The sequence below is a fragment of the Herminiimonas glaciei genome, assembly GCF_042664955.1.
Taxonomy (GTDB): Bacteria; Pseudomonadota; Gammaproteobacteria; order Burkholderiales; family Burkholderiaceae_D; genus Oxalicibacterium; species Oxalicibacterium glaciei.
The window spans coordinates 291,513-349,183 of record NZ_JBHTBU010000003.1 but is presented as its reverse complement, the minus strand read 5'-3'; the positions used below and the strand labels follow the sequence as shown (position 1 = coordinate 349,183).

Genomic DNA, 57,671 nt, shown 5'->3' with positions numbered 1-57,671 from the left:
GCCCCTATCGTCACCCCGGCGCTGCATGCACGCGTGATGCGTGAAATCATCCAGCCGACCGTGCAAGGCATGGCCAAGGATGGCATTCCATTCTCCGGCTTCCTGTATGCGGGCCTGATGATCGACGACAAAGGCAATCCGAAAACCCTGGAATTCAACTGCCGCATGGGCGATCCGGAAACCCAACCTATCATGGCACGCCTGAAAACCGACCTGGTCGGCGTAATGGAACATGCAGTCAACGGCACGCTGGATACGATCGAACTGGAATGGGACCGTCGTACCGCGCTCGGCGTAGTGATGGCGGCCGCCGGTTATCCGGATGCACCACGCAAAGGCGATGTCATCAGCGGCATCCCGGCAGAAAACGCAGACAGCGTGACCTTCCACGCCGGTACCGCGCTGAACAACGACCAGTTGACCACAACCGGTGGCCGTGTCCTGTGCGTGGTCGGCCTCGGCGACAGCGTCAAGGTTGCGCAGAAACAGGCTTACCAGGTCCTCGACCAGATCCATTTCGATGGTGCCCAATTCCGCCGCGATATCGGCTGGCGCGCACTGAAGCGTTCCTGAAACTGAAGCAGTCCAAGCAAGGTCATTCCGGCGCAGGCTGGAATGACCTTGCTGCATTCAGGGCGGTGTATTCCGGCAAGCGCCGTGCACAAGGTACAATCCGCCCTAAACCTTTTTAGCCTTTATATAGTGACTCCATCCCTCCCTACACCCGCCGCCGTCAAAGAATACCTGCTGGGCCTGCAAGCGCGCATCGTCGCAGCGCTGGAATCTGTCGACGGCCAAGCCTTCGGTACCGATAGCTGGCAAAGGCCGGAAGGCGGTGGTGGCATTTCGCGCATTATCGAAAACGGCAATGTGTTCGAGCGTGGCGGGGTAGGCTTTTCGCATGTGATGGGCAAGAACCTGCCGCCATCAGCTGCAGCGAATCGCCCGGAACTCGCAGGACGTAATTGGGAAGCCATGGGCGTTTCGCTGGTACTGCATCCGCGCAATCCCTACGCACCGACCGTGCACATGAATGTGCGCTTCTTTACCGCGACTGCGGAAGGCCAGGAAGCCATCTGGTGGTTTGGCGGCGGCATGGACCTCACGCCTTATTACGGTTTTGAAGAAGATGCGCGGCATTTCCATCAAAGCTGCCGCGATGCCTTGCAGGCATTCGGTGACGATGTGCATCCGCGCTACAAGAAGTGGTGCGACGACTATTTTTACCTGAAGCACCGACAAGAGCCGCGCGGGATCGGCGGGATCTTCTTCGATGATTTGAATACGCCTGATTTTGCGCAGTGCTTTGCCCTGCAACAAAGCGTGGGCGACCATTTCATCGCCGCCTACCTGCCTATCCTGCAAAAGCGCATGGATACGCCCTATGGCGAACGCGAACGCGACTTCCAGACCTATCGCCGCGGACGCTATGTCGAATTCAACCTGGTGTTCGATCGAGGTACCTTATTTGGCCTGCAATCGGGCGGACGCACCGAATCTATCCTGATGTCGATGCCACCAGTGGTAACATGGCGCTACAATTGGCAACCGGAAGCAGGCAGCCCGGAAGCCAGGCTGTATTCCGACTTCCTGATTCACCGCGATTGGGTCTGAAGTGAAGACCACGGCCCTAGCCGCTACGCGTTGCGTAGCCATACTCGGCGGCAGCTTCGATCCGGTGCATAACGGCCATGTTGCCCTGGCGAATTATTTCGTCGATTTGCTGAAACCGGATGAATTGCGTGTCATTCCCGCCGGTAATCCGTGGCAAAAGCACGGTTTGCAGGCGTCAGGCAAAGACCGGGTGGCAATGGTGCGTAGCGCCTTCAGCGCACAAAAAACCGCGCTTTGTATCGATCAGCAAGAAATCCTGCGTGACAGCGCAACCTATACGATAGATACCCTGCGTGCATTGCGGGCGGAATTGGGGCCACAGGTTTCCATCATTTTCCTGATGGGCGCCGACCAATTGCAACACCTGAATACATGGCAGGAATGGCAACACATGTTTGACTATGCGCATATATGTGCTGCTTCGCGCCCGGGTTTTGCGATGGATGCCGCACACATACCGGCTGCAGTGGCGCAGGAATTCACGCAACGCGCCGCGACACCGGAACAAATACGCACTACCCCGCAAGGCCTGGCCTATCTTGCACCGAATTTGGCAGTCGATATTTCTGCCACTGGGATCCGCGCAGCATTGCAACGCGGTGAACGCCCGATTTCGCTGGTGCCTCCCGGGGTGCTAGACTATATTGAACAACATCACCTATATAAAAGCTAATGGACATCAAAAAACTGCAAGCCCTGGTAATCGACGCACTGGAAGACGTCAAAGCACAGGATATCAAGGTGTTCGATACCGTACACCTGACCAGCCTGTTTGACCGCATCGCCGTTGCATCCGGTACCTCCAACCGCCAAACCAAGGCGCTGGCAGCTTCGGTGCGCGACAAGGTCAAGGCCGCCGGCGGCAACATCGTCAGCATCGAAGGCGAAGACACCGGCGAATGGGTACTGGTCGATCTGGGCGATATGATCGTCCACATCATGCAACCGGCAATCCGCGCTTACTACCGCCTGGAAGAAATCTGGGGCGAAAAGGAAGTCAAATTCGGCGCCGCCAAACGTACATCGAAGCGCACTGCAGAAGATGACGAAGCACCGAAGAAAGCCGTCGGCCGCCACCTGAGCGCCAGCCAGACGACGCTGGATGATGACGAACCGAAAAAACCGGCACGTAAAACTGCAGCCGGCAAAACCACCGCAGCCAAAACTGCGGCGAAAAAGGCTCCAGCTAAAAAGGCGGTAGGCAAAACCATCAAGGTCAAGGCCACCAAAACTGCCGAAGCCTATAAAAAGGCACCAGCCAAGAAAGCGCCGGCAAAAAAGGTAGCGAGCAAAGCAGCCGCCAAAACTCGCGCACCGGCCAAGCCTAAAGCCAAAACAGCCGAGTAAGCGGACCCGCCTATGCAGCTCGTCATCGCTGCGGTTGGGCACAAGATGCCCGCCTGGATAGAAAGCGGCTTCGGCGAGTATGCGAAACGCATGCCCTCCGATTGCCGCGTTCACCTCAAAGAAATCAAACCGGTAGAACGCTCCGGCAGTAAAACCGCCGAGACGGCGATGGCACTCGAACGTGCCAAGATTGAAGCCGCACTGCCAAAAGGCGCACGTATCATTGCACTGGATGAACACGGCAAGGACCTGACTTCGGTGCAACTGGCGCAATTGCTGACGCAATGGCAGCAGGATGGCCGCGACGTTGCCTTTATCATCGGCGGTGCCGATGGCCTGGATGCCGAATTCAAGAAAAATGCCGACATGCTGATCCGCATTTCCAGCATGACGCTGCCGCACGGCATGGTGCGTGTGTTGCTGGCCGAGCAGTTATACCGGGCCTGGTCGATCACGCAAAACCATCCATATCACCGGGTGTAAGGCCGTATGAAACCCCTGCCTAAGAAAATCTACCTTGCATCCAAGAGTCCGCGCCGCCGCGAATTGTTGCGGCAAATGGGCATAGAGTTCGAATTGCTCTTGCTGCGCGACCAAACCCCGCGTGGCCCCGAAGTCAGCGAAATCGTCTTGCCGAATGAACGTGCCGAAGATTACGTGGCCCGTGTCACCCTGGAAAAAGCGGCCTTCGCGCAAAAAACCATGTGGTGGCGCAAGTTGCCGATGCGGCCGATACTTGCCGCCGATACCACGGTGGTGCTGGATGGTCGCATCCTTGGCAAACCTGCCGATGAAGCGGAAGCAATCGACATGCTACGCTCGCTGTCCGGGCGCACGCACCAGGTGTTGACGCATGTCGCGGTCCTGCTCGACGATAAAACCTTTCAATTGACACAGCGTTCCGACGTTGCGTTTGCCGCCTTGCCGGACCAGGTCATACGCGCTTACTGCGCGACCAGTGAGCCGTACGACAAGGCAGGCGGTTATGGCATCCAGGGCCAGGCCGCACTCTTCATTCAAGACATAGCCGGCAGTTATTCAGGCATTATGGGTCTGCCCATCTTTGAAACCGGAAAATTATTGGAACAGGCAGGGATCCACATTCTATGAGTGAAGATATTCTCGTCAACGTGACGCCGCAGGAAACCCGCGTCGCCCTGGTGTTGCAAGGTGCGGTGCAAGAGCTGCATGTCGAACGTACGCTGTCACGCGGCATGGCCGGCAATATTTACCTCGGCAAAGTCGTACGGGTACTACCCGGCATGCAATCCGCCTTTGTCGATATCGGCCTCGAACGTGCCGCCTTCCTGCATGTCGCCGATATCTGGGATGCGCGCTCGCATGAGGGGCCACCCAGCTCGCCGACGCCGATTGAACGCGTACTGTACGACGGCCAGGCCGTCACGGTACAAGTCATCAAGGACCCGATAGGCACCAAGGGTGCGCGCCTGTCGACACAGATTTCGATTGCCGGTCGCATGCTGGTCTACCTGCCGCAGGAATCGCACATCGGCATTTCGCAACGCATAGAAAACGAAGTCGAACGCGAAATCCTGCGCGAAAAAGTACAGAAGCTGATCCTGCCGGAAGAAAAAGGCGGCTTCATCATCCGTACCATGGCGGAAGATGCATCGGACGGTGACCTGCAGGCTGACGTAGAGTACCTGCGCAAAACCTGGGCGAATATCACCCAGCAGGCAAAAACCAAACCCGCTCCTACCCTGCTGTACCAGGATCTTGATCTGGCACAGCGCGTGATGCGCGACTTCGTCAATGATGAAACCGCCAGCATCCAGGTCGACTCGCGCGAAAACTATCAAAAGCTGCTGCAGTTCGGTGAACTCTATACACCGTCGGTATTATCAAAACTCGCGCACTATCCGGGCGAACGTCCACTCTTCGATTTGTATGGTGTGGAAGAAGAAATCCAGCGCGCACTCGGTCGGCGTGTCGATTTGAAATCCGGTGGTTACCTGATCGTCGACCAGACCGAAGCGATGACGACCATCGATGTGAATACCGGCAGCTTCGTCAACGGTCGTAATTTCGACGATACAATTTTCAAAACCAATCTGGAAGCGTCACACGCGATCGCACGCCAGCTGCGCCTGCGTAACCTCGGTGGCATCATGATCCTCGATTTCATCGATATGGAAAATCCTGAGCACAAGAGCGCGGTGCTGAATGAATTGAACCGCGCCCTCTCGCGTGACCGGACCAAGGTATCGGTTTCCGGATTTTCCGCGCTGGGCCTGGTCGAAATGACACGCAAGCGTACGCGTGAATCACTCGCACATATATTGTGCGAACCCTGCCCGGCATGCAGCGGCAAGGGGCAGGTAAAAACCGCACGCACCATTTGCTATGAAATCCTGCGCGAACTGACGCGTGAAGCGAAACAGTTCAACCCGCGTGAATTCCGTATCCTGGCTTCGCAAGTCGTAATCGATATGTTCCTCGAAGAAGAATCACAGCATCTTGCTATGCTGGGCGACTTCCTCGGCAAGCCGATTTCATTGCAAGTGGAAACCGTGTACCACCAGGAACAGTACGACGTTATCCTGATGTAACCCCCTTTAGTTTACGGGCATAAAAAAACGGAGTCATGCATGACTCCGTTTTTATTTGTATTGACCGACGCTTTATTCTTTCCAGTAGTCTGCAATCCATGGTGCCTTACGCACAAAGCGCAGGGCACGGTTGCGTCGACCTTCCAGTGCATCCGGCGGATTCACTTCCCCATGGAAGATCACGATCTTGGTTCCGTCGGGCACAAAAGGCTCGCGCCAGTAATTGGTCGGCCATGCCGGGATGCAATGGTATTTATAGCTGCAGCACCACGAAGCAGGCCAATAACTCAGCTTGCCCTGCTTGTGCAATACATCCGACAGGAAAGCCTGCTCATTGCGAAAGGCACTGCGTGCATCCGCCTGCGTGGTACGGAATTGTTCCAACACATCAGCATGTGCGCCCAGCTTGAAACGATAGACTGATGAATTACCAGTCACGCGCCAAGGTCGCTTCCAGTCATGGATGATCAGGAACTCGCCCGGCTGTTCAAAGAAGGCATCGATTTTGTCAGTGATCACAACGTCGACATCGAGGAATAAGGCGGTGCCGGTCAAGCCGTGCAGGTCGGCCTCAAAGGTCGTCAATTTCTTCCAGCCACGTTCCGGCAAACCATCCGGCAGTTTCAAATCCGGAATAGGGAAACACTCGACTTCAGACCGAATCCCGCTGCCGTCATCGGTCAGGCAAACGAAACGGAAATCACCCGTCAGGTTGCGACGTACCATCGCATACAGGCGATTCACATATTCAGGACCGTACTTGGTACCCCACTTCATGCACAGGATGACGCGCTCATCACCCGCTGCTGCATTGCCGATATTGGCCTTCTCTGTCATACGTTTTCTCCAGCGTACTGCATTAGGAATTCCATTCAAACTAAACGGACTTTATTCCGTCCGGTGTCTTAGTCAGTTTATTTGCCTTGGTATAAGCACGGATTGCATCATTTTTTCTCCACGCTTCTTCCGACACATACCCGCGCGCATGATCAAGGTGTACGCAGATTGCGCTATACCGGATCTGCTTGGACGACAGACCCATATTCATCAGGCGCTCGCCCAACTCACGATCTTCGCCACCATACTGCATTTCTTCATTAAAACCATTGCTGGCCAACAGATCGGCTTTCCAGCCGGATGCATTTGCACCGTTCCAGGTCGCCTTCGTCGGCGTCAGCGCGTTAAGGAGTTTTGCCCCGAAACCTTTTGCAGTCAGTTTCAGGCTCTTGATATTCGATTTGAATCCACGCGCCTTCAGCCATTCCAGGTCAAAGCAATTTTGCTGCAGGATATCTTCTTTTGTAATCGCCTGCGAAATATCCATGGGCAATTTAAAGTACCCACCAGACAAGAAGTAGCCTGGTTCACGGTATTGGATATGCGTCGCAACGAAATCCTTACGCGGTACGCAATCACCATCGGTAAAGATCAGATAGTCAGAACGTGCAGCCAATATCGCCTTGTTCAAAATCTTCGTCTTTTGAAATCCATCATCCGGATGCCAGACGTGCACGATAGGAATCGCAATCAAAGCCTTCAACTCTTCGATACGCTGGCGCGTCTCGTCCCTTGAACCGTCATCGGCGATGACGATCTCAAAATCGGTATAAGTCTGGGCGCTATAACCCCACAGTACCTTTTCCAGCCATTCAACGGCATTGTAAGTACTTAAAATGACGGATGCGTTCATCTACGTATGGGCAATAGGTTTAGCAACAGGGGCCGGCCGGCCTCTGAAGCCAGGCCGGACAACATTTTAAAATACATCCTTGGCAAATTGCAGGTGATACAGATTCGCGTACACGCCATTCTTGGCCAGCAACTCCTGATGCGAACCTAGTTCAACAATATGGCCTTCGGCCAATACTGCAATACGGTCCGCGCGCTCAATGGTCGACAGGCGATGCGCAATCACCAATGTGGTACGACCTTTCATCAATTCATCGAGGGCGGCCTGCACCGCACGCTCGGATTCCGAGTCCAGTGCCGAAGTCGCTTCATCCAGGATCAGGATAGGCGCATCCTTGTATATCGCACGTGCGATCGCCAGGCGCTGACGCTGCCCGCCGGACAGGCGCGAGCCATTATCGCCTATCATTGTTTCCAGGCCTTGCGGCAAGCCGGCGATCACTTCATCCAGATGCGCAGCATGTGCCGCAGACAGGATGCGCGCCCGGTCCGGATTGGCATCGCCATAAGCGATATTCGCCGCAATCGTGTCATCAAACAAAACCACATGCTGGCTCACCATCGCGATTTGCTTGCGCAAACTGCTCAACGAAATTTCTTCTATCGACACGCCATCCAGCTGGATTTCACCCGCAGTGGCGGAATAAAAGCCCGGCACCAAATTAACAAGTGTTGACTTACCTCCACCTGACATGCCGACGAAAGCGATGGTCTCGCCCGGCTGCACGCTCAGATTTATGTCCTGCAAAGCCATGGTTTGCTGGCCGGGATAAGCAAAGCCCAACTGCACGAAGTCGAGCCGACCCGCTGCACGTGCAGCCAGGTCCTTACCGTTAGTACGCTCAGGTTCCGCATCTATCAGTTTGAACACCGCTTCCGCCGCAGTCAGGCCACGTTGCAAGGGGCCGTTCACTTCGGCGATACTCTTCAAAGGGGCCAGCAACATCAGCATCGCAGTAATAAAGGATACGAAGCCGCCTACCGTCGTCTGGTTTTGCCCTGACTGGATCAAGGCAATCACAATCACAATTGCCACAGCAGTGGAAGCCATGACCTGGGTCACCGGTGTCGTTGCCGCCATCGCAGTGGCCATGCGCATCGTGTAGCCACGCAATTTATCAGCACGTAGCTCGAATCGCTCTTCCTCATACCGATGACCACCAAAAATCTTGATGACTTGATTAGCCCGCGTGGTTTCTTCTATGACTTGCGTCATCTCGCCATTGACCGTCTGGTACTCACGCGTCAACCTGCGCAAGCGCCGCCCCGTGGCCCGTACCACGATGGCGATCAGCGGCAACAATATCAGGGCAACCAGGGTTAAGCGCCAGTTCAACCAAAACAGGAAAGACAAGAGGACGATCACAGTCAGTGAATCGCGAATGATGGAGGTATACACCTTGGTGATCATTTCCACGATTTGCTGGACTTCAAACATCATTGAATTGATGACCCGACCAACTGAATGCGTCGCATAAAAGCCCAAAGGTACATCCAGCATGCGTTCGAACATCTGCTTCCGCAATGCAGTGAGCAGACGCGACGAAACCCAGGTCATCATGTAAGTCGTCGTAAATGTAGAGATACCCCGCAATACAAAAATACCGACTATCGCAATCGGCACCAGCCAAAGCGAGAATGTCGGTTTTCCGCCAAACCCCTTATCCAGCAGTACGCGCATGACCGCAGGGAACATGGGTTCCGTCAGCGCGGTCATGATCATCCCTAAAAAGGCAATTGCCAGTCGCTTCTTGTACGGCCCCAACATCCCGTACAAACGTTTCAAGTGTGGAGAAATAATCATTTCATTTCTCCAGGCCTGGATGCAGGGGAATGGATAGAAAAATCAGTCATAGGCGATCTGTACATTTTTGTCCGAATATAAATCGATTAGTTTTTGTTTTATGTTGTCGTCCGGATTGATACGCCATTGCTCGGCAAAGCATAATTCCGATACACCCTTGGGATTCTGGTACTGGATCACGACCGGACTGCCATCCGCGCGTGCCGCCGGTTGCAGTGTCGCTTTCAGTACATTGATATCAGTCGATGCCGGCAGTGACAGGCGTACGCAATTTGCATACTGTATGCGCACCCCAGCGATATCCATGACCTTCTCGGCGCTGATGCGCAAGCCGCCGGAGAAGCGGTCTTCCGATACCTTCCCGGTCACTGCAAGGAATTCATCTTCCTTGAACATATGGCGGTTGGCGTCATACAACTCGTTATAGACCGTCACATCCACCGTGGCACTGCCATCATCCAGCGTCACAATCGTAATACGGCCACGCTGTGTCATTTGCGTACGCAAACCGGAAATCACACCGGCAATCGTGCGTGGTTCGCGCGACGGCTCGATGCTGCTCAGCTTGGCGCGTGCAAAGCGTCGCGCCTCATCCGCATAGGCATTGAATAAATGACCGGATAGATAAAAGCCGAGTGCGCCTTTTTCTTCAGTCAATCTTTGTTTATCACTCCACGGCGCTACTTTCACGTATTCCGGTGGTGTTTCCAGATCGCTGTCATCACCGCCGAACAGGCTGACCTGATTCGCAGCCGCTTCCGCCTGCTCCGCGCATTCCATCGCGAAAGCAACCGATGCCAACAGGATCGCGCGATCCACATTGAAGCAGTCGAAGGCACCGGCACGGATCAAGGAATCTATCGTCCGACGATTGATCTGGCGTTTATCGACCCGCTTGGTGAAGTCGAACAAATCGGTGAAAGGCCTTTCCTTGCGCGCTTCAATCACGGCATCGATAGCACCTTTACCGGAACCTTTGACCGCACCCAAACCGTAACGTATTTGCGTCGCTTTCTTGCCCGGTACACCGACCGGCGTGAAACGATAATCGGATTGATTGATATCCGGCGGCAATAAGGTCAGCCCGCATATATCGATTGCGTCTTCAACCAGGATTTTGATCTTGTCGGTATCATCCATCGCCAGCGACAAGTTGGCTGCCATGAACGCGGCGGGGTGATGTGCCTTCAGGTAGGCGGTGTGATACGACAGCAAGGCGTATGCGGCGGCATGCGATTTGTTGAAGCCGTAGCCGGCGAACTTTTCCATCAAATCGAAGATTTCATCGGCTTTTTCAGCAGACAAATCATTCTTTGACGCACCGGCACGGAACAACTCACGATGCTCGGCCATCTCTTCGGCTTTTTTCTTACCCATCGCACGACGCAGCAAGTCAGCGCCGCCCAGCGAGTAGCCGCCGATGACCTGCGCCATCTGCATAACCTGTTCCTGATACACCATGATGCCGTAGGTTTCGGACAGGATGGATTCGGTACGCGGATCAGGGTATTCGAAACGTTCACCATGCTTGCGTCGGCAGAAATCCGGGATCAGGTCCATCGGACCCGGACGGTACAAAGCCACCAGCGCAATAATGTCTTCAAAGCGATCCGGCCGCGCATCCTTGAGCATGCCTTGCATGCCGCGGCTTTCCAGCTGGAACACAGCGACGGTTTTCGCCTTGGTCAGTAACTCATATGAAGGCCGGTCATTGAGCGGCAGCTTCTCCAGCGCAAAATCCGCCATCGCCGGATCGAGGTCCTTGATGTAGCGCACCGCACGATCGAGGATAGTCAGCGTGGTCAAACCCAAAAAGTCGAACTTCACCAGGCCGACCGCCTCCACGTCATCCTTATCGTATTGCGAGACCACGCCGGCATCGCCACCCTGCGTATAGAGCGGGCAGAAATCGGTCAGCTTGCCGGGTGCAATCAATACGCCACCGGCATGCATACCGATGTTACGGGCGATACCTTCCACCTGTTGCGCCAGGTCCAGCAACTGCTTGACCTCTTCTTCATTTTCCAGGCGTTCTGCCAGCAACGGTTCTTCCTTGATCGCATCGGAAATCGTGACCAGCTTGCCGGGCTTGAAAGGAATCAGCTTGGAAATGCCATCGCAAAAGTTATAACCAAAATCCAGCACACGACCAACGTCACGCACCGCGCCTTTGGCGGCCATGGTACCGAAGGTCGCAATCTGCGATACCGCATCCTTGCCGTACTGATCTTTCACGTACTGGATGACGCGATCGCGCCCTTCCTGGCAAAAGTCGATATCGAAATCGGGCATCGAAACCCGCTCAGGATTCAGGAAGCGTTCGAACAGCAAGTTGTATTGCAAGGGATCAAGATCGGTAATCAGCAATGAATACGCAACCAGCGAACCGGCACCGGAACCCCGGCCCGGCCCGACCGGCACGCCGTTATTCTTCGCCCATTTGATAAAGTCGGCCACGATCAGGAAGTAACCGGGGAAACCCATTTTGATAATGGTGTCGGTCTCGAACTTCAGCCGCGCCTGGTAACGCTCCCGGTGCTTTTCACGAACGGCAGGGTCCGGATACAAATGCTCCATGCGCTGATCCAGCCCGCGCTGCGCTTCCTTGACCAGGAATTCATCTATCGATGAGCCGTCCGGTGTCGGGAAATTAGGCAGTTTAGGTTTGCCAAGCTCCAGTACCAGGTTGCAGCGTTTGGCAATTTCGACCGAGTTTTGCAGGGCGTTCGGCATGTCGGCGAAGAGTTCCGCCATTTCTGCCTGCGTTTTGAAACGCTGCTGCTCATTAAAGCGTTTGATGCGGCGTGGATTCGCGAGGATCTCACCTTCGGAAATACAGGTGCGCGCTTCATGTGCGGTAAATTCTTCCAGCCCCAGGAATTGCACCGGATGGGTCGCAACCAGTGGCAGGTTCAGTTTGGCAGCCAGCACCGAAGCCTGGCGCACATGGCCATCCATATTCGGCTGGCCGGCGCGCTGTACCTCGATATAAAAATGACCGGGAAATAATTCCGCCCAGCGCTGGGCGCAACGCTCGGCTGCGCCCAGGTTACCGTTATCGATGGCGATCCCGACATCGCCAAAATGCGCGCCGGACAAGACGATCAAACCATTCTTGCCGTCCGCCGCGACTTCTTCCAGCCACTCGGGGCGGATTTCGGCGCGACCGCGGTGCAAATTGGTCAGCCAGGCTTTCGACAACAATTCGCACAGTTGCAGGTAACCATCCTTGTTCTTAACCAATAGCAACAGGCGCGACGGCTTGTCGCGGTCATTGTCATTACTGATCCAGACATCACAGCCGACGATGGGCTTGATACCGTTGGAACGGGCTTCTTTGTAGAATTTGACCATGCCGAACAGGTTGGCCAGGTCGGAAATCGCGAGCGCCGGCTGCATATCGGCGGCGGCGGCCTGGATCACATCATCGATGCGGATCAGGCCGTCAACGATCGAATATTCGGAATGGAGGCGGAGATGAATAAATTGCGGAGAAATCATGGCCGTATTCTACCGCGACCACCCCCTTGATCAGACATTTCATCATTCCCAAAGCGGAAGTTTATAATGTCGGCTTGTTCCTGCCTGCGCACATCCCGTCAGCCCTGATTAGTCAGCGCCAGACCTGGTGCAGCGTACAAGGCAGCAGCCGCAAAATATTGCCGAATTATTGTGTTTATCACAAGCAATCACCGTAAAGAAGTACATCAGCATGCAAGCCACATCCAGCTTCGTAAACATCGCCGCCTACAAATTCATCACTTTTGACGATACGGCCGAGAAACGCCCAGAATTCCTCGCCAAGTGTAATGAACTGTCGCTAAAAGGCACCATCCTGCTCACCCCGGAAGGCATCAATATGTTTTTGGCCGGCACCCGTGCCGACATCGACAGCTTCCTGGCCTGGGTACGCGCCGATGCACGCTTTGCCGATCTGGAAGTAAAGGAAAGCTTTTCCGACGACCAGCCTTTCAAATACATGCTGGTCAAGCTCAAGCGCGAAATCATTACGATGAAGCACCCGCTGATCAAGCCGGAAGAAGGCCGTGCACCAGTTGTTACGCCGACCACGCTCAAGCGCTGGCTGGACCAGGGTCATGATGATGACGGTAAACCGGTCGTCATGATGGAAACCCGCAATGCTTTCGAAGTCGATGTCGGTACCTTCGACAACACCCTCGATTACCGCATCGAAAAATTCAGTGACTTCCCTGATGTAGTGGCACAGCATAAGGACGAACTGGCGGATAAAACCGTGGTCACCTTCTGCACCGGCGGCATACGCTGTGAAAAAGCAGCCATCCATATGAAGAACGTTGGCTACGACAGCGTGTACCAGCTCGACGGCGGCATCCTCAAATACTTCGAGGAAGTCGGCGGCGCACACTACACTGGAGACTGCTTCGTCTTCGATCATCGCACCGCGCTGAACCCGCGCCTCGAACCGAGCCTGGCAACGACCTGCCCCAGCTGCAACGCGACCGTCACACCACGCGAGCAACTGGCACCAGAGTTTGTCGAGGGCAGCACCTGCCCGCACTGCACAAAATAATTTTCCAGGAACCTGTAGCCACCTGCCACGGGACCATGCTGTTTAACTTAATGTACTTTTAAGCTGCCAAATAAAATGATCAATATCAACGGTGAAATCAAGGTCGACAACGCAGCACCCTTCGTCCTGTTCGGCGGCATCAATGTGCTCGAATCGCGCGACCTCGCCATGCGTTCCTGTGAAGAATATGTGCGCGTCACCGGCAAGCTCGGCATCCCTTATGTCTTCAAGGCCTCGTTCGATAAGGCCAATCGCTCATCGATACACTCCTATCGCGGACCGGGCCTGGAAGAAGGCTTGCGCATTTTCGAAGAGGTGAAGAAAACCTTCGGCGTGCCGCTGATTACCGATGTGCATGAGCCGTATCAAGCCAAGATTGCAGCCGAAGTCATCGATGTCTTGCAACTGCCCGCCTTCCTCGCACGCCAGACCGACCTGGTGGTCGCACTGGCGCAAACCGGCCGCGTCATCAATATCAAGAAGCCGCAATTCCTCAGCCCGCCGCAAATGCTAAACATCGTCGAAAAATTCCGCGAAGCCGGCAACGATAAATTGATTCTGTGTGATCGCGGCACCTGCTTCGGTTACGACAACCTGGTGGTCGACATGCTGGGCTTCGGCGTGATGAAAAAAGTCACGGGCAACCTGCCGATCATCTTTGACGTCACGCATGCATTGCAACAACGTGATTCCCTGGGAACCGCATCCGGCGGACGCCGTGAACAGGTAGCTGACCTGGCGCGTGCCGGCATGGGTGTAGGCCTTGCAGGCCTGTTCCTCGAAGCGCACCCTGATCCGAAAGTGGCGAAATGCGATGGCCCGAGTGCACTGCCGCTGGACAAGCTGGAACCCTTCCTCACGCAATTGAAAGCGTTGGATGACCTGGTGAAATCGTTTGAACCGCTGGACATTGAGGGATAGTACAAATAGTCCCGTCACAATTATCTGCAGGCTGTCTGATGCTCCGCTTTGACCGGGTGTCATAGATATGGATTATCTAATCAGCCTGATCGGACCATTCCTGTCTAAAGATGTCGGGTCTGGGAGCAGAGCAATGCCAGGATGGGTCTACATGGCTATCGGTGGCATAAGCCTTTTAAGTTGGCTAGGCACGAAAGAGCTGAGTGCCAGAATCAACAGAACGAAAGACGACGCGCAAAAAACTCTTTCCACTCACAACACATTGAAGGCCAGCGCCGTTATAGATGAGGGTAAAACCCTCGTAAAGGCGACGATAGACCTGAAAGACGATGTGTATGCCGTATGTATAAGCAGATACGAATCATCTGAACTTATGGCAATTGATGAGATGCAATTTGCATCGATTGAAATGGTTGCCCAGTTTCTCGAAACACAGACGATTTTGCGTCTAGGTGATTTCAAATAAGAGATGCGATCAATTCTGATCACGAAAAAACCCGCGCCATGCCAAGCTCCGGCATGGCGCGGGTTTTTTAGTTACCCAGGTCGAATACCAATACTTCAGCCTGCTGGCCGTCACTGATTTTCAGGCTTTGCTCATCATTCACTTTCAGTGCATCGCCGGTTTTCAGTGCGACACCGTTGACCGTGACCGAACCGCGGGCAATATGGACAAAGGCGCGACGTCCTTTTGCCAGCGTGAGCTCTGCCGTTTCAGTTCCATCGAACAAACCCGCATACAGCTTTGCATCCTGATGGATCAGCACCGAACCGTCGGCACCGTCAGGGCTGGCGATCAGGCGTAAACGACCGCGTTTTTCTTCTGCCGCGAAATGCTTTTCTTCATAGCTCGGAGGAATGCCATTCACATTCGGCTGGATCCAGATTTGCAGGAAGTGCGTGGTCTGCTCTTTGGAATGGTTGAATTCCGAATGGCGTACGCCGCTGCCTGCACTCATGCGTTGCACGTCACCCGGACGAATGACACTGCCGGTACCCATGCTGTCTTTGTGCGCCAGTTCGCCTTCCAGCACGTAGCTGATAATTTCCATATCGCGATGACCATGGGTGCCGAAGCCCTGCCCTGCATGCACGCGATCTTCATTGATCACGCGCAGCGGACCGAAACCCATATGTTTTTCGTCATAGTAATCAGCGAAGGAGAAGGTATGGTGCGAATCCAGCCAACCGTGATTTGCGTGGCCCCGGTCTTCACTTTTGCGAATTTCAAGCATGATATATTCCTTTCGGTGAGTTTTATTGTATGACTTAAGTTTTAATCTATGAGTGTCACTATAGACGTTCAAAATGGATTAAATAAGGGCATAATTCAGGATAAGTCATTCAATTATTTTGAATAATAGAAAATCCATATGAACCTGACGCTGGAAGCCATACGCATACTCGATACCATAGACCGCAAAGGCAGCTTTGCCGCGGCTGCGGTAGCGCTCGACCGCGTGCCGTCGGCGCTGACCTATAGCGTGCGCAAGCTGGAAGAAGATCTCGACGTGCTGCTGTTCGACCGGCGCGGCCATCGTGCCAAGCTGACCACGGCCGGACAGGAATTGTTGACGGAAGGACGCCACCTGTTGCGCGCCGCCGATGAACTGGAACAAAGGGTCAAGCGCACTGCCAGTGGCTGGGAAGTCGAATTGCGCATCGTGCTCGACAGCATTATCCCGTTTAAAAAAATGCTGCCGCTGATACGCGAGTTCGATGAACAGGGTTCGGGTACGCAACTGCGCTTTTCAACCGAGGTATTGTCCGGCGTGTGGGAAACCCTGACCAGCGGTGCGGCTGACCTTGCTATTGGCGTTTCATCCGACGGCCCGGAAATCGTGCGCGGTAGCGGTGACTTCCGCGTGCGTCCTTTGGGCGAAGTGGACTGGGTCTTTGCCGTGGCACCAGGTCATCCGCTGGCTGGCATGCCGGATCCGCTGGCGCCGCAACTGGTACAACAGTATCGCGCCGTCGCCGCCGGTGATAGCGGTCGCTTCCTGCCCAGCGTCAGCGCCGGCCTGCTGACCGGCCAGGCCACGCTGACGGTTCCGGATATACACGAAAAACTGAAAGCGCAGTTGGCCGGACTCGGCTGCGGCCATCTGCCACGCAAATGGGCCGCCCCCTATCTGGCATCCGGTGAACTGATAGAAAAGCAAACGATAGAAATCAAACCCACAGGATTGCCGCAATACGCCTGGCGCACCTCATCGCGCGGCAAATGCCTGAAGTGGTTCCTCAACAAACTGGCAGATCCTGACGTGCAACGCGCACTGCTGGCGGAGTAAGACATGACGAATAAATATATAGGGCGCTTTGCGCCATCCCCCAGCGGCCCCTTGCATGCCGGCTCGCTGGTCGCCGCGATGGCCAGCTACCTGGATGCCAAGGCACACCACGGACAGTGGCTCCTACGCATAGAAGACATCGATGAAACCCGCACCGTCGCCGATGCCACCACTGCCATCATGGATGCGTTGACGGCATTCGGCATGCAGCATGATGGCGAAGTTGTCGTGCAAAGCCAGCGCAAGGATTTGTATCAGGCGGCATTCGAACGCCTGGACAACCTGGTCTATCCCTGTGGCTGCACACGACGCGAAATTGCCGATTCACGCCTCGGCGTGGCGGCAGATGGTGCTGCGATTTATCCCGGCACTTGCAGGCACGGCGTCGCGCCCGGCAAAACTGCGCGTACCTGGCGCGTGCGCGTGCCGGATGCCAGTCAAGGCAATGAAACCATCAACTTCGATGATCGCTGGCTGGGTCCATTGACGCAACATCTTGCGACAGAGGTGGGTGATTTTGTTTTGAAACGCGCCGATGGTTTCTGGGCCTACCAGCTGGCGGTTGTGGTGGATGATGCAGACCAGAGGGTTACCCACATCGTGCGCGGTACCGATTTGCTTGAATCTACCGGGCGACAAATTTATCTGCAACGCATGCTGGGTTTTCCAACGCCGCACTATATGCATGTGCCGGTGGTGCTGAATGATGTCGGTGAAAAGTTATCGAAGCAAACCGGGGCACTGGCGTTGGACCTGGAACATCCAATGGATGAATTGATGAAGGCGGCTCAGTTTCTCGATTTATCGCTGCCACCCGTGAATTCAATAGCGGAATTCTGGCGAGTTGCGATCGCTGCATGGGCACGACGCTACGCGCAAGAGTAGTTGAGGCAGGCGATAAAAAAGGGCGCAATCTTGCGCCCTTTTTTGATGAAGCAAAATAAATTAACGCTTCGGTGCGCCACCCAATAAGGCCGCCATCTTGTGCTTCGGCGGTTTGGCCGGTGCCTGCTCTGCCGGTTTGGCTTCGCTGATGGTCGATGGCGCCGGCTCATATGGCTTGGTAAAGAAAGGATCGATCTTTTCTTTACGTGGTGCCGCATATGCGCTGCGGCTACCCGGATCACGGCCACCCGATGCTTCACGCGGAGCCGATTCACGACGCTCCGAACCACGACCACGCGATTCCGAATCATCGCGACGCGGGCTGCGTTCCTTGCGTTCGCTGGCACGATTACCGGCAGGCACGAAACCGGCAAGTTGTGCCGGCACGAACTTATGCTTGATCATCTTTTCGATATCAACCAGCAGGCGCGCATCCTTATCCGAATACAAGGAAATCGCATCGCCGGAAGCACCGGCACGACCGGTACGACCAATACGATGCACATAATCTTCCGCGTTATACGGCAAGTCGTAATTGATCACGCACGGTAGTTCCGCAATATCCAAACCACGTGCCGCAACGTCAGTCGCAACCAGCACTTCTATCGTGCCGTTCTTGAATGCTTCCAGTGCCGCCATACGCTCGGCTTGCGATTTGTCGCCATGGATGGCCGACGCTTTCACGCCCTCGTTTTCCAGTTGGCGCGCCAGGCGCGATGCACCTATCTTGGTATTTGAAAAAACGATGACTTGCTTGAGGCCACGCTCACGAATGATGTAAGACACTGCATCACCCTTGTCGCCTTCTTCCACCTTGTAGACAATTTGCGTCACATTCTCTGCAGTTGCATTGCTGCGCGCCACTTCAATGGTGACCGGATCCTTCAGGAAGGTGGCGGCCAGCTTTTTGATTTCCGGCGAGAAGGTCGCGGAAAACATCAGGTTCTGGCGTTGCTTCGGCAAGAGATTGATGATGCGTTGCAGGTCAGGCAAAAAACCCATATCCAGCATGCGATCAGCTTCATCCATGACGAGGATTTGCGTCTGCGACAAGTTCAGCGTCTTTTGCTGGATATGATCGAGCAGGCGACCCGGGGTTGCGATCACGATTTCAACACCGGAACGCAGGGCAGCGGTTTGCGGTGCCATATCGACACCACCAAACACCACGACCGAACGCAAGGGCGTGTGGCGCGAATAGGCTTTGACGTTATCCGCCACCTGGTCTGCCAGCTCGCGCGTAGGCGTCAGGATCAGCGCCCGCACCGGATGGCGCGCCGGAGATGCGCTGCTATTGGCATGCGCCATCAGCAATTGAATGATCGGCAAGGAGAAACCGGCAGTTTTACCGGTACCGGTTTGCGCCGCACCCATGACGTCTATGCCTTGCAGCACGACCGGGATGGCTTCCGCCTGGATCGGTGTCGGGTGCACATAACCCTGATCGCTCAGGGCACGCAGGATTTCCGGCGCCAGGCCGAAATCTTCAAAACGAACAGCAGGATGCGCATCGGCCGCAGCGGCGGGCGAAGTAGTAGGCTGGATTACTGGCTGACTATCAGACATGTTTTTTAGCAGGTCTTGCCTCTTGTGAGGCGCCATGATCGATGTCGATGTGGATAATAAAACCGCACAACGAATCCGAAAAAGACCTGGCTCTTTCGATAAATTTGAAATTATTTCTGTGGTGATGAACCGAGGTGTGCGTGCGGACGCAGGCCGCTCTTGAAAATCGGGACCAACTCGACCGCCATCATTACCTCGACAGGACAGCGTGCATTATACGCCTGACGCGAATATCCCGTGATTTATCAAGATGTTGGCGCTAAAACCACGCATTCCGACAGTCCGGCAAACCGTCCGGAAACGGCAACAAGGAATTGCAAAACAGCAATTCCTCGTCTGGGAAGACCCTATATGCCTTATGCAGTCAGGCGCAAAGCCTCGTGATTCGCCGGCAAACGCTGCTGGGAAAGCTGTTGTGAGTGCGAGACGGTACCTGTCGAATGCGGGCTGACACTGCGTCCGGTACGGAAGACCGCAATGGATTGGGTCAAATGGAAGGTTTGCTCTTCCAGGCTGGCAGCAGCGGCAGCGGCCTCTTCCACCAGCGCGGCATTTTGCTGCGTCACCTCATCCATTTGCGAAATTGCCAGATTGACTTGATCAATACCATTGCTTTGTTCACGGCTGGCAACGGTAATTTCATTCATGATGCCGGTTACGCGCTGGACCGAGTTCACGATATCGTCCATGGTCGTCATCGCGTCACTCACGAGGCGATTACCGGCATCGACTTTTTCGACCGAATCATCGATCAAGCCTTTGATTTCTTTCGCAGCGCTGGCCGAGCGTTGCGCCAGGCTGCGTACTTCCGACGCCACCACGGCAAAGCCCTTGCCCTGCTCACCGGCACGCGCCGCCTCGACCGCCGCATTCAAGGCCAGGATATTGGTCTGGAATGCGATGCCATCAATCAGGCTGATGATGTCTACAATCTTTTTCGCGGAAGCGCTGATTTCATCCATCGTCGCGCCTACCTTCTCGACCACCGCACCGCCTTTGCCGGCCACTTCCGACGCCGATTGCACCAGCTCATTGGCCTGGCTTGCACTGTCTGCATTTTGCTTCACGGTCGACGCAAACTGCTCCATGCTGGAAGCGGTTTCTTCAAGGCTGGAAGCCTGCGATTCAGTGCGACCCGACAAATCCATATTGCCGGCAGCGATTTCGCGGGTGGCGATGGTGATCGAATCCACATTGGTACGGATGTCGCCCATGACCGAACGCAGGTTCACATTCATTTGCTGCAGTGCCTGCTGCAATTGGCCCATATCGTCATGCCGATCCACGGCGAAGTCGAAGGTCAGGTCGCCACCGGCAATCACGCGTGTTTCAGCGATCAGGGTACGCAAAGGCCGCACCACGGACGCATGCAGGCTGGCCCATAACAACAGCGCGACGCTGACACCCGCGATCGTCGCCCCGGCATACCAACCCCGCTGTGCCGCACTCTCCGCTGCGGTCGCGGCGACAAAACCCAAAGCTGCAAGCAAACCTATCAACGTCACCATGCCCACAGCGATTTTGCTGCCGAGGCCGATATCACGCAGTGCGGCCAGCTTGCTGAAGATGCCGGTCCTTACCACCGCGCCGCGCCTGATCGCCAGGCCTTTGGCCTGGTCGGCCTTGAAGCGCGCATAAATGGCGCCCGCCCCTTCGACCTGTTCACGGTTAGGTTTGCTGCGCACCGACATGAAAGCGACGATTTCATTGTTTTCACGTACCGGCGTAACGTTCGCATTCACCCAGTAAAAGTCACCATTCTTGCGACGGTTCTTCACCAAGCCGGTCCATGGCAAACCTTGTTTCAGGGTCTGCCACATATCGCCGAAAGCCTCTTCCGGCATATCCGGATGGCGAATCAGGTTATGCGGCTTGCCGATCAATTCTTCTTCCTGGAAACCACTGGCTTCCATGAAAGCCGGATTCACATAGGTAATACGGCCTTTGGTATCCGTCTTCGAGACCAGCGAGCTTCCATCCTGGAGGAAGTATTCGGTACTCGTGACAGGCAAATTGGTGCGCATAGTACATCTCCGGCTTGGAATGAATGGAACGTAGCGGTGACCGGCAGCAAACACCAGCCACAAGAATGAAATAAGAATAATACTTCGAAGCAACTATATTCCCGTAGGGAATATTTTTCTTGCGTTAGATCAAATTTTGCATCAATTCAGTGCAAATTCAGGGAACAAAATCCCAGTGCCCGGACCAGTCCGCCTCTTCTTTCACCACGCTACGGAGCATATCGAAGGCCTTTTGCATCACTTCTGTCTGCTTCTCCCGCGTATAGACCAAATAGACAGGGTAGGAGAACTCCGGCGCGCTTTTTACCAGTTGCAGGGAATTTTGCGCGAGGGCGCGCCGCACAACGCGCGTCCGGAAATAGCCGGTGCCACCGCATTGCAGCAGGTATTGCAAGGCCAGTGGCCCGAGGTTGAAAGACAGCACATTCTTCGCCTTGTCCGGCAAGGCTGCATCATGCTGCTTGCGGAAATCCGGTCCCCAGTCGACATAGACATAGGGCTCGGGATTCTTCGTCGACGAGACTTGTACCAGCTTTTCCTCCAGCAATTGCTCGACTTGCATGCCGGTCCAGTACTCCGGTCGGTACACCAGCGCCGCATCGAGCAAGCCGCGCTCCAGCTTCGATTGCAGGATGGCGCCGTCGCCCACTTCGACCCGTATTGCATGCGAAGGCAATTCGCGCCGCAATTGCAGCGTCCATTGCAACATCAGCGGATTGCACAGGCTCACTTCGCTGCCCAGCGCCAGTGAATCGCCGTACCCGTCGGGCAAAGGCAAATCACGGCGTGCGGCATCCCAGGTTTGCACCAGCTGGCTGGCATAACCGACGAAACGCTCGCCATCATCCGTCAGCCGGGCCCCGGCGCGATTGCGTATGAACAGTGAACAGCCAAGTTGTGACTCCAGGTTTTGCACCCGGGCCGTGACCGTGGTCTGCGTCACATGCAGGCGGGTGGCAGCGGCGATAAAGCTGCCGGAACGCACGATATAGAGGAAGGTGCGCGCGAGTTCTATGTCCATGACCGGCCTTTACTGCAATATTTTTGATAATAAATCGCATTAAATTTCATTTTTAATGCACGGATTAAATATGCATAATTTATACATATTTTAACGCCAAGTATCCAATCCTTTAAAAACTTGTGCGCCGGATGCTTGCCAACTTATCCGGCCGTTTTGAAAGAAGAGCGTCTACGGTTTTTTGATGTATCGACCAGCTGCAATGCCGGTCATCGTTGGGCCTGAGGATGCAGTTCTCCCCCGGCCTTTCAAGTTGTTTTATTCAAACAGGAGGTTTTATCATGGTAGTCAAAGAAGAATTCAAGGTTAAAGATGCATCCGGTCATACCGTTATCCTGCAAAACCTCACGACGGGAATCAGCTACCTGGATTTCGGCATGACGCACTTGCCACGCGATTTCCAGGGTTATCGCGTCAAGTACACCGACCGCATCGCGCAGCCGCAAAGCGACGGCACCTTCAAGCTGAGTGATAGCAACAGCATCTACAGCCGCATCTGAGCTGGATAGCTTGCACCAGCCACCTGCTGCGCGCTGAAACAAACAAGGGCTGACGTTTACGCGTCAGCCCCTGTTTTATCTCCCAACAGCATTAAGCCACTTATCGAGGTGATGACTGCAATGGAATCGCGTCCAATACATAGGTGATAAGTTTCTTCAAACTGCTTGCCATATCTTCTTGTGCAGTATGCAAAGTCAATTCCGCTTGCAGCGGCGTTTCATAGGGCGCGTCGACGCCCGTAAATTCACTTAACTCACCACGCCGCGCTTTTTTATACAAACCTTTCGGATCGCGTGCCTCGCAAGTCGCGAGGTCCGCAGCAATATGAATTTCATGGAAACCTTGCGGACAAGCCATGCGCGCCAGTTCGCGGTCAGCCTTGTAAGGTGAAATGAAAGCGGTAATGCAAATCAGGCCGGCATCGGCGAATAATGCTGCCGCTTCGCCGACACGGCGTATATTTTCACTACGGTCTTGCGGACTAAAACCAAGGTCCCGATTCAAACCCTTGCGTACATTATCGCCATCCAGCACATAACAAGAGTAACCGGCAGCAGTCAGCGCCTGTTCCAGCGCCATCGCCAGCGATGATTTACCGGAGGCTGATAAACCGGTCAGCCACAGCACCGCACCCCGATGTCCATAATGCCGGTACCGCTCATCGGCAGCGATGGCATGTGGTACCGCCGTCAGGTTCTGCGGCAATGCATGCTGGCCCGGGGCATGCTTCATGCAGCACCAATTCCCAACGCCGCCAACAAGGGGCCGAGATATGCCGCATGTTTTTGCCAGCGTCCTTTCGACGTTTTATAGATGGGCTGGCGCACCTGGTTCACACTGGCGGTACGCACGACGCGCCGCGTTTTATGGAATTGCAGGCAAGCCTCGTCCCACGGCAGGCCGATAAATGCGACCAGGCGCTGCGCCTCGGCTTCGAGATTGTCCACCACCGCTTCATAGTCAACTTCTATGAAGCGATCCGCCGGCAAGACCTGACGCAATTGACTCATCAATATTTGATAAGCGCGATGGAATTCACCCAACTCGGTCAAATCATACGTAAACAGCTGTTCGCCGACGAAGTGTTTGCTATAGCAAGACAGGCAGGTATCCACCGGGTCGCGCCGACAATGAATGATGCGCGCACCGGACAGGATCATTGGTATCAATCCCGCATAAAGGAAATTGGCCGGCATTTTATCGACCAATCTATCCTTCCCGTGTGCGAATGGCGCTACCCGTCTCAGGTAATCCTGTCCGATCGCACGTAGTCGATCAGCCGGCATGGTCGCGAGGTCTGGCGGGAATGCGCCCGCGGCTTCAATCGCCAGGCGCAAGGCACTCAATTCGCCGGCACCATGCACTTGCGGATGCGAAGCCAGGATTTGCTCCACCAGGGTAGTGCCCGAACGCGGCATACCGACGATGAATACCGGCAAATCGGATGGCGCACCACCAACGTCATCCAAATTCTTCAAATCAGTAGTAAAGGTGGTGGCTATGCGCTCCATCCACTGTCTTGTCGCTACGCTATCGTATGTAAACGTAGCGCGCTTCAGTCCGTTTGCCGCATGCAAGTGATGAAATGCGCGTGCCGAATTGCCGGTATCGAGATAAGCCTTGCCGAGTGCAAAATGCGCTGCCGTGCGGTCCAGCAATGGCAGACTGCCAGCTTGTACCAGCGCCGCTTCCAGCATGTTTATATCCGGATCATCCGCCTGATACACCTTGGTATCGTTGCGTGCAGTCAGGGCGCGGATCGAAGCCGGGAATTGCTGCAATACCTGATCGAAGGCGATGATTGCGTCTTCGCTGCGACCGCTCTCCATGAATAATGCGGCACGCGCCAGCAGTGCTTCTTCCGCCACATTGCCCGGCAACAGCACGGCCTGGTCAAATGCGTGCAGGGCTTCATCATGCCGTCCGAGTGCTTGTAACACCTGCCCCAGGGTATGGTGTGCATTCGCATGGTCCGGTGCTGAAAGGACAGCGCGATTGGCCCAGGCCAGCGCTTCTTCATTGCGCTCCATTTTTTTCAAAATCTGCGCACGTGCCGTCAAACCAGCTATGTGCTGCGGCGCAAATGAATACAGCATATCCAGGCTGTGCAAGGCATCCGCGTAGCGCAAGCGCGCGACTTCAACATCGGCCAGATTCAGATAGGCATCGACCAGCTTTGGATTGAGATCGATCGCATGCCGTGCGGCCGCCGCAGCTTCATCAAATTTGCCATGGGTATTCAACAGGAAAGCGAGATTGCTATGCGCCTCGGCATAGTTGGGATCAAGTTCCAGGGCCTTTTTGTAATGTTGTTCGGCCTGTTCCAGGCGACTCATACGACGCCAGGTGTTCGCCAGATTGTTATGTCCGCGCGCATCGTTCGGCTGCAGCACCAGCACGCGCTGCAGGCAATCGAGGCTGGCTTCCAGTTTGCCGCTTTCCTGCAAGATAATGCCAAGATTATTCCATGCATCAACCAACTGCGGTGCCATACGTACTGCACGCTGGGCAGCCTGCTCCGCCTCAACCAGCAAACCCTTTTGACGACACATCTCGGCCAGGTTGCTAAAGTAAATTGCCGGGGCATTGGCCGCCTGGCAAGCCTGCCGAATATGGCTCACGGCCATATCCAGGCGTCCGTATGCATGCGCAATCAAACCCAACAGATGCATCGCATCCGATTGATAAGGCCATGCCAACAACACATGTCGACATAACTCTTCAGCCTGTACCGCCTTACCGGCATTCCAGTATGCGTAAGCACGCTGCAAGGCTTCAGGTACGGTGAGTTGCTGCGCTCGCGGAAAGTTCTCCTGCAGATCGTTCATATTGCACTGCGCTCCGTCAAAAACGCCAGCGTGCCAGCAGGCTGCCGGTTTGCGAGGTGTAAGCACTGCCTTTTTCCAGCGTGTATCCGGCCGATAGTGTCAACTTGTCGCTACGCAGCAGCGTGGCTCCCAGCGACAGGACGCCGGTATCGCGAACGGCCGTCGGGCCCAGAGTCACGAAAGTAGTGGCACCTGATAAATCGGCAGCAAAGTTGGCAACTGATTGCAAACGCGTGTCGCTAAACTCGTGCCGCCACAGTATTTGCACCATGGGTTTGAGCAAGCCGTAGCCAGTCTGGTAATCACGCTCCAGCTTGAAACCCAGGTCACTCTTGAGCGAATGGGTATCTGCCGCTGCGACATTCAATGCCGCACCATTGCCACCCGTTTCCGTATAGGCATCAAGGCGCAAGCTGCTATACGTCAAACCGGCCAGCGGCGTCACGACCGTCCCGTTTGCAGCGATCGGATAGCCGGCCAGCGCAGCAGCGGTATATTGCATGCCTTGGTAACTGCTATTCGCAGTACCGGAAAAGCCAGTGAAATCCAGCAAGCGATGCGCATCAATATTGCTGCGCATCGCACCGAGGGAAGCATTCAGGTACCAGGGATCGCCACGATAGCCTGCATAAGCCGTCAAGCCATAGGAATCAACACGTGCATGGCTACCGGAATTGTTGCCGTCGTTGGAAACCGAAGTGCTGGCATAACTAAACACAGCACCGACACGCCAGCGTTCATTCAGCGCGGCATCCGCACCCAGCAGCAAGCCGTTGTAGCTGGCGTGGTAGCCGGAAACACCGTCGCGCTCGTCGGCCGACGCGCGACCACCAAAGGCCTGGCCCCAGACGGCCTTATCGCTTAACCCATCACCGCCGGATAAACCACTGCCGACAGATCCACCAGTTGGAACACTAGCGTCCAGCCGATTGAATACCATGCCATTCACATGCTTGCCGATTGCATCCGTAGCACCGGCTATGCCGAAGGTACTGGACGATATGCTCAATTGTGCGCCCGCGCGATTTGCATCCGCGGCTGTGCCCAGTGCTGCGGCGGCGTTGAACAGATTCATCAGTGCTGCATCGGTACCGGTGTACTGGTACAAGCCATCCAGTGTGTTGCGCGCGTTTGCCTGGTTTGCCGGATTCACGATTTCTCCATCCAGCGTCAGTAACAAGCCCAGCTTGCTGCCATCGATGATGGTGCTGCCTGTAATGTCACCACGATAGCCATCAGCCAGATAACGCAGTGTCGCCTCGTTATAGTTGCTGCCTGCGCTCGACGCCTGCAGCACCAGATAACGCTGGCCGTTGGCGAAACGATAACTGCCATTCTTTTTCAGCGCCACACTGGAACCGGCATCGATCACCGCACTACCGGAAACTAGCAAACGACCATAGCCGCTATCAGCGCTCTCGCCATTGGCGATCGCGCCGCTGGCAACACCGACATTCAGGGTCGCAGCCGCGCTTTGCTGGTAATTACCCGTTACGCTGATTTGATTATTGACTTGCAGCACGCCGGCGGAGTTGATGACGCTGTTGCTGCCGACATTGATATTGCTGTTGAGCAGCTGGTTGCCGCCACCGAATACCCAGTTGGAGGACGTATTCGTAATCAGGCCTATGCTGCCGTTTTGCCCGGTCAGTGTGCCAAACGTATTACCGGAACCACCGAATATGGTTTGTACCCGGTTCGAGTTGTTGATGATGTTGCCGGAGATGGTTCCCGCGTTGCTCAATGTGGTAATCGTCGCGTTTGATTCTATGACGATCGCATTGCTTGCTGTAATTACGCCGCTATTGTTCAGGCTGCCTATCGTTCCGCGCACAACATGGATGGCAGTCATATCATCAGTCACCAGGCCGGCATTGTTGAAGGTGGTAATCGTGGCGGTACTTCTCACATCGCCGTTGATGATGCCGCCGTTGATGATGCCACCGCTCAGATTATTCAGTGTCGTAATCCGTCCGCCGTCATCGTTATATATCCCGGCTACCGTGCCGGTGATCAGGCCGCTATTGTTCAGTTCGGTAATGAGAGAAGTACCGGAACTACTGTAGTTGTAGATGCCGCTGCGCGCACCGTAGATGGTGGCACCGCTGTTGTTGTTGAGCGTGCCTATCGTGCTGCGATTATTGTTATCGATGCCGTAGCTATAACTGCCCAGATTGCTGTCGCCACCGCGTATCGTGCCGTTGTTGGTCAGCGTAGCTATTTGCCCACGCCAATTCTGTATCCCGGCAGCCATTTCGGCACCAGCGATCACGCCACTCCTGCTATTACTGAGATTTGTGATCGTTCCCCAGTTGCTGATACCGTTAAAGCCATTCGGCGCTGCTTGTATCGTTCCGTTATTGACGATACTACCTACCCGGCTACCCGTATCGTTAAAGAGTCCGTGGTCACCACCATTGATAGATGCACCGCTGGCATTATTGATCGCGGTTAGAGTCTTGTCGTTATAGATACCAGCGAATGTCCCGCCGATGTAGCCACTATTGCTGAGTGTGCCTAGCGTACTGCCATCGGTGTACACGCCCGAGCTGCCGCCACTCAAACGACCACTGCTTTCTACCGTCAGGTCGCCATTGCTCCAGTTGTATGCACCAGACCCAGGCACAAGCACGACCCCTGTAATCGGCGCATCTGCCTGCGCCGGGGATGCGGCCATCAGCGACAAGGCTGCTGACACCGCGAGACTCAGAGTGCTGAGTCTCGCACTGGCGGCAAGGCCTGCCACCGGCTTGCAGGCTATACCCGCTTTAACTTGGATCTGGCGCATGGCTCTCCCTGTCTGTGCAAGTAACTCAAAAACGCCAGCGCGCCAGCAAGCTGCCGGTTTGCGAGCTATAGCCGCCACCTTGTTCCAGCGTGTAGTTGGCCGAGAGTGTGAGCTTGTCACTGCGCAGCAAGGTCGCCCCCAGCGACAGCACGCCGGTGTCTTTCACCGGTTTGGCACCCTGCGACGTGAACGAAGTCACACCCGTGGTATCGGCCGCAAAGTTGGCGATCGATTGCAAACGCGTGTCACTGTACTCATGACGCCACAGCAATTGCACCGATGGTTTCAACAAGCCGTAGGTGGTTTTATAAGCGCGCTCCAACTTGAAGCCAAGATCACTTTTTACCGAATGCGTGCTGGAACTGCCGACCTGCAAGGCAGCACCGTTACCGCCAGTTTCGGTATACCCATCCTGACGCAGGCTGCTATAGACCAGCCCTGCGAGTGGCGTCAGCACCGCACCCGGCAAGACCTGGTCAACCTTGATCGGATAACCGAGCTGCGCCGCCGCGATGTACTGCATGCCGTTGTAGTTGCTGTCAGCAACGCCATGGAAACCGGTGAGGTCGACCACACGATGCGCTTTCACATCACTGCGCATCGCACCGACTGAGATATTCAGGTACCACGGTTCACCGGTGTAACCGGCATATGCGCTCAAGCCATAGGAATTAATACGGGAATAGCTACCGGCGTTGTAGTCATCGTTGGAAACCGAAGTGCTTGCGTAATTGAACAAGCCACCGACGCGCCACTGATCGTTCCACGCGGTATCCGCACCCAGCAACAAGCCTGCATAGCTGGCGTGATAACCGGATACGCCATCGCGTGCGTCAGCCGATGCCTTACCGCCAAACGCCTGGCCCCATACCGCCTGGTCGCGCATGCCGTCACCGGCAGACAAGCCATTGCCAGCCAGACCGGCAACAGCAGAGGTATTGCTCAAACGGTCGAATGCAATACCCGTAACTTGCTGCGATACCGCAGTACTGGCACCCGCCACACCTGCTTTGCCAGCTGCCGGGTTCAATTGCGCACCGGCACGATTACCTTCGTCGCTGGAACCAGACGCTGCCGCTGCATTGAACAGATTCATCAGGCCTGCATCCGTGCCGCTGTAGTTGAACAAAGCATTCAGCGTATTTTGTCCGTTGCTATTGGTAGCCTGATTGTCGGCGGCGCCATCCAGGGTCAGCAGCAGGGACAGATTGCCACCGCTGGCTATGGTGCTGCCGGTGATGGTGCCGCTGTAACCGGTGGCACCGTAATTCAAGGCCGTTTCGTTATAGTTGGTGCCGCTGCCATTGGCTTGCACCACCACATAGCGCTGGCCGTTGGCAAAGCGGTAGGCGCCGGTTTTCTTAAGCATGACGCTGGAACCGGCATCGATGACGGCACTACCGGAGACGATCAGGCGACCGTAGCCAAGGTCGGCGCTGTCGCCATTTGCAATTGCGTTACGCGCCACACCGATATTCAGGGTTGCCGCTGCGCGCTGCGCATAATCGCCGGTGATGTTGATGTAATTATTGACTTGCAGTACGCCATCCAGATTGACGACCGAGTTGCCAGCCGTACCGACATTGATGTGGTCATTCAATAATTGATTGCCCGCGCCGAACACGAGCTGCCCATATGGATTATCAATCAGGCCTATGTCTGCGGCGCCGGTGCCACCGCTGGAGCCGGTCAGCACACCAAAGGTCGTGCCGCTGCCGCCCTGTATGACCAGGTCGTAGCCTACGCTGTAGTTCCTGATGTTGCCGGCCACCTTGCCGCTGTTGATAAAGTTACCTATGGTGCCAGTGCCACCGAGATAGATTGCATCAACCGGAGAAGTCAGTAAGCCGCTGTTATTCAGGGTTCCTATATGGCCATCATTAGATAAGGCATATGCGGTGGTACTGCTGCTGGAACCGGCGATCGTCCCCTGGTTATTCAGGGTATCGATAGTGCCAAAGGAATCATTGTAGACGCCGTTCTGTATCAAGCCGCCCGGCTTATTGTTCAGGCTAGTGATCTTGCTGTAATTAACGACGCCTGCGAAAGTATCGCCAGCAATCGTGCCACTGTTATTCAACTCAGTAAACACGCCGACGTTGTAAATCAAGATGCCAGCTATCCCACCAAAGATGCGGCCGTTATTGTTGAGTACGCCTATATTTTCGCGATTCTCTATACCAAAATTGTCGCCCTCTATTGCACCATTGTTGACGATGCTGCCTATGTTGCCGCCATCATTTTTGAAGCCGGTATAACGACCTTTGATCAGACCGTTGTTAAGCAATGTAGTGATCGTCCCGCTGCCCGCGTTGTCAATCGCATAGTCTGCATCTGAAATAACACCGCCTTGATTATTGACCAGGGAGGTAATGAGGCCTTGGTTGGAGATGCTATAGCTGCTTCCTGCAACTGCCGGACCGGATACAAAAATTTTTCCGCTATTGCTCAGTTCGGTAATAGTGCCAAGATTCCAGATAGCCATTGCACCGCTCACGATTCCAAGCGTGCCATTGTCCAGCTTGCCTATGGTTCCGCGATTAATGATCGCGACCGCATCACCGCTGATGCTGCCGGTATTACTCAGCAAGCCTATCTGGCTGTTTGTTGCATTCGAGAGTGCGACGCCGTCGCCAGCACTGCCGATGCCCCAGATGGTGCCGGTATTGCTTAAGGTAGCTATCGTGCCGGCGTAGTGCATCGTCGTAGGGGACGGCCCCATGCTGGTGATTTGGCCACCATTGCTGATGGCCGTCGGACCATAGATATCACCGTTATTAGTGATGCTGGTGATCAGGCCCGCATTGAAAATACCTGTCGTGAACCCACTGATGGCACCAGTTGCGGTATTGGTCAACGCTGTAATTTCACTACTAGCGCCGTTGAATATTCCGTAAGTATCCGTGCTGGTGATAGTCCCGCTGTTGCGCAAGATGTCTATCGTGCCGGCGCTATTGCTGATGCCGCCGTAGTAACCGCCTGTAATGGTGCCACTATTATTCAGCGTACCTATATTCGCACCATCGGGATTCATGTTGCGCATGTTGAGCAAGCCAAATATGCCGTTTAGCGTACCTGCGTTATTCAGAGTGGCTATCGAGCCGCTATTGCCCAGGGATTGTATGTATCCGCCGGTTTTATTCTCCACCAGGGTAATCGTCCCCGTATTGATCAAACCACTGCCAAACCCGGCGGAGCCGACGAGAATGCCGCTGTTTTCCACCTTAGTGATCGTGCCCTCATTCACCAGATCAAAGATGGTGCCGCTACTGGCGTTTACCAGATTGCTTATCGAGCCAGTGTTGGATAGACCCACTATCGTGCCGCCATTATCCAACTGGCTGATGAAGCCCTGATTCGCCAGATCAGCGATCGTGCCGGTGCCGGCATTTACCAGGCCATAGATGTTGCCAGTCTGCTGATTGGTAAAGCTGTTGATCACGCCCTCGTTGAGCATGCCTGCCGGAGCGCCACTGATGGAACCATTATTGATGAAGGCATTGATTTCGGCCCCCTGGGTGCTGACTACTCCGTAGTAGGTTTCGCCTCGTATCACACCGTTGTTCTGTAACTGATTGATAGCAGCGCTACTAAACAGACCAGCGAAAGCGCCGTTAATCGTGCCGTTATTGAGAAAATCCCCCTGGGTGGAGGCGCTACTTGCATAAATCGCAGCATCACCCGGATCAGAGTTGAGCGTGACACCGCTATTAACCGTGAAATCGTTGTCGCTCCAAAACTGTGTTGCGCTTGTATTCACCGAAATCACGGTTTGCCCAAGAGCCACTGTCGGCAACATGGTGCTCAGTGCAGTGGCGATGGCGAGACTGATGACCGTACGTTGCGGTCGAGTGGTTTTCATTCTTGTTTTCCCTGGTGGTAGGCAGCGGTCGGACTTACGGTCACGGCAAAAACGCAGGCCTGGAAGTAGCCAAAATGCGCTAAAAGTATTGTAAAAACGGGAAAACTATAGGCAGACCGGCCAGCCTTGTATGTAGAACAAATGTTCTACAAGCAATATCCGTGGCCGGGCGTACAATAGGCGCCAGCCATTTTTGCGGCCGACACACTAATTGGGGCCCAGGTAGGGGGCGGCGTCGGCAAGGCCACTCGTGGCGGCTACCAACACACATCCGACATTGCCGCATGAGATACCCGTCCGCACGACTCTTTGCCAACGCAATATTCGTCTTTTCCCTGACCCTGTTGATCGCGGTCGGGGTCTGGTACCTCACCGCGGATGGCAATTCCACACCGCAAGCCAGCGTGCACTTGACGCAGGCCGACTGGCAGGTGACAGACGCGCCAGCCCTGGAGGCACCACCTCCCCGCATGGAGAGCAAAAGCCTGCCCGCTGCCTGGCAACAGCTCACACTGCCGCTTTCATTACCGTTGACCGACCGACCTGCCACTGACGCGACGGTGACAGGACAAGGTATCCACACGACCTGGATACGTTTCCCGCTCGATAAGCTATCGCTGCCGTCCGAGGCGCTGATGCTGTATGGCGTGCGCATTAAAACCGAAGGCACGATAGCGCTGTATGCCAATGGCCGGCTCATCCATCGTGCGCAGGCACAGGGCCCGCTGTGGAACAGCCTGTTCACGCCGCTGCTCGTGACACTGGATCAAAGCAATATTGATGGTCCTTTGCGCGAGATTTTGTTGCGCATCCAGCACCCGGCGGAAACGCGCGTCGGCATGTCATCCTTATGGCTGGGTACAGCCGGGGCCTTGAAGGGTCGTTATTACGAACGCCAATGGTTGCAGCGTGAATTACCTGCAACCCTGAGCGCGGCATTTTTGGCGGTAGGGATATTTGCCTTGTTTGTATGGTTCCGGCGCGGGCAGGAAATCGCTTACCTGCTATTCTTCAATCTCGCCGCCATTTCGTTTGTCGGGCATTTGCATTACTACGTTGATTTGCCGATCACCAATGACTGGTTTGCCTGGCTTACCAGCAATGCACTGTTTTGGCTGATTGCCATCGTGCACCTGTTCCTCTGCCAACTACACGGCCGCCCACTGGTATGGCTGACGCGTTTTATCTTCGCACTAGTAACCGGCATCAGTGCGCTGACCCTGGCCCATATCCTGCCGTTTTATCCGAGCACGTCGATACTCGTTCCCGTCATTTATGGCGTAGCCGTCATTCTCGGCGTGGTGGTCTCGGTCACCGGCGCAATCTATTCATGGAAGCGTTCGCGCGATGGTGTTTTGGTGGCAATCGGCACCGCCATCGCAACCTTGCTGGGCATGTCCGATTGGCTCTTGTATTCCAACTTCATCAATCCGGAAGGCTGGTTCCTCGGCGCTTATACCAATGCGGTCACCTTCGCCATGTTCGGCACCTTGATGTACCGTCGCTATGTCAGCGCCATCGATGAAGTCGAACAAGCCAATGCCAACCTGGCGCAGCGCTTGCAAATACGGGAAGCGGAACTGGAAATCAGCCACCGGCAACTGCGTGAGGCGGCACTGCGACAAACCATCAGCGATGAACGGCAGCGCCTGATGCAGGATATGCACGATGGCCTTGGTTCATCGCTGATCAGCGCGATCCGCTCGGTGGAACATGGCGGCGTCAGCGATTTCAAGATTTCACAAATCCTGAAGGATTGCCTGGACGACCTGAAGCTGACCATCGACTCGATGGAACCGATAGAAGCGGACCTGGTGCTGCTGCTCGCCACCTTGCGCTTCCGCCTGGAACCGCGACTGGAAGGCACCGGCATTACCTTGTTATGGGAGGTACAAGACTTGCCGACACTGGCTTGGCTGGATCCTTCCAGCGCGTTGCATATCCTGCGCATCGTGCAGGAAAGTGTGGCGAATATCCTGCGTCACACCCGGGCCAATGAAATCCGCGTCAGTACCTCGCGTGATGAAAATGGTGTGAGCGTGAGCATCGAAGACAATGGTCAGGGTTTCGATATCGAGAAAGCGCTGGCCAGCGTCGCCGGTCGTGGTTTGCATAACCAGCAACGGCGCGCAATGGCGGTAAATGGCAAGGTCAGTTGGGAATCAGGTAAAAACGGCACGAGGTTCGTGTTGTGGCTGCCGCTGGCGCGGCAATAAGTGCCAGCGACAGCCAAACGGAATGCATACTTTCCTGCAATAAGTACTCAGCTGCCGCGATAAGTTGAGTATGCCCACGGTGACACTACCAGCGGCACATGATAATTCTGGCTGGCATCGGCAATACCGAAAGCCAGCACCACTTCATCGACAAAGCGCGGCGAAGGCAAGTCCACCCCTTGGCCGGCAAAATAATCGCCGGCGGCAAACACCAGTTCATACTTTCCCACCAGCATTTCCGCACCCTGCAACAAAGGTGCATCACAACGCCCATCGTCGTTGGTTATCTCATTTTTAAGAATTTTCCTATTTCCCGCAGCATCGACCGCGTACAGCGCCAATTTCACTCCTGCGCCCGGCTTTCCCTTCGTGATATCCAGCACGTGTGTACTCAGTTTTCCCATAATCCCCCCGTTTATTTACCTTGTTTATTGAGTACGAAATTTACTCCGTTCATTGCTTCAAATCATATACCGCCAGCCTCTAATCCATATACGCCTCACCTTATATCAGCCATGCATTCAGCGGACATAATTCAGTGCCGACACAGGTAAAGCCGAATAACAAATCTTCACTAAAAGAGGCTGGAGACATGAGCAAGCAAAACTACCCTCGTAATATGACCGGTTACGGGCGCACGCCACCGCACGCGCAATGGCCTGGGCGGGCACGTATCGCTTTGCAATTCGTGTTGAATTACGAAGAAGGCGCGGAAAACTGCGTACTTGACGGCGATGCTGGCTCCGAAACCTTTCTCTCCGAAATCATAGGCGCACAAAGTTTCCCTGCGCGCCACATGAGCATGGAATCCATTTACGAGTATGGCTCACGCGCCGGCCTGTGGCGCCTGTTGCGCATGTTTGAAGAACGCAAGTTGCCACTCACTATTTTCGGCGTCGCGCGCGCCATGCAGCGCAATCCTGACGCAGTCGCCGCATTCACCGAACTCGGGCATGAAATTGCCTGCCATGGCCTGCGCTGGATCAGCTATCAAAACATGGATGAAGCTACCGAACGTAAACACATGGCAGAAGCAGTCAGCATCATCCGTGACCTGACCGGCAGCGCGCCGCTGGGCTGGTACACCGGTCGCGACTCCCCCAATACACGCCGCCTGGTAATGGAGCACGGCGGCTTCGCCTACGATGCCGACAGCTATGCCGATGACTTACCGTACTGGGAGCCTGTTGCGCACCGCGATGCGAATGGCAAACAGGTGACGACACCACAGCTGATCGTACCTTACACCCTCGATAGCAACGACATGCGCTTCGCCGCGCCGCAAGGTTTTAACTCCGGCACACAATTTTTCGATTATCTGAAAGACGCTTTCGATGTCTTGTATCGCGAAGGTGATCCGCAAGGATTGAACCAGCCGAAGATGCTCTCTGTCGGCTTGCATTGCCGCCTGATAGGTCGTCCCGGCCGTGTCGCCGCCCTGGCGCGCTTCCTTGATTATGTACAAAACCATGAGCAGGTCTGGATTACCCGTCGCATAGACATCGCCAATCACTGGCGCGCCACGCACCCATTCTCAAACTGAATTCACAGGCATTACCGGCCGTGGCGGCTCCACGGAAAACCGACAAGACGCGGAACCCTGTCTTGTCGGATGAAAGGAGTAGGTAGTTCGTTTTTCTCATACATATAAAAAATCGGGAGACAAAGATGTACAAGCTAAAATTAAAAAAGCTACAACTCGTTATGGCACTAGGTTCGGCATTCGCTCTGCCAGCCATGGCACAAACATCGGTTCAGGTCACAGGTGTAGTCGATACTTACCTCGGTTCGATGAAACAAAGCGGTGACGCAGGACGCACCAGTTCCGTCAACGGCGGCGGCATGACTACCTCGTGGTTTGGTTTCAAGGGCACCGAAGATCTCGGTGGCGGATTGAAAGCGACCTTCAACCTGACCTCATACATCCGTACCGATACCGGTGCAAATGGCCGTTTCAATGGCAATGAAACCTTCTTCTCGCGCGATGCGAATGTTGGATTACGTGGAAATTTTGGTGCGATCTCACTGGGCCGCGATCTGTCACCCAATTTCCTGCCATCGATCATTTCCAATCCATTCGGCGATTCCTTCCAGTTCTCGCCTTTGATCCTGCACAAGGATGTTCCCTTGTTCAATGCATCAGGCTGGACCAACTCGGTCGCAGGCGATACCGGCTGGAGTAATGAAATCATGTACACCACGCCTGATATCGGTGGCCTGAAAGCGAGTATCAATTACCAGTTCGGCGAAGTGGCGGGTAAAAACGGCAAAAACAATGTCGGCGGTAACCTGCTCTACTTCAATGGCCCGCTGGCACTGACCGCCTATTATCAAAAGGTACAAATCAATAACCCGATGAACGTACCGGTAGGCAATGTACAACCAGGCGGCAACATTCCATTCGCCAGCGGCATCAGCGCTGCGCGTCAGACGGCATGGTTTGTCGGCGGTGCCTACGACTTTTCCGTCGCCAAACTGTTTGCCAGCTATAACCAGTCGACGCACGATATCGACCTGAAGGACAAGACCTTCCAGCTCGGTACCAGTATCCCGCTGGGACAGGGCGCCATCCTGGCATCCTGGGCCAATACCAAACGTGATGGTGTGGCAATTGGCACGGAGTTAAAACGCAATACCGCATCGTTTGGCTATGACTACAATCTGTCCAAACGTACCGATATTTACTCGATCTATATGTACGACAAGATCACCCAGCAATCAGCCGGGAATAGTGTTGCAGTTGGTATCCGCCATCGCTTCTGATGCCGGCCTAACTTGCTGACGCAAGAGTGATGCCCAATAAAAAAGAGTCACAGTAACGTGACTCTTTTTTGCATTACGACAGGGAGCGTAAATTACGCACCCTGATTCCTGATCTTATTTAAACGAAATCACCTATCTGCTTGACGACTGCATCGCGTACCGAGCCGCTAACAACAAACGATTGTGCCACCGCGATATCGTTATGGAACCAGCGATCACCTTCCAGGCAAGCCGGAATTTGACGACGAATTTCCTGGTATGCCGCCTGTGTACCTTGTCCCAGTACGAAGCCGGGCAACAGGTCTTCCGTCATGGTCAATGCCTGCGCTGCCAGCAGCATTTCGACACCGATGATGTACTGCGTATTCGCCACCACGGTTGCCGCCTTGCGCGCACACCAGGTCGAATTGGATACGTGGTCTTCACTATTCCCTTTGGCCGGGATACTGTCCACACTGCCCGGCATGCACAGCGTGCGGTTTTCCATCACCAGTGAACTCAGCGAACATTGCACCACAGGATAACCGGTATTCACACCACGTACACCGCTCATCAGGTTACGCGGCAAACCCCAGGACAAGGTCGGATCAATCAGGCGTGCAACCCGGCGCTCGCAAATGCTGCCCAGGTCGGTAATCGCCATCGCCAGCAAATCCATCGCTTGTGCCAAATACTGGCCGTGGAAGTTACCACCGGAGATAATTTCGAAACCGCCACCTTGTTTGTCGAAAATCAGTGGATTGTCGGTAGCCGAGTTGATCTCTTTGTCGACGATGTTATCGATATAGTCCAAGGCGTCGAATACCGGGCCATAGACTTGTGGCGAACAACGCAACGAATACACATCCTGGATACGCGCGCTATAAGGGATATCGGTACGGCGTAATTCTTCGGGAAACTGTACCGCGCGTGCCTCATGCGTTGTACGTGTCGATCCGGACAACAGCTTGCGAATGACGGCTGCGGTCTTGATCTGGCCGGCATGCGGACGGGCTTGCTGGATACGGGCATCGAAAGCTGCCATTTCGGCGCGCATCGCTTCCAGCGTCAGTCCCAGCGACAGGCAGGCATCACTCAGCAGGTTGCGCGCATCATGCGCGACCAGTACCGCGACCGCCAGCGATGCGGTACAGCCATTGATCAGCGCTGACGCATCCTTCGCCTTCAGGTCGAATTTGACCGGGCCGATACCGGCTTTGGTAATCGCTTGTGGCGCACTCATGCGCTGGCCCTGATACATTACTTCCGCTTCATCAAAGCCGGCAATCGCCGCTGCCAGGTAAGACAGCGGCGCGAGGTCACCGGAAGCACCGACCGAACCCTTTTGCGGCATGATCGGATGTATCCCTGCATTCAGGAAAGCCAGCAGGCGATCCACTACTTCCACCCGCGGTGCCGAGTAATTGCTGGCAAAGGCATTCGCACGTAACAACATGGTTGCGCGGCTGACTTCTTCCGAGAATGGCTCACCCATGCCGGCGCAATGTGCCTTGATCATTTGCGTCTGGAACAGTTCGATATTCTCGACCTTGATGCGGGTGTCTTTCAGCAAACCTACACCGGTGTTGAAGCTATACATCATCGGTGCTTCATCGTGCATCCAGGTGGCTTCGATGTAATCGCGGCTTTCTTTCAGCGCGGCACGGGAAGAGTCGGCCAGGACAACAGGGGAATGAGGCGCCCGCGCCACGGCGATTACCTGCTGCGCCGTCAGGGTGAAGCCATCGATGGTAATCTTGTTCATTGCGTTTCCTCTTTATATTTTTATTCAATATCCAACAACAATACGGCTTACTTCGCGCCAGCCTCAAACCAGGCACCTACCAGCTTCCGTTCTTCATCCGTCATATGGGTCAGGTTACCCAAGGGCATATCCTTGGTTTGCACCGTGCGTTGATACACCCGCGCCGCATGTTGGCGTATCAACTCCGGCGTCTGCAACATCATGCCGGCCGGTGCAGTAGCAAAGCCTTCATGCGTCGGCTGCGCAGCATGGCAGCTGACGCAACGTTGCGTAATCACTTCTTGTACCTTGGCAAAATCGACAGCGGAAATAGTTGCGGTATCAACGCCCGGTGCAGTAGTCGCCACCGGCTTCGGTAATGGACGCGGTGCGATAGCAATCGCGACCGCCACCAGCAAGGCAACGCCGGCAATCGGATAGGCAACAGATACTTTTCCCGCATGGCGCAGATTGAAAAAGTGACGGATCAATACACCGGCCGCCATGATCGCCGCCAGTACCAGCCAGCTATACGTATGCGTGTAAGTCATCGCATAGTGGTTGCTGATCATGATGAACAGCACCGGCAAGGTGAAATAGTTATTGTGTACGCTGCGTTGCTTCGCACGTTTGCCGTAGATAGGATCAGGCGATTTACCCACCTTCATCGCTTCCACCAGCTTGCGCTGACCTGGAATGATCACCATCAACACATTACCCACCATGATCGTTCCTATCATGGCACCGACGTGGATATAGGCTGCACGGCCACTGAGCAAATGCGTCAGTGCATAAGTCGCCGCCACAATGAATACAAACATGATGATACCCAGCAAACCTTCGCGCTTGCCTAATGGCGACCGACATAGCAAGTCATACACGATCCAGCCAACCACCAACGTACCGAGGCCCACGCCGATTGCTTCCCATGACGATAAATCAGCGACTGATTTATCTATCATCATGGCTGATGCATTGAAGTAATAGACGATGAACAACATGGCAAAACCGCTCAGCCAGGTGGCATACGCTTCCCATTTGAACCAGTGCAGTTCGGGTGGCAATTCTTTCGGAGCTACCAGGTATTTTTGCGGATTATAGAAACCGCCGCCATGGACCGCCCACAACTCCCCCGAAACACCTTTCTCGGCCAGTTCACTACCCGGCTTCGGTGGACGGATCGAATTATCGAGCCAGACGAAATAAAAGGATGCGCCGATCCAGGCGATCCCGGTAATTAAATGCAGCCAGCGCACCAGCAGGTTGAGCCACTCAACGCCGTACGATCCGAATAATGCTTCCATGTCTTCCCCACGTTTGATCCTCATCCGCCACTGCGCGCTCTGCAGATGAGCAGGACTGTGCGTCCCGTTTTTTGGCCGTAATTGTCGGTTCCAGGGTGGGTAAAAATACCCGTCCTGCAACCGGACATGCCGCTCCGACCTTATGATTTTCATTCCACCCGACCACGCAACTGGCTTACCGCTTTTGTCGCAGGTTTTGCCCATGCTGGTGACCAGATTGGTGGAACGATAAACGCCCGGGCCATTTAAAACATTGCGCGTCCCTTATATTTGACATATCAAATTTGATATACAACAATGAACTCGTTATATGAGACATTCGGTATATAACATTGCTATTCCGAATGCTTGCCTGAGATAAGCAAAAAATAACGGAGACAAATTATGTCCAGGCTGCCCGATCACCTTGATATCCATCTGATACGGATTCTTTACCTGCTGTTGTGCGAAAAAAATGTTTCGCGCGTGGCATTGAAACTGAATCGTCCGCAACCATCGATTTCCGCGTCCTTGCGCAAACTGCGCGAGCTGACCGGCGATCCGCTATTGGTGCGCGGCGCGCGCGGCATGGTACCGACCCAGCATGGCGAGAGCCTGATGAAGTCAGCCAAACGCATCCTCGATGAGGCAGAACATTTATTCATCCCGAAAACGGCCTTTGTGCCACAGGATGAAGCGCGCACCTTCCACATCGCCGCACCGGATTACATGAATACGCAATTCTTCACGGAAGTGATCGCCCGTTTGCGACGCGAATCGCCGAAGAGCCACATCGTCATCCATGCACTGGGGCCGGATACTGATTACGTACGCCTCTTGTCAGACGGCGAGCTGGACTTGGTGATCGCGAACTGGGATGAAATGCCTGAGCATCTCCATATGTCCAAGCTATTCGACGACCCCATCGTCTGCCTGATGCGTTCCGACTGTGCGTATGCCAAGCGCACTGCAAAGGATGCGATGACGATAGAGGATTATCTGAGCCTGCCACATGCAGCGCCGTCGCAAATCCTGCCCGGCTACCACGGCACTATCGATACCTTCCTCGAAAAACAAAACCTGCGACGCAATATCGTGGTCGAGTCGGCGCATTTCCGCATGCTGCCGTATATGGTGGAAAAAACTGATCTGGTATTGACCGCAGGCCAGCAATTCACCAGCTTCTACGAAAAGACTTTATCGTTGAAAAGCTATAGCGTACCGATCAAATTCCCGCCCTTGCGGTTCTATCAGTTATGGCATGAACGGGTGCACCAGGCGACTGAACACAAGTGGTTGCGCGCACAGGTGAGCGCTGCGGCAAAAGTACTTGCCGACTAATAATTGACATACATATTTATGGCAGAGCACTTATATCCGCATAGCTAGACCGGGTATAGGCTGGCCCGTATATTGGACTGGTTTATTTACTTTAGTATCGGCCATCGAGCCTGTACAGAAGATGTTGCTTAGCATCGGCCCCTTCTGCACAAGGACTCGTTCAGGGGCCGTTGCAACATAAAGCTGGCAGGCGAAAAATACATTCATCTTGCAGCGGCCTCCATATAAAAAAACGGAGACAGCCATGACAACCAGTAGCCATCCGGTAGATGAAGTTCTACCTGTACCAAAGCTCGCCGCGCTCGGCATACAACATGTACTCGTAATGTATGCAGGCGCCATCGCCGTACCACTCATCGTCGGCGGCGCACTCAATCTTCCCAAGTCTGATATCGCTTTCCTGATCAGTGCCGATCTGTTTTGCTGCGGCCTGATCACCATCATTCAAAGCCTGGGTATCTGGAAATTCGGTATCCGCATGCCGGTCATGATGGGCGTCACTTTCGCTGCCGTCGGACCGATGGTCGCAATGGCCGGCAATCCTTCGCTGACCATACTCCACATCTATGGGGCGGTCATCGTCTCGGGGATTTTCTGCATGTTGGTGGCGAACTATATGTGCAAACTCATACGCTACTTCCCGCCAGTCGTGACCGGCACCGTGATCACGGTCATCGGCCTGTCACTGATGGGCGTGGGTGTCAACTGGGCCGCCGGTGGTCAACCTGTGATCCACAGCATGGTTGATGGCGCACTGGTCAGCATGCCCAATCCCGATTACGGTTCCCCGCTCAATCTCACGATTGCCGCCATCGTCCTCGTCTCCATTTTGCTCATCACCAAATACATGAAAGGCTTCATCGCCAATATTTCAGTGTTGATGGGCCTGATCATCGGTTTCGTCATCGCACTCGCGCTCGGCAAGGTCAGCTTTGACGGCCTCGGCGACTCGGACTGGTTTGCCTTGATCCTGCCCTTCCACTATGGCTGGCCGCAATTCGACCTGAGCTCCATCATCAGCATGTGCCTGGTGATGATAGTGTCGATGATCGAATCAACCGGCATGTTCATCGCGCTCGGCGACATCATCGAAAAAGACGTCGATGACAAAACCCTGCGGCGCGGCCTGCGGGTCGACGGCCTGGGCACCCTGATCGGCGGGATCTTCAATACCTTCCCGTACACCTCCTTTTCGCAAAACGTCGGCCTGGTCGGCATCACCGGCATCCGCAGCCGCTATGTCTGCGTGGCGGCAGGTGTCATCCTGGTAGCCTTCGGCCTGTTCCCCAAGATGGCACACGTCGCCGCATCCATCCCGCAATTCGTATTGGGCGGTGCCGGTATCGTGATGTTCGGCATCGTGGCGGCGACCGGTATCAAGATCCTCGGCAAGGTGGACTTCAACGGCAATCGCCACAATGTCTTCATCGTCGCCATCAGCGTCGGTGCCGGCATGATCCCTACCGTGGCACCGACTTTCTTTAACCAGTTGCCGGACTTCCTGTCCACCATCCTGCATAGCGGCATCTTGCTGGCCACCACCACCGCTGTAGTACTGAACCTCTACTTCAACGGTCGCGGCAGCGATAAGGAAATCGCGGCATTTGCACTGGCGGCAGCGCAGAGTTCGGAACACTAGGAATACCGCAACAAGGTGAGTCCCGTTCACCAGGAATAGATGCAACAGGCAAGCCGGATGGCGGGACCATCCGGCGGCAACCGCAGATGACAGGTAACAGCATGAGCACACTAGAACAATTGAACCGTTTGGCCGCACAGGATGTGCCGGCTTTTGTCGACACCCTGCGCGGAATCTATGAGCATTCGCCATGGATCCCCGCACGGGCGGCGAAACTTGGCCCTTTCACCACGATCACCGCGCTTAAGCAGGCGATGCAAGGGGTGGTATCTGCGGCCGATCGCGCCGAACAATTGCAACTCATCCGGGCCCACCCGGAGCTCGCCGGCAAGGCAGCCATTGCCGGCGAGTTGACGGTAGAGTCTACCGGTGAGCAAGCCAAGGCCGGTCTGAATCTGTGCACGCCGGAAGAATTCGCGACGCTACAAAGCCTCAACAACGATTACAACAATAAGTTCGGCTTCCCTTTCATCCTCGCGGTGAAAGGGGCAAGCGGCAAAGGGCTGACACGCCAGCAAATTATTGCCACCTTTAGTCGTCGCCTGCGCAACCAGGTCGAAGACGAATTGCGTGAAGCCTTGCGACAAATCGGGCGTATCGCCGAAATGCGCATCAATGACCTGCTCGGCTATACACCGGCGATAGGTGCCACGGTGATGGAGTGGGCGGAAGAAATCGCAACCTGGAGCGAAGATGAAGGCGCACTGACCTGTACCTACATGAGCGACGCCCATCGCCGCACTGCCAACCAAATTTCCGACTGGATGCGCGCGGCAGGTATGCACGCTCATATCGATGCCGTCGGCAACGTCGTCGGCCGCTACCTGTCGACCGATCCACGGGCCAAAACCCTGATCACCGGTTCGCACTATGACACTGTGCGCAATGGCGGCAAATATGATGGACGCGAAGGCATATTGCTGGCGATTGCGGTCGTCAAACACCTGCATGAGCGCGGCGAGACGCTGCCCTTCCATTTTGAAGTCATCGCCTTTTCAGAAGAAGAAGGCGTCCGCTTCAAAAGCACCTTCCTCGGCAGTAACGCCGTCATCGGTCAATTCAATATGGACTTGCTGGACATCACCGACAAAGATGGCATCAGCATGCGCGAAGCCATCACGCAAGCCGGCCATGACGTCAATGCCATTCCGCAAATAGCACGTAACCCGGCCGATATCCTCGGCTATGTCGAAGTGCATATCGAACAGGGGCCGGTCTTGTTGCAGCACGACCTGCCGGTCGGCATCGTCACATCAATCGCCGGTAGCTCACGCTACCAGGTTGAGTTGCGTGGCGTCGCCAGTCACTCCGGTACCACGCCAATGTCGATGCGCAAGGATGCCGCCGCTGCAGCGGCAGAAATCATCCTCTACGTGGAGCAACGTTGTGCGCAAGACCAGCACGCATCACTGGTAGGCACGGTCGGCCAGCTACAGGTACCGAACGGTTCCACCAACGTGATTCCCGGACGTTGCGTATTTTCACTGGATATCCGCGCGGCGGTGGATACGGTACGTGAAGCGGCAGTCGCCGACATCCTGCAACACATTGCCAATGTCAGCGCCAGGCGCAACATCGAGTACAAGGCAGAGCTCAGCGTATCCGCACCGGCCGCGCCTTGTGCGCCATGGCTGATGCAACAATTATCCGCTGCCACCGAACGCGCCGGGGTACGGCCGTTCGAACTGGCTTCGGGTGCCGGTCATGATGCCATGACCATCGCCAAGATGACCGATGTAGCCATGCTCTTCACCCGCTGCGGCAATGGCGGTATCAGCCACAATCCATTGGAAACGATGACAGCCGATGACACCGAAGTATCGGCTCAAATCCTGTTGGATTTCTTGCGCAATTTCAGAGAAAAATAACTAAAACAGTAAGTCTGGATAGTCTGGGCGGATCAAATCTTTTTGATCCGCCTTCTTTTGTCGACTGCGCCCCCTCCCTGAAGGTATAGCCATGAAAATGATAGCCAACTTCAAAATCAGACAGAAGCTGACACTCAGTTTCGGCATCGTGTTTGCATTACTCGTCGCCATTACCGTACTCAGCAACATCAAGTTGATACAACTGAACGACAGTATCAACCTCATCAGCAAAGACCGCTATCCGAAGACGATATTGGCGAACTCGGTACAGATAGAAGTCAACAAGATCGCGCTGAACTTGCGCGACATGATGTTGAGCAGTGATCCTGCCAGGATTAAAAGCTTGTTGAACGACGCCGTCGCTTCCGACAAAAAAATGAAGCAAGGACTGGATCAGCTCAAGTCCATCGCGCAAACAGAAGAAGACCGGCACTACATCAACGCCGCCGTCAGCGCACGCGATCAATATGTACCGGCGCGCGACGCCCTGCTGCAACTGGCACAAGACGGCAGGACGAATGAGGCCAAAGCCTACCTGGAACAGGTATTCATGCCGCTACAGGTTAAGTACTTTATCGCGCTGGATGCCATGTTCGATTACCAGGGCAGCCTGATGAGCACAGCCGGCGAGACTGCCAGTGCCAATTCCGAGCAGGCGCGCTGGATCATCAATATCCTGGCCGGCATTACTTTACTGATGGCCATCGTCGTCGGCTGGTGGGTAAGCCGTAGCATCACACGCCCGCTGAATATCGCTATCACCGCCGCCCGCCGCGTGGCACAGGGTGATCTGGGCGGCCCCATTTTTGTTAAAACGACCAATGAAGTCGGGCAGTTGATGGCTGCACTGAAAGCCATGAATGACAACTTGCACCACATCGTCAGCCAGGTACGCAACGGCACCGACACCATCGCCAGCGCTTCAGGCGAAATCGCACGCGGCAATATGGATCTTTCATCCCGCACGGAACAGCAGGCCAGTTCGCTGGAAGAGACGGCATCGGCGATGGAAGAGCTGACCTCGACCGTGAAGGAAAACGCCGACCATGCACAGGAAGCCAATCAGCTGGCAGCCTCTGCCTCGGATATCGCACGACAAGGTGGCAGCGTAGTGCATCAGGTGATAGATACGATGGCGGCGATCAATACCTCGTCGAAGAAGATCATGGACATTACCGGCGTGATCGACAGCATCGCCTTCCAGACCAATATCCTGGCACTCAATGCAGCAGTCGAAGCAGCACGTGCCGGCGAACAAGGGCGTGGTTTTGCCGTAGTCGCATCCGAAGTGCGCAACCTGGCACAACGCAGCGCCACGGCCGCGCGGGAAATCAAGGCACTGATAGACGATTCGGTCGAAAAAGTGGATAACGGCAGCAAACTGGTGCAGCAGGCCGGCCTGACCATGGATCAAGTCGTCACCAGCGTAGAGCGCGTCAGCGGCATCATTGCTGCCATCAACAATGCCAGCCAGGAACAGAGTGCAGGCATAGAACAGGTCGGGCAGGCAGTCGTGCTGATAGATGAAGGCACGCAGCAAAATGCCGCGCTGGTAGAGCAATCCGCCGCCACCGCCCAATCGCTGCGGGACCAGGCCGAGCAGCTAATGCAGCTGGTCAGCATCTTCAAACTGGAGCGCAATACGGCGGCGACTGCCGCCAGCCCGGCTGCACCGGAAAAGCTGCGCCTGGTGGCTGCATCGACACCCCTGGTACCGCTACAGAAAAGCGGCAGGATCGCCAGCCTTATATCGAATTGAAATGCAGAATCGAAACAAACAACGATAATCAGATATTCGATAAAAATCGTTGAAAAAACCGGCTGACATGCCTTAATCTATACATGCATGTTTTTCGATGCGATGCCGACAACTTTACAATCTGTCCAGCATCGTATCGACGCTGCCGCCAGCAGCGCGTTGCACCTGTCTTAAACCCTTTTTGGGTTACCTTTTTTTGGCGACACAAAAAAGGTAACTGGCAACCGGTCCACCACCGGCAATGTCGGCGGGGCTATCTGACGATGGCCACCGTCCAAATTGAGTCTTAAACAGACAGGTACCCTCATGTCAAAAACACTTCTCATCAAGAATGCCAACGTGCTCGTCACCATGAACGAGCAGCGCGAAGAAATCAGCAACGGCGCGGTCTTTATCCGCGACAACGTGATCGAACAGGTCGGCCCCAGCGCTACGCTGCCGCAGACCGCCGATGAAGTCATAGACGCCAGCCATCACGTCGTGCTGCCCGGCCTGATCAATACCCACCACCACATGTATCAAAGCCTGACGCGGGCGGTTCCTGCCGCGCAGAATGGCGAATTGTTCAACTGGCTCACCAACCTGTACCCGATCTGGGCCAACCTGACGCCGGAAATGATCCAGGTGTCGACGCAGACCGCGATGGCGGAACTGATGCTGTCCGGCTGCACCACCAGCAGCGATCACCTCTACATCTATCCGAACGGCTGCCGCCTCGACGACAGCCTGGAAGCGGCACAAGAGATAGGCATGCGCTTCCATGCGGCGCGCGGTTCGATGAGCGTAGGCCAGTCCAAAGGCGGTTTACCGCCGGATCGCGTAGTGGAACAGGAAGCCGACATCCTGCGCGATACGCAGCGCCTGATCGAGACTTACCATGATGCTGAGCGTCATGCGATGCAGCGTATCGTGGTGGCACCCTGCTCGCCATTCTCGGTATCGCGCGACCTGATGCGCGAATCGGCCAGCATGGCGCGCAGTTTCGGTGTATCACTGCATACGCACCTGGCGGAAAACGTCAACGATATCGCTTACAGTCGTGAAAAATTCAATATGACGCCAGCCGAATACGCAGAAGACTGCGGCTGGGTCGGGCACGATGTCTGGCACGCACACTGTGTGCAACTGGACGATGCCGGTATCAATTTATTCGCTCACACCCATACCGGTATTGCGCACTGTCCTTGTTCCAATATGCGACTGGCGTCCGGTATCGCACCGATACGCAAGATGCTGGATGCAGGTGTTTCCGTAGGCCTGGGCGTCGACGGTTGTGCCTCCAATGATTCCGGCCACATGATGGCTGAAGTCAGGCAAGCGATGCTGCTGCAACGGGTCGGCTTCGGCCCGGATGCAATGACCGCCAGACAAGCGCTGGAAGTCGCCACGCTGGGCGGTGCCAAGGTCTTGAATCGTGATGACATAGGCGCGCTCAAACCCGGTATGTCGGCCGATATCGTCATGTTTGATGTGCGGCAAATCGGCTTCGCCGGTGCCTTGCACGATCCGGTCGCGGCGCTGGTATTTTGCACGCCGCCGAATGTCGCCTGCAGCATCATTAACGGCCGCGTCGTGATCCGCGACGGGCGTCTCACCACCATTGATCTTGGGCAAGTAATTGAACGCCACAACACACTGGCATTTGCCCTGGCCGAGGCGGCGCGCTAGTGACGTCGCTTGCGACACCGCCTGAACGCATAAATCGGCCCGGATACAAGGAGAACTTTATAGCTGCAGCCTTATAACTGATATTCCATCTGCGTTACATCGCATAAGCAAAATTAGACGACATTAGATGCGCTGAACGTATCCACATCAGATGGCAAGCGTTCAAGCATAAAACATAATAATTCGGAGACAAGCAGATGACTTTTTTGGAAAAGTTTTTCAAGCTCAATGAGCACGGCACAACCGTCCGCACAGAGCTACTGGCAGGGCTGACCACCTTCCTCACGATGGCCTACATCATCTTCGTCAACCCGGCAATTCTGGGGGACGCGGGGATGCCCAAGGATTCCGTATTCGTCGCCACTTGCGTGGCCGCCGCCATCGGAACCCTGATCATGGGCCTGTATGCCAACTACCCTATCGGGCTGGCTCCCGGCATGGGCCTGAATGCCTACTTCTCGTACGCAGTTGTTATCGGTATGGGATATTCGTGGCAGGCAGCGCTGGGCGCCGTCTTTATTTCCGGCTGCCTGTTCATGGTGGTGAGCCTGTTCAAGATCCGCGAGTTGATTATCAACAGCATCCCGGTTTCCTTACGAACGGCGATCCCCGCGGGTATCGGCCTCTTCCTCGGACTGATCGCACTGAAGAATGCCGGCATTGTCGTCGGCAATCCAAATACGCTGGTCACATTGGGTGATTTGCATAGCCCGCCAGCCGTACTGGCCATCATAGGCTTCATCGTGATCGTCGCGCTGGATCGCCTGAAAGTCCGTGGTGCGATGTTGATCGGCATCCTGGCCGTGACCGTATTGAGCTTCTTCTTTGCGGGCAATAAGTTCGCCGGCGTATTTTCGACTCCGCCTTCGGTCTCGCCTACCTTGTTCCAACTGGATATTCCAGGTGCATTGGGCATGGGCCTGATCAACGTCGTGCTGGTCTTTTTCCTGGTTGAACTATTCGATGCGACCGGCACCCTGATGGGTGTGGCGCAACGTGCCGGCCTGGTCAAAAACGGCAAGATCGAACGCCTGAACAAGGCCTTGCTGGCAGATAGCGGCGCCATCATTGCCGGTTCCATGCTTGGCACTTCGAGTACCACCGCCTATATTGAAAGTGCCGCTGGTGTGCAAGCAGGTGGTCGCACCGGCCTGACCGCAGTCACCATCGCCATCCTGTTCCTGCTGGCCTTGTTTATTGCACCACTGGCTGGCGTGGTTCCGGCATACGCAACAGCACCGGCTTTGTTCTTTGTGGCCTGCCTGATGTTGCGTGAACTGCGTGACATCGATTGGGAAGACACCACCGAATGCGTACCGGCAGTGATTACCACCATCATCATGCCTTTCACTTATTCGGTTGCGAACGGTATGGCACTCGGCTTTATCACCTATGCCGCGCTGAAGTTGTTGACCGGTCGCGCCAAGGAAGTGTCGATCATGATCTGGATCATTGCAGGCTTGTTCACGTTCAAGCTGGTTTATTTGGGTTAAGCGAATAAAGCAGGACAGATGTTGCGCACTGGTGCGCAACATCTGGCAAAAAAAGTGAATTTGATTTCGTAAGTAGCACAGCACTACTTAGTCTTACTACAGAGTACATATCATGTCAGAACCGATACGCTTTTACTTCCGCGGCACCACTCACGAAGTGAGTGGTCTTTCCAATACCCGTACTGTCTTGCAGCATTTGCGCGAAGACATGCATTGCACCGGCACCAAAGAAGGTTGTGCCGAAGGTGACTGCGGCGCCTGCACCGTGGTCGTCGGAGAACTGCACGGCGATCATCTGGAACTGAATACCGTCAACTCCTGCATCCAGTTTTTACCGACACTGGATGGCAAGGCCTTATTCACGGTGGAAGACCTGAAACAAAGCGATGGCTGCCTGCATCCGGTACAACAGGCGATGGTCGAATGCCACGGCTCACAATGCGGTTTCTGTACGCCCGGCTTCGTCATGTCCTTATGGAATTTATACCAGCGCGATGAAGGTTCCGATGCCGCGCTGAGCACACGACAAATCGACGATGCGCTGTCCGGCAACCTGTGCCGCTGCACCGGCTATCGTCCTATCATCGACGCCGCGCATCGCATGGGTGAGTTGCCGGCAGTACAGTTTGACCACGCCCCGGTAATCGATGCCCTGCGTGAAATACAGCGGCATGAAGCACTGAGTATCAGCTATGCCGGCCAGACTTTCCATGCGCCACGTACCATCGCGCAACTGGCGGCACTACGCGCTGACCTGCCAAAGGCCCGCATCCTGGCAGGCTCTACCGATGTCGGCTTGTGGGTCACCAAACATATGCGTGACCTGGGCGACATCATCTACATCGGCCAGGTCGAAGCGCTGAAAAGCATCAAGGAAAAAAGCGGTTGGCTGGAAATCGGCGCCGGCGTCACGCTGGAAAAAGCTTATGCCGCAGCCAACAAGCATTATCCGCAAGAACTATCGGAACTGTGGCAACGCTTCGCTTCGCTGCCGGTACGCAATGCCGGTACGCTGGGCGGCAACGTCGCCAACGGTTCGCCTATCGGCGATTCCATGCCGTGGCTGATCGCACTCGGCACACATATCGTCTTGCGCAGCGTGGCCGGTGAACGCGAGATGCCGCTGGAAGATTTTTATCTGGCTTACCAAAAATCAGCCTTGCAGCCGAACGAATTTGTACAGGCCGTACGCATTCCATTGCCACGCCCGGATATCGTATTCCGTGTCTACAAATTATCGAAGCGCTTCGATCAGGATATCTCGGCCGTCTGCGCGTCCTTCGCCTTTGAACTGGTCGATGGCCAGGTGCGCGATGCCCGCATTGTCTATGGTGGCATGGCTGCCACACCGAAGCGCGCTCCTCTGGCCGAAGCGGCACTTAACGGCAAGGCATGGAGTGAAGAAAACGTGCGCGCCGCGATTGCCCTCCTGGCGCAAGACTACGCACCGCTGTCGGACATGCGCGCATCGTCGGCTTACCGCATGAAGACCGCACAAAACCTGTTGTATCGCTATTGGCTGGAAACACGTGCTGATGCACCTATGCCGCCGAGTTCCTTACGCGCCTTTGTGGTGAATACCGCCACGGCCCAGACCGCTTGAGGATGTACCGGAGAAGATGATGAACAAACAAACTGAAGTATTTATGTCCGACGCCGCATTGCGCGGCGTCAAGGCAGTCGGCACACCGTATCCGCACGAATCCGCTTACCTGCATGTCACCGGCGAAGCAACTTATACCGATGACATCCTTGAATTGCACGGCACTTTGCACGCAGCGCTCGGCCTGTCGCAAAAAGCCCATGCGCGCATCAATTCGATCGACCTCAGCAAAGTCAAAGCTGCACCGGGCGTAGTCGCTGTATTCACAGCCGCTGACATTCCCGGCGAAAACGAATGCGGCGCAATTATCCATGACGACCCGGTACTGGCCGAGGACTTGGTGCAATACATAGGACAACCGGTCTTTGTCGTCATCGCCAATAGCCACGATGCAGCACGACGTGCGGCACGCCTGGGCGTCATTGAATACACGGAGCTGCCACCGATACTGACACCGCGTGCAGCGCATGCCGCTGAATCCTATGTCTTGCCGCCGATGCACCTGAAACGCGGCGACGCCGTCGCTGCATTCGCGGCTGCGCCGAATAAACTGCAGGGTAAATTCGATGTCGGCGGACAGGAACAATTTTATCTGGAAGGCCAGATTTCCTACGCCATTCCGAAAGAAGGCGGCGGCATGCACGTGCATTGCTCGACCCAGCACCCGAGTGAAATGCAACACCACATTGCACACGTATTGAATGTGGCTTCACACGATGTACTGGTCGAATGCCGTCGCATGGGTGGTGGTTTTGGCGGCAAGGAATCACAATCCGCACTCTGGGCTTGCGTCGCAGCTTTCGCCGCCGCACGCCTGCGCCGTCCGGTCAAGCTGCGGGCCGACCGCGACGACGACATGATAGTGACCGGCAAACGCCACTGTTTCGCCTACGATTACGAAGTGGGCTATGACAACAATGGACGCATCCTGGCGGCCAGGATAGACATGATTTCGCGCGCAGGTTTTTCCGCCGATCTGTCCGGACCGGTTGCCACCCGCGCCGTCTGTCACTTCGACAATGCCTACTATCTGTCGGATGTCGAAATCCATGCGATGTGCGGCAAGACCAATACTCAGTCCAATACCGCATTCCGCGGCTTCGGCGGCCCGCAAGGTGCGATTGCAATTGAATACATCGTCGATGAAATTGCACGCAACCTGGGCAAGGATGCACTGGAAGTCCGTCGCATCAACTTCTACGGCAGCAGCGATGCAGATGGCCCGGACGCCCGCAATGTGACCCATTACGGACAAAAGGTAGAAGACAACATTATCCATGCGCTGGTCGACGAACTGGAAGCAACCAGCGAGTACCAGGCCCGCCGTGCAGCCATCAATGCATTCAACGCCACCAGCCCCATCCTGAAAAAAGGCCTGGCGCTGACACCTGTCAAATTCGGGATATCCTTCAACGTCCCGCACCTGAACCAGGCCGGTGCGCTGGTACATATCTACACCGATGGTTCCATCCTGGTTAACCACGGTGGTACCGAAATGGGACAGGGCCTGAACACCAAGGTCGCCCAGGTCGTCGCCAACGCCTTCGGCCTGCCACTCGACAAAGTACGCTGTACCGCCACCGATACCAGCAAAATAGCGAATACTTCCGCTACTGCGGCATCGACCGGTACCGACCTGAATGGTAAGGCGGCGCAACACGCGGCCCTGCAAGTGCGCGACCGGCTGGCCAACCTGGCAGCACAACGTTTCAGCGTCGATGTCGCCACCATCATTTTCGCCGATGGCAAGGTGAGCTCGGGCGAGCAGTCTATCGATTTCAAGGATCTGGTGATGCAGGGTTACCTCGCACGCGTCCAGCTCTGGTCCGATGGTTTCTATTCCACGCCCCGCGTACATTGGAATGCCAAGACCATGAACGGCCATCCTTTCTACTACTACGCTTATGGCGCAGCGGTGGCGGAAGTAGTCATCGATACGCTGACCGGCGAATGGAAGTTGTTGCGCGCAGACGCACTGTACGATGCCGGCGAAGCGCTCAATCCGGCGATCGATGCCGGGCAAGTTGAAGGCGGCTTTATCCAGGGCATGGGTTGGCTCACGACAGAAGAATTGTGGTGGAACAAAGATGGCAAGCTGATGACGCATGCGCCATCCACCTACAAGATTCCGGCCATCTCCGATTGCCCGCCGGACTTCCGCGTCAAGCTCTTCAAGAACAGCAATGTGCAGGATAGTATCCACCGCTCGAAGGCGGTCGGCGAACCACCGCTGCTATTGCCGTTCTCGGTCTTCCTCGCAATTCGCGATGCGGTCGCTGCGGTAGGCAACAATCGCGTCAATCCGCCTTTGCGTGCACCGGCCACCAGCGAAGCCATCCTCGATGCGGTCGATGCAGTTCGTGCCGCCATCAACTAGCGAAGGAGCATCTCATGTCTAGCTGGCTGGAAGCTTTGCAAGCGGCGGCAAGCCGCAATGAAACCTGTGTCCTGGTGACGGTTGCCGGTATCCAGGGTTCAACACCGCGCGAAGAAGGTGCGCGCATGGTATTTACCGCCACCCGGCAATTCGACACGATCGGTGGCGGCCACCTGGAATGGCGTGCCGCCGAAACCGCACGCAAGATGCTGGCGGACAGTGATAGCAATCGACGGCCGACCTACCTGGAACGCATTGCCCTTGGACCCAGCCTGGGTCAGTGTTGTGGTGGCGTCGTGTTCCTCGCTTTTGAAATCGTTGACCAGCAAGCCGCCGCTATGCTGGAAGGACTCGCACGTGGGCGCAAGGATGGTGTGAATCTCTGGCGTGCCGTGCCATTCGAGTCCTCAGCTCCTTCGCTGCTGTATGAAAGCGACGGCGTCTGCTGTGAAGCAAATGCCGCCGACCATGGCTTGCATGCCGGCATGTTCCGCGTCGCGAGCAAGACGCATATTGCACGTGACACGCATGGGCAGCGCTGGATGCTCGATTTATGCAGCGCCCGCTTACCGCAAGTGGTGCTGTTCGGTGCCGGGCATGTCGGCACTGCACTGGTCCGCATGTTGAGCATGCTGCCCTGCCGCATCCTGTGGGTCGATGAACGCGAAGACATGTTCCCGACTGATTTACCGGCGCAAGTCACTATCGATGCGACAGATGTGCCAAATGCCGTAGTCGCCAAAGCGGAGCCGGGTGCCTACTTCCTGGTCATGACACACAGTCATTCACTGGACCAGCAATTGACGGAACAAATTTTGCGGCGCGACGACGTCGCCTGGTTCGGCCTGATCGGTTCCATGACCAAGCGCAAGCAGTTCGAACATCGCTTGCAGGATCGCGGCATCACAGTCGAACAATTAAACAAGATGACCTGCCCTATCGGCATTCCCGGCATTTATGGCAAGGAACCCGCCAGTATCGCAGTCGCTGTCGTCGCACAACTGATGCAGCTATGGGAATTACGCGCACACAATCGTAAAGATAGTCCGCTTGTAGCACTCAATCCCCAAGCCTAACCCAAGCCTGGGCACAGGCTTGCTTCACTATTCATTTTTTTACTGCCACTCATGATTTCTAACGTACAAGCGTACCGCGCCAGCCTGCTCCACTTCCGCAACGACCCGGCCTTCGATGAACATGCCACGCTATGGCATAGCGATGGCTTGCTGGTCATCGCCGATGGCAAGGTCGTTGCTGCCGGTGATTACGACAGCCTGCACGCCAGCCTTCCGGCTGACACCATGGTCAATGACTGGCGCGGCAAGATCATCACGCCCGGCTTTATCGACACCCATGTGCACTATCCGCAAACCGATATCATCGGCTCACCGGCACCCGGCCTGCTGCCCTGGCTGAATACCTACACCTTTCCTACCGAAGGACGCTTCGGCGATGCAGCACATGCCGCCGAAGTCGCTGAATTCTTCCTCGCGGAATTACTGCGCAACGGCACCACAACCGCTGCAGTGTATTGCACCGTACATCCGCAATCGGTCGATGCATTCTTTGAGCGCAGCCATGCACTCAATTTGCGTATGATCGCAGGCAAAGTCATGATGGACAGGAATGCTCCCGACTTCTTGCTCGATACGGCAGAAAGCAGTGCAAGGGACAGCGAAGCCCTGATCAAACGCTGGCATAAAAAAGGCCGCCAGCACTACGCCATCACGCCACGTTTTGCGCCTACTTCTACCGACCAGCAATTAAGGCTGGCCGGAGAACTGGCGGCGCAATACCCGGATACCTATATACAAACCCATGTCGCTGAAAATACCGATGAAGTGAAATGGGTGAAGGAATTGTTCCCCGATGCCCGCAGCTACCTGGATGTCTATGAGCAGCGTGGCCTGATGCGCAAGCGCGCCTTGTACGCACACTGCATCTGGCTGGATGACAATGATCGTGCGCGCATGGCGGCTACCGAATCGGTGGCGACAGTCTGCCCTACTTCCAATCTCTTCCTCGGCAGTGGTTTGTTTGATTTTGCCAATGCCGATAAATTGCGCATGCCGATGTCGCTGGCAACCGATGTCGGCGGTGGTACCAGCTTTTCGATGCTGCAAACCATGAATGAGTTGCACAAGGTCGGGCGCATGAGCGGCATGCACCTGGATGCACACCGCATGTTTTACATGGCAACACTTGGTGGTGCGCGTGCATTGCAGCTGGAAGGAACGATCGGTAATTTTGCGGCCGGCTGCGATGCTGACTTCATCGTGCTCGATCCGCAAGCGACGCCTTTGCTTTCGCGTCGTAGTGCAACTACCGACAGCCTCGAAGAACAACTGTTTGCGTTGGCACTACTGGGTGATGATCGCGTTATCACCGCCACCTACTCGGCTGGTGCACGCGTACACCAACGCACGGCGTGGATTTGATTTATCACGACCGGGCGGCTATCCGGCAATAGCTGCCCGCCTCTCACAGACTCCAGGGAATGGTGTGCAGCAGTTCTGCCAGACGCTTCTGCACCCATTGTGTAGTCGCATCGGGCTGATGCCCCTGTAGCCACAACATACGTACCGACAACACCGGCAAGGTGAATTCGTCGCATGGCAATTCCTGCAAATGCAAACGGTACTCTTCGTACTCGGCAATATTCAGCGGCAGTATCGCCCATCCTATGCCGTCAGCCACCATCGCGGCAATACTGTAAAAACTATCGGAACGCCAGACCGACGGGCTAAGTGCCGGATCGGCAAAATCTTCCATATGCATCAGCAATTGCCGGTGCTTGGCGAGATCCCGTTGCGTGACCTTTTTGATTTTTGTTAATGGGTGTCCACGTGCGACAAAGATACCCTGCGCAACGCTGCCGATATGCTTTTGTGCAAATGACAGCGAGCATGGTCCGCGGTCGAAATGGAAAGCCACGCTGGCGCGCTGGTTTTCCACATACTCGGCAACCTCGGTAGCGGTACCGTTGAACTGGGTGAGTTCCAGCGATGGGAAGCGCTCTGATATTTCCTTCACCAGGGCACCTACCGCCAGATAAGGCAAAGCCTCATCCAGGGCCAGCGTCAGCTTGGGTTGTTGCCCTGCTGCAAATGACTGCGCGCGTTGGTCCAATCCTTCTGCCTGGCGCAACAATTCCCGCGCTTCCAGCAACATCACTTCACCCGCCGGCGTCAATTGCACACTGCGTCGCGAACGGTCAAATAAATCGAAGCCCAGGTCGGCCTCCAGCAAGGCAATTGCCGTACTGACAGCAGACTGCGCCTTGCCCAGGCGACGTGCGGCCGCAGAGATAGAACCTGCCTCTGCGGTCACGACAAACTGCTTCATGCGATCAATAGTCCATTCCATTCATCTATTTTATAGATGGTACTTAACTTTGTCCAAATCTAATATTGATGGATGATAGGCAAAGTTACACAACAAATCGGCTCTTTAGAGCCAAAAAAGTCATGAATCAAAAATCCATTACCCAAAAAACTGTCGCCATAAACTGGTGCACAGACGTCGCACTAAGCGAAGCACTTACCCAGTTCTTCGTGATGCATGCGCACACCCAATATATTTCCCACTCCGAGCTGCAAGGATCACGCGCAGAAACTCCTGCGCGCTGGCGCAGCGATCTTGCCACCACCTTGCATGAAGAATTAAAAACCACGC

43 protein-coding genes (2 of these 43 cut by a window edge) are annotated in these 57,671 nt (G+C 55.1%); 27 read left to right on the top strand and 16 right to left on the bottom strand.

What is annotated here, in order from left to right:
- The 7 genes in view from purD to rng are tightly spaced (at most 42 nt apart) and all read left to right on the top strand, a layout consistent with a single transcriptional unit that may run on beyond the window.
- Positions 1-573, top strand: partial view of a phosphoribosylamine--glycine ligase gene (purD, locus tag ACFQPC_RS18145; protein WP_382273268.1) — the 3' end only. Its footprint begins 699 nt before the window's first position; 573 of the gene's 1,272 nt are visible here — the last part of the coding sequence; its start codon lies beyond the left edge, outside the window; its stop codon occupies positions 571-573.
- A gap of 42 nt (positions 574-615) precedes the next feature.
- Positions 616-1,614 (top strand): oxygen-dependent coproporphyrinogen oxidase, encoded by a 999-nt coding sequence (gene hemF / locus ACFQPC_RS18140; RefSeq protein ID WP_382273267.1) that lies wholly within the window; start codon positions 616-618, stop codon positions 1,612-1,614.
- Position 1,615: 1 nt separating this feature from the next.
- A complete protein-coding gene (locus ACFQPC_RS18135; RefSeq protein ID WP_382273265.1) occupies positions 1,616-2,287 on the top strand; it encodes a nicotinate-nucleotide adenylyltransferase in 672 nt (223 codons plus the stop codon).
- Positions 2,287-2,961, top strand: coding sequence for a ribosome silencing factor (rsfS, locus tag ACFQPC_RS18130; RefSeq protein WP_382273263.1), 675 nt, complete (start codon positions 2,287-2,289; stop codon positions 2,959-2,961). Before ACFQPC_RS18135 ends, rsfS begins: the two co-directional genes overlap by 1 nt.
- 12 nt (positions 2,962-2,973) lie before the next feature.
- Positions 2,974-3,444, top strand: a complete 471-nt coding sequence (gene rlmH / locus ACFQPC_RS18125; protein WP_382273261.1) for a 23S rRNA (pseudouridine(1915)-N(3))-methyltransferase RlmH — start codon at positions 2,974-2,976, stop codon at positions 3,442-3,444.
- Between the two features lie 6 nt (positions 3,445-3,450).
- Positions 3,451-4,071: a Maf family protein gene (locus ACFQPC_RS18120; RefSeq protein ID WP_382273259.1), complete on the top strand. Its 621-nt coding sequence runs from the start codon at positions 3,451-3,453 to the stop codon at positions 4,069-4,071.
- A complete protein-coding gene (gene rng, locus ACFQPC_RS18115; RefSeq protein WP_012078401.1) occupies positions 4,068-5,531 on the top strand; it encodes a ribonuclease G in 1,464 nt (487 codons plus the stop codon). The genes ACFQPC_RS18120 and rng overlap by 4 nt, the downstream gene beginning before the upstream one ends.
- Before the next feature lie 72 nt (positions 5,532-5,603).
- On the opposite strand, the gene ACFQPC_RS18110 is transcribed toward rng, so the two are convergent.
- From ACFQPC_RS18110 to dnaE, 4 genes are all read right to left on the bottom strand, one after another.
- The gene (locus ACFQPC_RS18110) at positions 5,604-6,368 is read right to left on the bottom strand and encodes a glycosyltransferase (protein ID WP_382273257.1); all 765 of its coding nucleotides are present in this window, start codon (positions 6,366-6,368) and stop codon (positions 5,604-5,606) included.
- 40 nt (positions 6,369-6,408) lie between these two features.
- Positions 6,409-7,221: a glycosyltransferase family 2 protein gene (locus ACFQPC_RS18105; protein WP_382273256.1), complete on the bottom strand. Its 813-nt coding sequence runs from the start codon at positions 7,219-7,221 to the stop codon at positions 6,409-6,411.
- Positions 7,222-7,287: 66 nt separating this feature from the next.
- A complete protein-coding gene (gene msbA / locus ACFQPC_RS18100) occupies positions 7,288-9,024 on the bottom strand; it encodes a lipid A export permease/ATP-binding protein MsbA (protein WP_382273254.1) in 1,737 nt (578 codons plus the stop codon).
- A gap of 42 nt (positions 9,025-9,066) precedes the next feature.
- The gene (gene dnaE / locus ACFQPC_RS18095) at positions 9,067-12,525 is read right to left on the bottom strand and encodes a DNA polymerase III subunit alpha (protein ID WP_382273253.1); all 3,459 of its coding nucleotides are present in this window, start codon (positions 12,523-12,525) and stop codon (positions 9,067-9,069) included.
- A gap of 211 nt (positions 12,526-12,736) precedes the next feature.
- Here dnaE and ACFQPC_RS18090 point away from each other — a divergent pair, with 211 nt between their 5' ends.
- From ACFQPC_RS18090 to ACFQPC_RS18080, 3 genes are all read left to right on the top strand, one after another.
- Positions 12,737-13,576 (top strand): sulfurtransferase, encoded by an 840-nt coding sequence (locus tag ACFQPC_RS18090; RefSeq protein ID WP_382273251.1) that lies wholly within the window; start codon positions 12,737-12,739, stop codon positions 13,574-13,576.
- Between the two features lie 75 nt (positions 13,577-13,651).
- Positions 13,652-14,497: a 3-deoxy-8-phosphooctulonate synthase gene (gene kdsA, locus ACFQPC_RS18085; protein WP_382273249.1), complete on the top strand. Its 846-nt coding sequence runs from the start codon at positions 13,652-13,654 to the stop codon at positions 14,495-14,497.
- Positions 14,498-14,564: 67 nt separating this feature from the next.
- Positions 14,565-14,963, top strand: coding sequence for a hypothetical protein (locus ACFQPC_RS18080; RefSeq protein WP_382273247.1), 399 nt, complete (start codon positions 14,565-14,567; stop codon positions 14,961-14,963).
- A 67-nt stretch (positions 14,964-15,030) separates the two neighbouring features.
- On the opposite strand, the gene ACFQPC_RS18075 is transcribed toward ACFQPC_RS18080, so the two are convergent.
- Entirely contained in the window at positions 15,031-15,732 is a 702-nt protein-coding gene (locus ACFQPC_RS18075; RefSeq protein ID WP_382273246.1) for a pirin family protein, read from the bottom strand.
- A 138-nt stretch (positions 15,733-15,870) separates the two neighbouring features.
- Here ACFQPC_RS18075 and ACFQPC_RS18070 point away from each other — a divergent pair, with 138 nt between their 5' ends.
- Entirely contained in the window at positions 15,871-16,788 is a 918-nt protein-coding gene (locus tag ACFQPC_RS18070; RefSeq protein WP_382273244.1) for a LysR family transcriptional regulator, read from the top strand.
- Between the two features lie 3 nt (positions 16,789-16,791).
- Positions 16,792-17,673, top strand: a complete 882-nt coding sequence (gene gluQRS, locus ACFQPC_RS18065) for a tRNA glutamyl-Q(34) synthetase GluQRS (RefSeq protein WP_382273242.1) — start codon at positions 16,792-16,794, stop codon at positions 17,671-17,673.
- 60 nt (positions 17,674-17,733) lie between these two features.
- On the opposite strand, the gene ACFQPC_RS18060 is transcribed toward gluQRS, so the two are convergent.
- From ACFQPC_RS18060 to ACFQPC_RS18050, 3 genes are all read right to left on the bottom strand, one after another.
- Positions 17,734-19,239 carry a DEAD/DEAH box helicase gene (locus tag ACFQPC_RS18060; protein WP_382273240.1) on the bottom strand — a complete coding sequence of 502 codons (1,506 nt, stop codon included), beginning with the start codon at positions 19,237-19,239 and terminating at the stop codon, positions 17,734-17,736.
- Positions 19,240-19,595: 356 nt separating this feature from the next.
- Complete coding sequence (locus ACFQPC_RS18055; RefSeq protein WP_382273238.1) at positions 19,596-21,263, bottom strand: methyl-accepting chemotaxis protein; 1,668 nt, start codon at positions 21,261-21,263, stop codon at positions 19,596-19,598.
- Positions 21,264-21,420: 157 nt separating this feature from the next.
- Positions 21,421-22,284 carry a LysR family transcriptional regulator gene (locus tag ACFQPC_RS18050; RefSeq protein ID WP_382273236.1) on the bottom strand — a complete coding sequence of 288 codons (864 nt, stop codon included), beginning with the start codon at positions 22,282-22,284 and terminating at the stop codon, positions 21,421-21,423.
- A 281-nt stretch (positions 22,285-22,565) separates the two neighbouring features.
- Between ACFQPC_RS18050 and ACFQPC_RS18045 the strand changes: the two genes are divergently transcribed.
- Positions 22,566-22,784 (top strand): hypothetical protein, encoded by a 219-nt coding sequence (locus ACFQPC_RS18045; protein WP_382273234.1) that lies wholly within the window; start codon positions 22,566-22,568, stop codon positions 22,782-22,784.
- 100 nt (positions 22,785-22,884) lie between these two features.
- Here ACFQPC_RS18045 and cysC read toward each other — a convergent pair whose 3' ends face one another.
- Genes cysC through ACFQPC_RS18025 form a run of 4 tightly spaced genes read right to left on the bottom strand, consistent with a single transcriptional unit; the run spans position 22,885 to position 32,263 of the window.
- On the bottom strand, positions 22,885-23,517 hold the full coding sequence (gene cysC, locus ACFQPC_RS18040) for an adenylyl-sulfate kinase (RefSeq protein ID WP_382273232.1): 633 nt from the start codon (positions 23,515-23,517) through the stop codon (positions 22,885-22,887).
- Complete coding sequence (locus tag ACFQPC_RS18035; RefSeq protein ID WP_382273230.1) at positions 23,514-25,613, bottom strand: tetratricopeptide repeat-containing sulfotransferase family protein; 2,100 nt, start codon at positions 25,611-25,613, stop codon at positions 23,514-23,516. Before ACFQPC_RS18035 ends, cysC begins: the two co-directional genes overlap by 4 nt.
- 16 nt (positions 25,614-25,629) lie before the next feature.
- On the bottom strand, positions 25,630-28,401 hold the full coding sequence (locus ACFQPC_RS18030; protein WP_382273228.1) for an autotransporter family protein: 2,772 nt from the start codon (positions 28,399-28,401) through the stop codon (positions 25,630-25,632).
- Positions 28,402-28,426: 25 nt separating this feature from the next.
- The gene (locus tag ACFQPC_RS18025; RefSeq protein ID WP_382273226.1) at positions 28,427-32,263 is read right to left on the bottom strand and encodes an autotransporter domain-containing protein; all 3,837 of its coding nucleotides are present in this window, start codon (positions 32,261-32,263) and stop codon (positions 28,427-28,429) included.
- Between the two features lie 284 nt (positions 32,264-32,547).
- Here ACFQPC_RS18025 and ACFQPC_RS18020 point away from each other — a divergent pair, with 284 nt between their 5' ends.
- A complete protein-coding gene (locus ACFQPC_RS18020; RefSeq protein ID WP_382273224.1) occupies positions 32,548-34,479 on the top strand; it encodes a sensor histidine kinase in 1,932 nt (643 codons plus the stop codon).
- 47 nt (positions 34,480-34,526) lie between these two features.
- Here ACFQPC_RS18020 and uraH read toward each other — a convergent pair whose 3' ends face one another.
- Positions 34,527-34,883, bottom strand: coding sequence for a hydroxyisourate hydrolase (gene uraH / locus ACFQPC_RS18015; RefSeq protein WP_382273222.1), 357 nt, complete (start codon positions 34,881-34,883; stop codon positions 34,527-34,529).
- Positions 34,884-35,071: 188 nt separating this feature from the next.
- Between uraH and puuE the strand changes: the two genes are divergently transcribed.
- Positions 35,072-36,022: an allantoinase PuuE gene (gene puuE / locus ACFQPC_RS18010; RefSeq protein ID WP_382273220.1), complete on the top strand. Its 951-nt coding sequence runs from the start codon at positions 35,072-35,074 to the stop codon at positions 36,020-36,022.
- Between the two features lie 125 nt (positions 36,023-36,147).
- Entirely contained in the window at positions 36,148-37,242 is a 1,095-nt protein-coding gene (locus ACFQPC_RS18005) for a porin (protein ID WP_382273219.1), read from the top strand.
- Between the two features lie 118 nt (positions 37,243-37,360).
- Here the strand turns inward: ACFQPC_RS18005 and ACFQPC_RS18000 are convergent, their stop codons facing one another.
- Both ACFQPC_RS18000 and ACFQPC_RS17995 read right to left on the bottom strand, forming a co-directional pair.
- Positions 37,361-38,986 carry an HAL/PAL/TAL family ammonia-lyase gene (locus ACFQPC_RS18000; protein ID WP_382273217.1) on the bottom strand — a complete coding sequence of 542 codons (1,626 nt, stop codon included), beginning with the start codon at positions 38,984-38,986 and terminating at the stop codon, positions 37,361-37,363.
- A 47-nt stretch (positions 38,987-39,033) separates the two neighbouring features.
- Entirely contained in the window at positions 39,034-40,269 is a 1,236-nt protein-coding gene (locus ACFQPC_RS17995) for a urate hydroxylase PuuD (protein ID WP_382273311.1), read from the bottom strand.
- 384 nt (positions 40,270-40,653) lie between these two features.
- Between ACFQPC_RS17995 and ACFQPC_RS17990 the strand changes: the two genes are divergently transcribed.
- From ACFQPC_RS17990 to guaD, 10 genes are all read left to right on the top strand, one after another.
- Positions 40,654-41,589 carry a LysR substrate-binding domain-containing protein gene (locus tag ACFQPC_RS17990; protein ID WP_382273215.1) on the top strand — a complete coding sequence of 312 codons (936 nt, stop codon included), beginning with the start codon at positions 40,654-40,656 and terminating at the stop codon, positions 41,587-41,589.
- A 244-nt stretch (positions 41,590-41,833) separates the two neighbouring features.
- Entirely contained in the window at positions 41,834-43,228 is a 1,395-nt protein-coding gene (locus tag ACFQPC_RS17985; protein WP_382273213.1) for a nucleobase:cation symporter-2 family protein, read from the top strand.
- A gap of 101 nt (positions 43,229-43,329) precedes the next feature.
- A complete protein-coding gene (locus tag ACFQPC_RS17980; RefSeq protein ID WP_382273211.1) occupies positions 43,330-45,096 on the top strand; it encodes an allantoate amidohydrolase in 1,767 nt (588 codons plus the stop codon).
- Positions 45,097-45,187: 91 nt separating this feature from the next.
- Positions 45,188-46,855, top strand: coding sequence for a methyl-accepting chemotaxis protein (locus ACFQPC_RS17975; RefSeq protein ID WP_382273209.1), 1,668 nt, complete (start codon positions 45,188-45,190; stop codon positions 46,853-46,855).
- A gap of 306 nt (positions 46,856-47,161) precedes the next feature.
- On the top strand, positions 47,162-48,523 hold the full coding sequence (locus tag ACFQPC_RS17970; protein WP_382273207.1) for an 8-oxoguanine deaminase: 1,362 nt from the start codon (positions 47,162-47,164) through the stop codon (positions 48,521-48,523).
- A 197-nt stretch (positions 48,524-48,720) separates the two neighbouring features.
- On the top strand, positions 48,721-50,016 hold the full coding sequence (locus tag ACFQPC_RS17965) for an NCS2 family permease (RefSeq protein WP_382273205.1): 1,296 nt from the start codon (positions 48,721-48,723) through the stop codon (positions 50,014-50,016).
- 112 nt (positions 50,017-50,128) lie between these two features.
- The gene (gene xdhA, locus ACFQPC_RS17960) at positions 50,129-51,619 is read left to right on the top strand and encodes a xanthine dehydrogenase small subunit (RefSeq protein ID WP_382273203.1); all 1,491 of its coding nucleotides are present in this window, start codon (positions 50,129-50,131) and stop codon (positions 51,617-51,619) included.
- 19 nt (positions 51,620-51,638) lie between these two features.
- Positions 51,639-53,996, top strand: coding sequence for a xanthine dehydrogenase molybdopterin binding subunit (gene xdhB / locus ACFQPC_RS17955; protein WP_382273201.1), 2,358 nt, complete (start codon positions 51,639-51,641; stop codon positions 53,994-53,996).
- Between the two features lie 14 nt (positions 53,997-54,010).
- Entirely contained in the window at positions 54,011-55,072 is a 1,062-nt protein-coding gene (gene xdhC, locus ACFQPC_RS17950; RefSeq protein WP_382273199.1) for a xanthine dehydrogenase accessory protein XdhC, read from the top strand.
- A gap of 51 nt (positions 55,073-55,123) precedes the next feature.
- Positions 55,124-56,434: a guanine deaminase gene (gene guaD / locus ACFQPC_RS17945; protein ID WP_382273197.1), complete on the top strand. Its 1,311-nt coding sequence runs from the start codon at positions 55,124-55,126 to the stop codon at positions 56,432-56,434.
- A gap of 43 nt (positions 56,435-56,477) precedes the next feature.
- On the opposite strand, the gene ACFQPC_RS17940 is transcribed toward guaD, so the two are convergent.
- The gene (locus ACFQPC_RS17940; RefSeq protein ID WP_382273195.1) at positions 56,478-57,362 is read right to left on the bottom strand and encodes a LysR family transcriptional regulator; all 885 of its coding nucleotides are present in this window, start codon (positions 57,360-57,362) and stop codon (positions 56,478-56,480) included.
- 101 nt (positions 57,363-57,463) lie between these two features.
- Between ACFQPC_RS17940 and ACFQPC_RS17935 the strand changes: the two genes are divergently transcribed.
- Positions 57,464-57,671 carry the 5' end (the start) of a GNAT family N-acetyltransferase gene (locus ACFQPC_RS17935; RefSeq protein ID WP_382273193.1) on the top strand. The gene runs 332 nt beyond the window's last position, so only the first 208 of its 540 coding nucleotides appear in the window; it begins with the start codon at positions 57,464-57,466; its stop codon lies beyond the right edge, outside the window.

Coding starts and splice junctions, on each gene's coding strand:
- ACFQPC_RS17995 (WP_382273311.1), bottom strand. CDS start 40,269: ATGGAAGCATTATTCGGATCGTACGGCGTTGAGTGGCTCAACCTGCTG.
- ACFQPC_RS18110 (WP_382273257.1), bottom strand. CDS start 6,368: ATGACAGAGAAGGCCAATATCGGCAATGCAGCAGCGGGTGATGAGCGC.
- ACFQPC_RS17975 (WP_382273209.1), top strand. CDS start 45,188: ATGAAAATGATAGCCAACTTCAAAATCAGACAGAAGCTGACACTCAGT.
- ACFQPC_RS18080 (WP_382273247.1), top strand. CDS start 14,565: ATGGATTATCTAATCAGCCTGATCGGACCATTCCTGTCTAAAGATGTC.
- cysC (WP_382273232.1), bottom strand. CDS start 23,517: ATGAAGCATGCCCCGGGCCAGCATGCATTGCCGCAGAACCTGACGGCG.
- ACFQPC_RS18075 (WP_382273246.1), bottom strand. CDS start 15,732: ATGCTTGAAATTCGCAAAAGTGAAGACCGGGGCCACGCAAATCACGGT.
- ACFQPC_RS18120 (WP_382273259.1), top strand. CDS start 3,451: ATGAAACCCCTGCCTAAGAAAATCTACCTTGCATCCAAGAGTCCGCGC.
- kdsA (WP_382273249.1), top strand. CDS start 13,652: ATGATCAATATCAACGGTGAAATCAAGGTCGACAACGCAGCACCCTTC.
- ACFQPC_RS17970 (WP_382273207.1), top strand. CDS start 47,162: ATGTCAAAAACACTTCTCATCAAGAATGCCAACGTGCTCGTCACCATG.
- rlmH (WP_382273261.1), top strand. CDS start 2,974: ATGCAGCTCGTCATCGCTGCGGTTGGGCACAAGATGCCCGCCTGGATA.
- ACFQPC_RS17985 (WP_382273213.1), top strand. CDS start 41,834: ATGACAACCAGTAGCCATCCGGTAGATGAAGTTCTACCTGTACCAAAG.
- ACFQPC_RS17965 (WP_382273205.1), top strand. CDS start 48,721: ATGACTTTTTTGGAAAAGTTTTTCAAGCTCAATGAGCACGGCACAACC.
- ACFQPC_RS18000 (WP_382273217.1), bottom strand. CDS start 38,986: ATGAACAAGATTACCATCGATGGCTTCACCCTGACGGCGCAGCAGGTA.
- guaD (WP_382273197.1), top strand. CDS start 55,124: ATGATTTCTAACGTACAAGCGTACCGCGCCAGCCTGCTCCACTTCCGC.
- xdhA (WP_382273203.1), top strand. CDS start 50,129: ATGTCAGAACCGATACGCTTTTACTTCCGCGGCACCACTCACGAAGTG.
- ACFQPC_RS18055 (WP_382273238.1), bottom strand. CDS start 21,263: ATGCGCACCAATTTGCCTGTCACGAGTACCGAATACTTCCTCCAGGAT.
- ACFQPC_RS17990 (WP_382273215.1), top strand. CDS start 40,654: ATGTCCAGGCTGCCCGATCACCTTGATATCCATCTGATACGGATTCTT.
- puuE (WP_382273220.1), top strand. CDS start 35,072: ATGAGCAAGCAAAACTACCCTCGTAATATGACCGGTTACGGGCGCACG.
- uraH (WP_382273222.1), bottom strand. CDS start 34,883: ATGGGAAAACTGAGTACACACGTGCTGGATATCACGAAGGGAAAGCCG.
- xdhB (WP_382273201.1), top strand. CDS start 51,639: ATGAACAAACAAACTGAAGTATTTATGTCCGACGCCGCATTGCGCGGC.
- xdhC (WP_382273199.1), top strand. CDS start 54,011: ATGTCTAGCTGGCTGGAAGCTTTGCAAGCGGCGGCAAGCCGCAATGAA.
- ACFQPC_RS17940 (WP_382273195.1), bottom strand. CDS start 57,362: ATGGAATGGACTATTGATCGCATGAAGCAGTTTGTCGTGACCGCAGAG.
- ACFQPC_RS17980 (WP_382273211.1), top strand. CDS start 43,330: ATGAGCACACTAGAACAATTGAACCGTTTGGCCGCACAGGATGTGCCG.
- ACFQPC_RS18005 (WP_382273219.1), top strand. CDS start 36,148: ATGTACAAGCTAAAATTAAAAAAGCTACAACTCGTTATGGCACTAGGT.
- gluQRS (WP_382273242.1), top strand. CDS start 16,792: ATGACGAATAAATATATAGGGCGCTTTGCGCCATCCCCCAGCGGCCCC.
- hemF (WP_382273267.1), top strand. CDS start 616: ATGACCTTGCTGCATTCAGGGCGGTGTATTCCGGCAAGCGCCGTGCAC.
- rng (WP_012078401.1), top strand. CDS start 4,068: ATGAGTGAAGATATTCTCGTCAACGTGACGCCGCAGGAAACCCGCGTC.
- ACFQPC_RS18030 (WP_382273228.1), bottom strand. CDS start 28,401: ATGCGCCAGATCCAAGTTAAAGCGGGTATAGCCTGCAAGCCGGTGGCA.
- dnaE (WP_382273253.1), bottom strand. CDS start 12,525: ATGATTTCTCCGCAATTTATTCATCTCCGCCTCCATTCCGAATATTCG.
- ACFQPC_RS18070 (WP_382273244.1), top strand. CDS start 15,871: ATGAACCTGACGCTGGAAGCCATACGCATACTCGATACCATAGACCGC.
- msbA (WP_382273254.1), bottom strand. CDS start 9,024: ATGATTATTTCTCCACACTTGAAACGTTTGTACGGGATGTTGGGGCCG.
- ACFQPC_RS18035 (WP_382273230.1), bottom strand. CDS start 25,613: ATGAACGATCTGCAGGAGAACTTTCCGCGAGCGCAGCAACTCACCGTA.
- ACFQPC_RS18060 (WP_382273240.1), bottom strand. CDS start 19,239: ATGTCTGATAGTCAGCCAGTAATCCAGCCTACTACTTCGCCCGCCGCT.
- ACFQPC_RS18050 (WP_382273236.1), bottom strand. CDS start 22,284: ATGGACATAGAACTCGCGCGCACCTTCCTCTATATCGTGCGTTCCGGC.
- rsfS (WP_382273263.1), top strand. CDS start 2,287: ATGGACATCAAAAAACTGCAAGCCCTGGTAATCGACGCACTGGAAGAC.
- ACFQPC_RS18045 (WP_382273234.1), top strand. CDS start 22,566: ATGGTAGTCAAAGAAGAATTCAAGGTTAAAGATGCATCCGGTCATACC.
- ACFQPC_RS18025 (WP_382273226.1), bottom strand. CDS start 32,263: ATGAAAACCACTCGACCGCAACGTACGGTCATCAGTCTCGCCATCGCC.
- ACFQPC_RS18090 (WP_382273251.1), top strand. CDS start 12,737: ATGCAAGCCACATCCAGCTTCGTAAACATCGCCGCCTACAAATTCATC.
- ACFQPC_RS18020 (WP_382273224.1), top strand. CDS start 32,548: ATGAGATACCCGTCCGCACGACTCTTTGCCAACGCAATATTCGTCTTT.
- ACFQPC_RS18105 (WP_382273256.1), bottom strand. CDS start 7,221: ATGAACGCATCCGTCATTTTAAGTACTTACAATGCCGTTGAATGGCTG.